Here is a 57,671-nt window from a genome sequence, read left to right on the forward strand (position 1 = left end):
CCCCTCCAAGTAATAGTGTAACATCCATGTGTATACATGGTCTTTTTCACACTGTCTACCTAAAGGGGATAATATCAATAGGCGGTCTTTTTACGTTTACACATAGAATTGGGGGATGGCAAAGAAGCCCAATTAGGAGTTCAACAACATAGTACAGGATAAAGCTTGCTGCAAAGGTGCAAAGACATATATTGAAGAAAAAGAAGGCAGCAACGAAAGAATAAGCGCAACAGTTTGTTAATGAATTAATCAAAAAAGATTAAATGCATCTTACTGCTAGATCTTGATTTCGCAAAAAATTCCGCTTCATTTCCTCCATCCACAAAGCCACCAATATTTCTAAAAACTCCACATTTACCGGGGCCTAAATATCGTACTCCTACATAATCATTATAGCTATCAGGATCGTACTCCCATAATTCAACCTTTAACTTACTAGTTGAACCTACTTCAGCAGCTCGACAAATCTTATAATCTCCACCAGTAGAAGCATATACATCACTTTCAGCACCATTAGAATATAGCGTTTGTTCTCCTAAGTAATCCCATCCAGAACTAAAAGGCTCTATTGTGTTTGCAAATGTAGAAGAAGGGACCAACAATACTAACAACGTCGTTACGAATGCCATCATACTTATTTTAAATTTTTTCATTCTTATTCCTCCCTTGTTTTTAATTAAAAATTTTTGTTCTTCACATAATACATAAAATATTTTGTTTTGTTCCAAATAAATGAATGCTTTAAAATAATGTTGTTTGAAAACACTTCTATCCATATGTCAGAGCAAATAAAAAAACATTTTTTTAATAGTCTCATTAAAAATCAATTGAATTTCATTAATTGAAAGAGAGGGAAACACTACGATTTTTTTCAAATCAATGCATAAGACATACAATTACCTAATAGAAAAAGCGTAGCAACATATTTATATTAATTTTCTATCTCTCCCGCTTTATATCAAAGTACGAATCTTTAATTTCCAATGATATCTATTGCAATGTAATAAGATAGGTTGTAACATTTACCAGTATTTAAATGACAAACGTTGTTTAAATCATTTCAACAAATAGTTAAGAGGAGAATACAATGATTAAAATAAAAAGGTTACTGAAACGTAAAATGACTTGGATAATTCTTATCCTATTCGTATTTGTTTATGTAAATAACAGTTCTTTTTTTGCTAAGAGGGATGAGGGGGCTCCTATTCTTCTTGCTCACCGAGGACTTTCACAAACATTTAGCATGGAAGGGATTGAGGGTGATACATGTACAGCAGAACGCATAAATAAACCTGAACATCCTTATTTAGAAAATACAATTCCATCTATGGAAGCGGCATTTAAAGCTGGAGCTGATCTAGTAGAGTTTGATGTTCAACCTACTAAAGATAATAATTTTGTTATTTTCCATGATTGGACTCTTGATTGCCGTACTAATGGTAAAGGTGTTACAAGAGATTTTACAACAAAAGAATTACAAGCACTTGATATTGGATACGGTTATACAGCTGATGGGGGGAAAACATTCCCGTTCCGTGGTAAAGGGATTAATCTTATGCCAACACTCGATGAAGTACTTAACCATTTTCCAAATCGTTCTTTTCTTATTCATATCAAAAGTGATGATGAAAATGAAGGAATCCAATTGGCTGATTATCTCAAGAAACTACCAGCAAAACGCCTTGAGCAACTAACTGTATATGGTGGCGATAAACCAATAGCTGCGATCGAAGAGCGTATCCCTAGTTCACGAACAATGTCAAAAGCAACTATGAAAAAGGATCTTCTTACTTATATTGCGTTAGGATGGACTGGTTACATGCCTTCAAGCCTGAAGCATGGTGAGTTGCATATACCAGATAAAGTAGCTCCTTGGCTTTGGGGATGGCCAAATCGTTTTCTTAATCGAATGGATAAAGCGGATACTCGAGTTATCATTGTAGGAGGAAATGGATTTGGATTTTCAAGTGGATTTGACTCACCTGAAGATATAAAACGTCTTCCTGAGGAATATACAGGTGGAATTTGGACAAATCGCATTGATAGAATAGCACCTTTATTTAAGAAATAAGGGGTGATTTGATAATCGAAGTGTTTATATGGTTGCAGTATTACTTTAAGTTCCCAGAATTGTTGTTGTAGAATTAATAGAATTAAATATTTAACAAAAAAGATGAACTTATGATATATTTTTAAAGTAGTGCACAAGTGCAAAATCACAAAAAAGATCACCTGTTAAATTTTATAGGTGGTCTTTTCATGTTTATTAAATAAACTTTTGATTGAAATAGTGCAGAGATTTTTTACTTATTGTCAATAGATAAAACTACATGAAAATAAAAAATAAGTAAAAAAGTGGAGAATTATTTGTCTAAATATATAGAATTTTTAACAAAAATTCTTAATTATGTTATATAATGATGTTAACAAACCATATTTTAGGAATTACCCCCGATTGTGCAGAATAAATATTTTTTTGATGAGCTAAAGTATTTGGCTAAAAGAACTTGTAGCGGGGCCTGCTACAAGTTCTTTTATGTTTTTAGTAAGGTAAAATAAGAAAAAAGGAGGGAATACAAGTATGACAAGAAATTTTAAGAAAGCAGCACTTAATTCGTTAGATGGGAAATGGGGAGTAGGTATAGGAGTATCAGCTTTATTCTATTTTGTACCAACCTTAAGTGCATCAGCAATCGCCACTTTTATGTATTTAATATTTGTACTGTTTATCGGGATAATTGGCCCTGATGCATTATTTATTTATTCAATTGGTGGGGAACCACAAGTAGATCCAACAGCACTTGCTGTACTTATTCTAAGTTATATTGGTTTAGGTGGGGTTTGTTTCCTAATTTATAGTCTCATACAAGGTATCTTCAATTATGGATATTCTGTTTTTACTTTACACTTAGGGAAAAAAGAAGATGCTAAAGTAGATGATGTATTTTTGGGGTTTAAGAAGAACAATTTGTTTAATTCAATAAAATTGGGTCTGTTGCAGGCTGTTTTTCTTTTTTTATGGAGTCTATTATTAATTGTTCCAGGTATTATTAAATATTTTTCTTATTCCATGTCGTATTACATATTAATAGAGAATCCTGATTATACAGCAAGTGAAGCATTGAGGGAGAGTAAAAGAATAATGAAAGGACAAAAGTTAAAGTTATTTGTTCTTTGGTTATCATTTATTGGTTGGTTTTTATTAGCCGCATTTATAGGAATGTTTACATTTAATCTATCATTTATTTTCATTTCTCCTTATTACAACACAACTGTCTCACATTTTTACTTAGATTTAATTAAAAAACAGGATGTTGGAGAAGCGAAGGTAAGTATATAAATAGGAAGAAAGTATGTATAAGGAAAGTGTATACTATCTTGATAGTGGATATGCAATTAAGCATATCCATTTTTAAGTATTATATTAAAAGAGTTAAGCTGCTAGATATATGATATTTATTATGATTTGAGCAAGGATACCGCAAACATATTGCGAATTGGAGGAAATAGCGATGTGGCGGTACCCAATACCCATCAACTTAAGAATGGAAACAAAGTGTACTTTCATTTTGTGGGGTAAAGCATTCCTAAAATAGAAGCATATTCTTAATAATACGCATACCAAATAAACCCTATCGTTTTATTAAGAGTCAAGGCAATAGTAATGAAATCCTATATTTATGCGATTGAATATAATGTCACACATTTTATAAGGTAAAAAAGGATAGATGAACAGGAGAGTATACCTGTTTACATCTATCCTTTTTTACAACAATATGACCACATTTACTACTACAATAAGGATTTTTATCACAACAAATTTTCATATAGTTATTGAACTATTTTTTGAATAACTAAATTAATCTCTTCGTTAACTTTAATTACGAATAAATGGTCCCCTTCACCTTCAATTGGATCAACTACATATTCATTAAAAGATTCAGCATGTTGTCTACCATATCTATTAAACTAGCGGTTTTTATTTTCCCTGATTCCTTTCCATACCTAAGGTACCCAAAAGTTCACTGGATTCCCGAGGCTACCATCCACATTTGTGTCTCTGAAAAGACATTTTGTGCCACTAGACGTAACTGTAGATTCCTGAACAAGCAAAATCATGAAAATACACACAAAGATAGATTATCATCCATTAAATTACTGTTTTGCTTCGTTCGAATAGAAAAACTCGGAAGAACGCCACTTGTTTGATATCTCCTCAATGTGATAAGGTGTCGTTCTGCAGCATCCACCTATTAAACGTGCACCTGCTTGGTACCATTCTTCAGATTGAATATCCAACGAGTTACATTGTTCATGACCATGCCATGTTTTTGTTTCTGGATTATAAGTTTCACCAGAGTTTGGATAAACAATAATCTGTTTTTTTGTGTTTGCCCTCAACTCTTGGATTGCACCAGTCACAACGGTTACTGGCGCACAATTGATGCCTATCGCTACAATTTGTTCACTTTTCTCAAAAGCTCGTGCACACTCCACGAGTTTCATACCTTCACTAATCTCTTTCTCATTTTTTAGCGAAAAGGAAAGCCACGCATATGTTTCTGGAAACTCACGCAATAATGTATCTAATACTCTTGCTTCTTGCAGGGAAGGGATTGTTTCAAATGCCAATAGATCTGCACCAGCTTCGATTAACGCTGACATTCTCGAACGGTGAAAGTCTGCTAATGTTTTATCTGTCACACCATAGTTGCCTACATACTCTGAACCATCTGCAAGGTAAGCCCCGTACGGCCCAACTGATGCAACAACCAATGGTTTAGGCCTATTCGTTTGCGTATTTTCCTTCCAAAAATCATCTCTTGCCCTTCTTGCAAGTAACACCGTTTTCTTAATTAATTCCAAAGCTTCCTGTTCTTGTATTCCACGCGCGGAAAAACTACTAATAGTAGCTTGATAGCTTGCTGTTATGGCACAGTCCGCTCCAGCACGAAAATAGTCCAAATGAACCTGATAAATTAGTTCCGGATTTTCTAGTAACACACGTGCCGACCAAAGGGGATCGTCCAAATTACATCCATGCGCCTCCAATTCTGTAGCTAATGCTCCGTCAAGAAGCATAATGGAATGTTGGGATAAAATAGCATCAATTGGGTTGATTTTGTTCGACATAATCTACGCCCCTCTTTTTTAGATTTTTTGTTAGATAATAACTTCCATAGCAAAACAAAATAAACGGTATGCCACAATATAAGGCAATTCTCTGTGTTGGATCGAATGCAATTCCAATACACGATGCCAGACAAAGGATAAAAGAAGCAATTGGTACTAATGGATATAGTGGTGTGCGATAAATTAAGTCCTTTTCAGAATTTCCTTCTTTCAAAAATTGTCTGCGAAATAGGAACTGGGAAGCACTAATACTCATCCAAACTACAACTACTGCTAGACCGGAAATGGAAACAAGTACGATATAGACAGTATCTGGTGCCACAATACTTGAGAGCAAAGCCAAAGCTCCACCCACCATGCTGAAAATGACGGCGTTGATTGGAACACCTTGCTTCGTCATTTTTCCAAAAATCGGGGATATCGTATTCTTATTAGCAAGCGACCAAAGCATTCTAGAAGAGGCATAAAGGCCTGAGTTTGCCGCAGATAAAATGGCTGTTAAGATAACGAAATTCATTATGTCAGCTGAATATGGCACCCCAATTCGTTCTAGAACTGCAACAAAAGGGCTCTCTAATATCCCTGCATCGGAAATAGGCAATAACGCAGATAAAACAACGATCGTTCCTACAAAAAAGATGATCAATCTCCACAGAGTAGTTCGAATAGCCTTCGGTATCATTTTTTCCGGGTTCGCTGTTTCTCCAGCTGCAATGCCTATTAATTCTGTTCCCGAAAAAGCAAAATTAACCGCAAGCATGGTCATTATAATGGCCGTAGCACCATGAGGAAATAAACCTCCACTTGTAAAATTAGAAAAGAATGGTGCTGCTTTTGAATGAGTCATCGGAAGAAACCCTAGCATTGCCGCTACTCCTAAAACAATAAAAATCACAATAGCTATAACCTTTATCAATGAAAACCAAAATTCGGATTCGGCGAAAAATTTAACAGTCAGGACATTTAATAAAAAGATCAAAATGGCAAAAAGAGCACTCCATACCCAAACATTAATCGATGGAAACCATCGCTTCATAAGTAATCCTGCAGCTGTAAATTCAGAACCTAAAGCAACAGTCCAAGTTAACCAATACAACCAGGCTACTGTATACCCTGTACCCGGTCCAATGTATTTAACTGCATAACTATGAAATGCGCCCGTTTCAGGCATATGTACGGAAAGCTCTCCTAAACATAGCATAACTAGATAAACCACTAGCGCACCAATCAGATAGGATAGAATTGTTCCAAACGGGCCAGCTTGTTGAATAGTGTAACCTGGGCTTAAGAATAAGCCAGTTCCAATCACGCCACCAAGTGATAGCATGACTAAATGACGTGCTTGCATTTTCCTTTGAAATTCTTGCCCATTTTTGTTCTCCATTTCTACTCTCCTTTAGTTACTATCCAGAAAAAACAAAAACGCACTCTAAAAAAGAGGGCGCTACTGACAAATAAAAACGGAAGCTCTCATCTATCAGGATTATCACCCGCTGGAATTAGCACAGTGTCTACTTAAGCAGACCTGTTGCTGAGGTTTCATAAGGCCAGTCCCTCCACCTCTCTGGATAAGAAATATTTTTTTATAACCTTATCAATCCATTCAATAACTGTCAAGATAATTCTGTTTTTTTAAAAAAATATCTATTATAGAAATACAAAAAATAGAGTATTACTATAACTGCAACCCACTCCTTCTTGGGTATTATTTAAAAATCGAACATACAAAACCTCATTTATTTATGATACGGTTCACAAGCACTTCCTCAAAATTTGATGCACTTCTAAATATCTTCTTACTTCTTTGGCTATGGGGTCACCATACATAACCATCAACTCAGGAGATTTTAATACCCTCAAATATCAAAAAGCGTTATCCTTTCTAAACAAGCTAAATTAGAAAGGATGATGTTTTCTTATGAATCTCTCGATTCAAGATGAATTACTACCATTTGCAGAAGAATTACAACGATATGTTACACCTGTATTCTTAGAAGAACTTGCAAGTGGAATAGGATTTATAAAGCGAAAACGTAAGTTTTCTGGATCAAACTTAGCTGCTATTTGCATTTGGATTAGTCAACGGGTGGCAAGTGATTCCTTGGTTCGATTATGTAGTAGGCTTCATGCAGCGACAGGCACTTTACTTAGTCCTGAGGGCTTAAATAAACGTTTAAATGCTAAAGCAGTTTTGTTTTTAAAACATATTTTTTCTTTACTGTTAGAACAAAAGATATGTGAACAAACACAAATTTCTAACCATTTCTTCTCTTATTTTCAACGAGTCCATATCCTAGATGCCACCGTATTTCAAGTGCCAAATGCTTTAGAGAATGTATATCCAGGCTCTGGAGGATGTGCCCAAACAGCTGGAATCAAAATTCAATTAGAATATGATCTGCACAGTGGAGAATTTCTTAACTTTCAAGTTGGACCAGGGAAAATATTTTTGAAGAAGAATAAGGGAGAGCTAAAAATGCAAAATGTGAAAAGTAGAATAATATGGTATGTGACACTCTTATTTATAGGAATTACTTTGTATATATCAGCTGAGTCTTTTGAAGTGATAGATAGCTTTTGGAGTGGGATGGGGATTGTTTTTGTCATTATTTCGATTATACGTTTAGTTCAGATTGGGCGTTTTAAGAACGATGCCGAGTATGCAAAAAAATTGATGGTAAAACATAATGATGAGCGTAATCACTATGTTGCGAATAGAGCTCGCTCTCATACCTTTTATTATTCTATTCTTGTGGAGGGATTCGCAATTATTTTATTCAATGTTATGGATATGCCTGAGATTGCACAAATAATAGGAATGGTTTTATGTGGTCAAATAATTATTAACTGGATCACATACTTCCTCCTCGAATCTAAATATTGATTTAAAAGAACATTTCGATTATAAACAACCATACTACATACGAATTTTAGCATAGTTCTTAGTTTTTCACCTCAAAATTAAACAACATTATTATCTTTGTACATCTGAAATGAAACAACTTTATTCACTCTGTATACTACAACTATTTTTCAATGTTTATTTATAGTTATTTATATTTAACGTTCCGGGGAAAGTTATGGTTTAAATTGTGGCAGATGTATGCTACAAATCACATTTATCATTTTAGCTAATTCATCTCCCACCTACTCACTTCACGTTCCTTGAGGAAGGAGTCTTCTTTGCTAAAATGATAAAATATAAAAACTACGCTATCTTTTCTGTGGAACCCTAGGAAAAGATGACGCTTTTATCTCCCAATAACTTAAAAACTTAAACTATAAGAGAAAAAAGAATGAAGTATTCTGATGGCAGTAAATGACTTAGCGGTGTCAATGTATATATGACAAATCCGCCTATAACTATTTACTTTCTTGAATTTTACATAATATTAATTTTTTGTGAATTATTACTCTATAATTAATTAGATTTAATGTATTATTCACACGAAATGACTACCTTTGTGTAATTTATTTGATTTGTAAGACAGTTAGGAATACTAGATTAAAACATAAATACACGTTTTTGATAGATATTTTATAAAGTTGTATTTATATGTGTCATAAAATAACATCTAAATATAATTATAAATAGAGTGAAGGGAGGGCTATGTAAAAAGTAATAAATACAAGTTCATGAACTGTTTTTGCATGTAAACACATGCTAAAGAAATGAAAACTTTTAAATTTATCAAGGAAATGAGAGGGAGATACTATGGGGAATAGATCAAAGCATAAAACCAAAAGAATACTTGTAGCTACTGCAACATTAACTATATTTGCTTCTGGAATGGCTTCTTCACCAGATGTCTTTGCAGAGGAAACGCAGCAGCAAAAAAATTTATCGACATCACTGCAAGGTGAAAATTCAGTTAAATCAGAAAATAGAACGTATACAGTCCCAGGGAAAGGGGATGTCGAGGGACTGAAACAACAGGAAAGAAAAAATATGGCATTTAGCCCATATGAACCCACTGGTTTATATGCAAAACCAAATGAACAAATAACGATTAATGTAGAAGGTGATCAAGATATTCAGGTATATATTGGAACGTATTCGTATGATGCTTCTTGGAGAGAAGATTCTAAAATAAAATCATTTACATTAAAACCTGGTATAAACACGATTCAATCTCCAAATGGGGGGATGATTTATTTTTATAATAAACAACAAGGTGGCACCATTCGAACAACAGTCACAACAGGTGGAACGACTACGCCTTTCTTTGAATTAGGAAAGCATACGAAACAAGGTCTAATAAACATGCTGGACCAATATCCTAATGCACACGCAGTGGAGTTAAAAGGAGAACGTGTATTAATTACAGCCAGCCCTGCACGTGTTAAGAAATATTTGTTGGGTTCTAATACAGATCCTGTACAACTCTTAAAAAAGATGGATGAAGCTACTCGAATTCAAGACAAAGTAGCTGGATTATCCGAAGAACAAGTAGATAAACATTATGTTCATTACGTAGAGGAAAATCATTCTCCTGATTATTATATGTATGCAACTTCTTATCGAACTGCATATGTAGGAGATGCAATTCAATACGTGTTAGATATTGATAAATTTGTAAAAGATGGCTGGGGTCCATGGCACGAGGCAGGACATTTGAGACAACAATCGCCCTGGAAGTTTTATAATATGACAGAAGTACAAAATAATATATACAGCCTTTCTGTAGAAAAAGCATTTAATCAACCATCCAATTTAGAGAAAAGTGGAATTTATCCAAAAGCGTTTCAATATCTAGAACAAACGAATAAAAATTATGATGAAATTAGTGATGTTTTTGTTAAGCTTGTTATGCTTTGGCAACTACAGTTAGCATATGGAGAGGATTTCTATCCTAAATTGCATCAATTGTATAGAGACATGCCTTCAAATGAAATTCCACAAACTGATGAAAATAAAAAACAATTATTTATGATTTCAGCATCAAAAGTAGCCAGACAAAATTTGATTCCTTTCTTTGAGAAGTGGGGATTACGTCCAAATAACGATACCATTCAAAAAGTGACTGCATTAGGATATCCAATTTTAACAGCAGAAATTTGGAAGGGTACGGATTCTAATCCAATTAAACCAGATATGCCTAATGGAAATAATATTTTAGAAGGAAGACAGTTTGCATGGTCATTAAAAGGAATTAGTGATTTTGAGTTTGCTAAAGTCAATTTCAATAAGTCGACAGAAGAAATGCAAATCGACTTAAAAGAAGGCATACCGCATCATTATTTTAATGAAACATATGCGAGTATTAAAGTACAAAATGCATCAGGAAAAGTAGTATATAAGAAAGACATTTATGGAAACAAACAACAAAATGCTGAACTGCAAAAAGTTCCAGTCAAAGTAGGAGATTATATTGAGTTAACACATCTAGAAGGTGTGCATAGAGCAACTTTCATGAATGTCGATAATAGTAAACAAGAGAGCTTTGGAAAAAAAGCCATATACGAAGTTACAAAGGATGGCCTGAAAACAGTAAATCAAATTGTTAATCCGAAACCAGATACAGAGGCTCCGACACAGCCACAAGAATTATATGCAAGCAACCTTACTTCTAACAGTGTAGAGCTAAAATGGAATCCTTCTACAGATAATGTAGGTGTAAAAGAATATCAGGTATTACGTGATGGACAATTGATTCAAACAGTACAAGGAACGACGTTTACTGATCAAAACTTAACAATTAATAAGGAATATAAATATGCAGTGAAGGCCGTAGATGCAGCTGGAAATACATCAATTCAAAGTAACATTCTTCCGGTAAAAACAAAAGATCAAAATGCATCTTATGAGAAATGGGATCCAAAGAAGGCGTATACAAAGGGAGACAAAGTAGAACATCAAGGGAAAGTGTATGAAGCTGTTCAAAATCATCAAGGAAATGGTGACCCGAATTGGATATTTGCAGTATCGTTATGGAATCCACTTACAATCAAGTAATATGTAAGAATCAGATGTGAAGATAGAAAAACATAAATTGGGGCAGTATTTTAAAGAATTACTGGATGTTGCTTGAATTTTGATAGATTTCTCTATTAAGTTATTATTCAAAAATTAAAATTAGAAAAGGAAGAAGATTAGTGATTATTCAGAAAGAAAAGAAAAGATTTAATAAAGTTATTATAATTACCGCAGCATGTAGCATGTTTTCTATGTTTGGAACGTCTATTTCGCACACTAAAGCTGCAACACATTCAGCTGCTCCAGCAGTTTATGTCAGTCCCCAAAATATACCTGCCTCAGATATTATTAGTATAGACTGGTCACCAGTTCAGACTCCGCCTTATACGTACTGGGCTGTACACAACTGGAATGCAGGTGGTGAAGCTGGAGGATATGCTGGTTTTCAACAACAAAGTGGGTTTGATGAAAATGGAAAACGTACTTTACATTTTGCTTTATGGGATCCAATTTCCTCTAAAGAAGCAATAAAGGCCGAATACTTATCTCCGAATTCTCAAGCTGGACCCTTTGGAGGAGAAGGAACAGGAATGAAGGTTCAAACAACTTATGGTTGGAAAGACTACAATTGGTACAGAATGACAATGCGTTCATGGCAAGAAAATGGTCATACTAAATTTGGACAATGGCTGAAAGATGTAACAAATAATAAATGGCATCAAATTGCAATTATGGATTTTCCTGTTGCTAATGTTGCATTTAATCATGGATTAGGAATGTTTCAAGAAGACTGGGCTGATAGTGGACAGAATGTTCGAGAAGCGCGCCTGAAAAATGGTTATAGCCGAAAGTTAGTAGATAAACAATGGAATTCCTGGAATAATCAAAATATTTCAGGGACGCATGATAATACTTATCAATATGATGGAGGAGCCACTTCAGAATATGTATGGGTCAAAGCAGGAGGTAATACGCAGTCTACCATTGGATCAGGAAAAATATTCACGCTAAATCAACCTACTCAACCTGAAATAGGAAAACTAGATTTTGATATCCAATCTATATATTATGAAAATGAAAAATTAAATGTATCTTGGAAACTAAAAGAAAATAGTACACCGCAATTTAAGGGGAAAATTGAAATTTATAACAATGAAAATATGACGGGCCAACCTATTAACGTAATTGATGATATTAAATCTTATCAAAATGGGATCAGTCAATCTATATCATTATCAACAAATGCTTATGCAAAAATTGTATTAACGGATTTATTTGATCAAACTGTTGAGAAAAAGGTACAAATCAAAAATGAATCTCCAAACATTTTTGAAGGTAACGAATTTGCATGGTCGCTGAAAGGGATTGGAGACTTTGAATTTGCGAAAGTAAATTTAAATAAATCAACAGAAGAAATGCAAATTGATCTAAAAGCAGGTGTACCACATGACTACTTTAATAGTACATATGCAAGTATTAAAGTGCAAAATACATCAGGTAAAGTGATCTATAACAAAGAGATTTATGGAAACAAACAGCAAAATGCTGAATCACAAAAGGTACCAGTCAAAGTAGGAGATTATATCGAGTTAACACATTTAGAAGGTGTGCATAGAGCTACTTTCACAAATGTCGATAATAGTAAGCAAGAGAGCTTTGGAAAAAAAGCCATATACGAAGTTACAAAAGAAGGTCTGAAGAAAGTAGAAAAAATGCCAGAAGCAACAGTTTTAGATGGAAATCAATTTGCATGGTCATTAAAAGGATATAGTGATAGAGAAATTGCAAAAGTAGATTACGATAAAACGGCAGAAGAGATGAAGATAAAACTAGAAGCAGGTGTACCACATTCCTACTTTGCTAGTACGTATGCGAGTATTAAGGTCCAGAATTCTTCTGGAAATGTTCTGTACAATAAAGAAATCGTGGGAAATAAACAACAAAATGCTGAAAGCCAAACTGTGCCCGTCAAGGTAGGGGATTACATTGAATTTACCCATATAGAAGGAGAAGCAACAAAGGAGAAAACGCGAGCAACTTTAACTAACCTTGAAAATAAAAAAAATGAAACCATTGGAAAGACAGCAAGGTATCAAGTTACAAAAGGAGGCCTGAAGAAAGTAGAGAAAATGCCAGAAACAACAGTTTTAGATGGAAATCAATTTGCATGGTCTTTAAAGGGATATAATGATCGAGAAATCGCAAAAGTAGATTATAACAAAGCAACAGAAAAAATGCAGATTAAATTAGAAGCGGGAGTACCCCATTCCTATTTTACTGATACGTATGCAAGCATTAAAGTTCAAAACTCATCGGGCAATATTTTGTACAATAAAGCAATTGAAGGAAATAGACAACAAGCTGCTGAAAGCCAAACCGTTCCAGTCAAAGTAGGGGATTATATTGAGTTTACTCATATAGAGGGAGAAGCACAAAAGGAAAAGACACGCGCCACACTTACTAATCTTGAGAATAGTAAACAGGAATATATAGGAAAGAAAAGAATATATCAGGTTACCTCTATGGGATTATTAATAAAGTCATAGATTTCACTACAAAACTTAAATTATTGATTTATATAATATATATAAATCTTAACTATTATACGCATTAAAAAATGCTCAAGAGAAAATAGATTGGCGGGTATAGTATGAACATATTTAAAGGGTTTCTAATTTCATCAATTGCAATGACAACATTTGTAGGAACAGATCTAATACTACAAAATGATAGAATTCATAATAAAGTTTACGCGGAATCTTATAATGTCACATACAAAGAAACAGATTCTAATAAAAGAGATTCACAGGAAGAACAATTAATTGTAAAGTTTAAAAATGAAATTGACTTACCTTATGAAGATGGTATTGAGAAACGAATAAAAAATGGGAATTATGATAACAATTTAAAGAAGTTATTTTCCGAAAATACGGAACTTACTTTAAATCGCCTGTTCTCATCTGTAAATCCGATAGAGATTGAAAAGTTATCATTACACTCTAAATCATTTGCTAATCAATCAGCTAACAATCTATTAAATTATTATATTGTACAAGCTCCTAATAACATAGAAATAGAATTATTACTGAAAAAATTTGAAACATCACCTCTTGTAGAGGAAGCTTATATACAAGAAAAACAAATTTTGACACCCCCTGAAATACAACAGTTACCAGATTTATCTGTTAATCCGTACGATGATCCTAGATTTAAAAATCAAGGATATCTTGAAGCGGCACCAAAGGGAATTAATGCCTCGCATGCTTGGAGCATTAAAGGTGGTGACGGAAAGGGTACTACTTTTGTGGATATGGAATATGGATGGTTATTGAACCATGAGGATTTAGTCAATAAAAATATAAAGCTTATGTCTGGACAAAATATAAGTCAGCATAGAGCTCATGGTACTTCTGTATTAGGAATTGTTTCATCCGAAGATAATCAAATTGGAAATATTGGAATTGCACCAAGAGCAAATGTAAAAGTAATATCCCAAATCAGGGATAATGGAATTTATAATACAGCGGATGCCATTTTAAGTGCTGTACATAATTTACAAGCAGGGGATATTCTTTTATTAGAGGCACAAGCTTCGTATGATGGGTATGGGGAGAAATATTTACCTGTAGAAGTACATCCAGATATTTTTGATGCGATTCGTGTTGGTACAGATAAAGGGATTATTATTATAGAAGCTGGCGCAAATGGTTCAAACGACTTAGATAATTTTAAAGATCGTAATGGAAAAAAAATCTTAAATCGAAATAGTCCAGACTTTAAGGATTCAGGTGCTATTATGGTTGGGACGGGATCATCAACTGTTCCACATAAACGTTTATGGTTTTCAAATTATGGAAGCCGATTAGATGTATATGGATGGGGAGAAAATGTTGATACAACATCTGCAAATCCAAGTCAAAATAATACAAATTTATATACATCAACATTTAGTGGAACATCAAGTGCTTCACCAATTATTGCTGGGGCAGCAACTTCGATTCAAGGTATTGCTAAAGAACACCGAGGTTCTCCTTATACACCAGCCGAATTAAGAAATATCTTAAGTAATCCAAATACAGGAACAAAATCTCAAGATCCATGGAATGATAGAATAGGTGTTTTACCTGATCTAAAATCTATATTAGATAACTTAGGTTTTAATCCAGATATACCGAACTCTTCTAATATTTTAGAAGGAAAGCAGTTTGCATGGTCACTAAAAGGAATTAGCGATTTCGAGTTTGCTAAAATCAATCTCAATAAGTCGACAGAAGAAGTGCAAATTGACTTAAAAGCAGGCGTACCTCATCATTATTTTAATGAAACATATGCGAGTATTAAAGTACAAAATGCATCAGGAAAAGTAGTATACAATAAAGATATTTATGGGAACAAACAACAAAATGCTGAATCGCAAAAAGTTCCAGTCAAAATAGGTGATTATATTGAGCTAACACATCTAGAAGGTGTGCATAGAGCTACTTTCACAAATGTAGACTACAGTAAACAAGAAAGCTTTGGAAAAAAAGCAATGTATGAAGTCACAAAAGAAGGCTTGAAGAATGTAGAAAAAATGCCAGAAACAACAATTTTAGACGGAAATCAATTTGCATGGTCCCTAAAAGGATATAGTGATCGAGAAATTGCAAAAGTAAATTATAATAAATCGGCAGAAGAGTTGAAAATCAAATTAGAAGCTGGTGTACCGCATTCTTACTTCAATAGCACATATGCAAGTATTAAGGTCCAAAACTCATCTGGTAGCGTATTATACAATAAGGAAATCGTGGGGAATAGACAACAAAATACCGAAAGCCAAACTGTGTCTATAAAAGTGGGGGATTACATTGAATTAACTCATATAGAAGGAAACGCAGTAAAGGAAAAGACACGCGCAACATTAACGAATCTTGAAAATAACAAAAATGAGACTATTGGAAAGACAGCAAGGTATCAGGTTACAAAAGAAGGATTAAAGAAAGTTGAAAAAATGCCAGAGACAACAATTCTAGATGGAAAACAATTTGCATGGTCATTAAAAGGATATAGTGATCGAGAGATTGCAAAAGTAGATTATAATAAAACAGCAGAAGAGCTGAAAATCAAATTAGAAGCTGGCGTACCGCATTCTTACTTTAATAGTACATATGCAAGTATTAAGGTCCAAAGCTCATCCGGTAGCGTTATGTACAATAAGGAAATCATAGGAAATAGACAACAAAATGCTGAAACCCAAACACTACCTATAAAAGTGGGAGATTATATAGAATTTATTCATATAGAAGGGGAAGCAGCAAAGGAAAAAACGCGAGCGACTTTAACTAACCTTGAGAATGGAAAACAGGAATATATAGGTAATAAAAGAACATATCAGGTCACATCCACAGGATTAATAAGACAATAGATGTATTAAAAAGTTGGGGGAATCCCCAACTTTTTCTATAGAAATGGAAGAATAACAGTGTCTGTAACATCAAATGACCAATACTTCTCAAAATACATAAAAAGCATCACAATACTGTGATGGAAAAATAGAAAATAATAACCGGAATTGTCAAAAAATCTGTGTAAGTTTTTGAAACGAACAAATAGAATAGCAAATATTAAGGTAAGATTAGTTTTATCTTTTTTATCTTCTTTTGACTTTCGGCGTTACTATTGAGGAATCGGAGTTAAGCTATATCCAAGTGTCCTTAGCTGTTGGTCTACTTCTAAACTCAGGTGCAGTTGATTTTGTCGTCACGTCATTATCCATCGTTTAACCGATGATCAAACACAAACACGTCTGAAAAACCAAGCGATACGTGAAAAGAAGAAAGGCATTGTCATGAAGGATAAAAGTAAACGTTTAATGGGCATGAATGTATATATCACGAATACGTCGTTAGAAGAAGTACCGACGAACTACGTGCATTCATTATATTCACTTCGTTGGCAGATTGAAATTTTGTTTAAAACGTGGAAGTCATTCTTTGAAATTGATGAATGTCAAAATATAAAAAGTGAACGCCTAGAGTGCCATTTATATGGACAACTCATCGGCATTCTCCTCTGTTCTTCTACGATGTTTCAAATGCGTCAGTTTCTGCTTGAAAAGAAAAAGCAGGAGCTGAGTGAATACAAAGCGATTTATATGATTAAAGATTACTTTCCGTTACTGTTTCAAGCGATAGCTGTTGGCACAGAAGAACTTTTAAAAATTCTGCATCGCCTTTATCAACTGCTCAAAAAGAACGGTCGTAAATGTCATAGACATAAGAAGATGACCGTCTTTGATATTCTAGGGATTGTGTATAAAACGACAGTGAAGCATAGACAAGCTGCCTAGCGAAAAAATCGCGTTTTAATAGGCTTCTTTAGCATGCCTACTTTTTTATCACTTGCCAGTTTTGAAACAAGGATCAATTCGTACCTAGTAATTTATTTAGTTAGCTTGATGGGCATGGGGCATCGCTATCAAGCTAACAAAACAAAATACCCCCTAAAATAAAAAATACGCTATTCTTTCTGTAGAATCATAGGAAAGGATAACGTATTTTTTGATTTCTTCTATTCAATGTGTACGTTAATATTTACGCATCATGTGATGACTTATATTAACCCTTTATTGCTACTAAGGTAGGAGATATACCAAAAATAGGATTATAAAGTACATTTTTCTTGAGTGACTCCAAAAGTAAAGAATCGTTGTCGTCCTCCTTAAACGGTTAACTAACCCCAATTTTTTTCTATTTTGACGACATGCTCAACGCTGTGGAAAAATAAGTTTATTTTCTGTTCCTAAAAGCAGCCTTTGTATATTTTCCATATGCCTGAAAATAACCATAAACGCCATTAGGAATGCAAATATATAAAAATATAAGGTATTACCAAAAACAGGAATAAATGAAATGACTGCAACAAGCAATGTAGCACATATTGTACCTAAAGAGACATAACGGGTTAAAGCTACTATTATCACAAAAAAGCCAAGGCATAAAAGGGCCATAACCCAGTCAACCATAAACAGTACAGCCACTGCTGTAAGTGCTCCCTTGCCTCCTTTAAACCCAAAATATATCGGCCAGTTATGCCCTATAACCGCCCCTGCGCCCGCCGCTAAAAGGCTTACGCAATCTTTAGCCTCTCCCGAATAAAAGTAAACGCTAAGGAACAAGCCTATATAACAGGCAATTACCCCTTTTAATATATCTCCCGCAAGAACAAACACCGCAGCAGATTTCCCAAGTATCCTCAGAGTATTGGTAAGCCCGGCGCTTTTGCTTCCATGGCTTCTTATGTCCTTGCCGTATATTTTCCCTACAATCACCGCTGTATTAAGGCTTCCTAAAAGGTATCCCAAAACTAAGGCCGCAAAAATCTTTAAAATATCAATCATCACTCTTCTCCCTTTACATTATTCTGAATTTCTTTTTTTCTACATCAATACAGGGTTTTAGCATTGTTCTTCTCCAGAAAATTTTTCAATAAACTTCTACTTATTTATTCATGTTAAAAGGGCATCTACAATAAGGACGTTGGACATGATTGAATAGTCAGAAAAATGACTGGTAAAAAATCCTTCATTAGTTACAACATTTTGGATCTAAACTGCACGCTTTCCTTCTTCTACTTCAATGATCCGATCAATTAATAAAAGGGGATAACGATGGGGAATAATTTCTTCAATTTGTTGAATATTGAGCATGAATGTCTCTCCTTTATACCATAGCTAGATATTTTAGTTAGTTTAATTTCCAGAAATAAAATGTTCGAATATTGACAATAATTAGTACCTGGTACTATTATTTGATTATATAACTAAGTGTGAAAATAGTAAAGGGGGATAAATGTATGCAATCAAAAGCAAGAATTACAGCTATTGGTACCTATGTACCTGAAAAAAAGCTGACCAATGATGATTTAGAAAAATTAGTAGATACAAATGATGCATGGATTGTACAAAGAACTGGGATGAAGGAAAGAAGAATTACTGGTGATAACGAATATGCCTCTACATTAGCTTTTAAAGCTATTGAAAACTTAGTGGAACGTTATCATAAAAGTCTTGTCGACGTGGATTGTATTCTCGTTTCAACAACTACGCCTGACTACACTTTTCCAAGTGTAGCCTGCCAAATACAAGAGTATTTTAATATTCAACATACAGGTTCTGTTGATTTCAATGCGACTTGTGCTGGTTTTACATACGGATTACATCTGGCGAATGGTTTAATTACATCTGGCCTTCATCGCAAGATTTTAATTGTAACGACCGAAACCTTATCTAAGATTACAGACTATACAGACCGAACTACATGTATCTTATTTGGAGATGGAGCCGCAGCTGTTTTAGTAGAGAAAGATGAAGAAGAGTCTAGCTTTATAGCTACGCATATTGGGACAAATGGGGAAGGAGGCATGCATGTATATAATAAAAATTTATCTACTACCATGTTTGGAAATCCTTTAAGAACACATGGGAAGATAGTTCAAAATGGAAGAGAAGTATATAAGTGGGCAGCACGGACACTACCAATAGGTATTAAAGAATTGTTATGTCAAGCAGAGTTACAACTGGAAGAGGTGAACTGGTTTGTTCCACATAGTGCTAATTTACGAATGATTGAATCTATATGTGAAAAATCAGGTTTCCCACTGGATAAAACGTTAACAAGTGTAACATACATGGGAAATACTTCTTCTGTCTCCATTCCATTAGCATTAGACATAGGTATGAAGGAAGGAAAGGTGAAAAAAGGGGACACGCTCTTACTCTATGGGTTTGGAGGAGGTCTTACACACGCTGGACATATCATTAAATGGCATTTAGCAAAGGAATAGGAGATGAAATATCCAATAGTAACATAAACGTATTTTATTACATTAAAAATCTTTATAGGGATTCTGTTTCATCGCTATAAAGCTAAGTTTTTGCACTACCTCTAAAGCCAAAAAGGCGTTATCCTTTCTGTAGAATCATAGGAAAGGATGGCGTTTTTTGTATGTCTATTTCTGTATCGGATGAATTACAACTATTTGCTCAAGAGATTCAAAACTTTTTATCTCCAAATTTCTTACGAGATCTTGCTAGAAATGTTGGTTTTGTACAAATAACCAGTAAGTATCAAGCAAAAGATTTAGTCGCTTTATGTGTATGGATCAGTCAAAATGTCGCTAAAACCTCTTTAACTCATTTATGTAGCTGTTTAGAAGCATCAACGATTTAATGCCACAGCCGTGCAATTTCTACAACAAGTGTTAGCCAAACTTCTCAATCAAAAGTTATCTTCAACTAAGATGCTCACTTCTCCATACGCTTCTATTTTCAAGCGTATTCGTATCCTAGATTCAACTGCCTTTCAACTTCCCGATGTATTTTCATCTGTTTATCCATGTGCAGGAGGATGCAGTCATACAGCTGGGATGAAGATTCAGCTTGAGTATGATTTATTGAGTGGGCAGTTCCTACATATTCATACAGGCCCAGGTAAACAACATGATCGAACCTATGGTTCTCTATGTGCCCCAACTGTGACAGCGAATGATTTATGTATCCGTGATTTAGGGTATTTTCACTTGAAAGATCTTCAACATATACAAGATAAAAAGGCATATTATATCTCACGTATCAAATCGAATACACATATTTATCAAAAAAATCCTAACCCTGATTATTTTCAAGATGGCAGAATCAAGAAAGGTACAGAGTATATACAGATAGATATGGAAACGTTAATAAACTCTTTTCAGCCAGGTCAAACATATGAAATATCCGACGCTTATGTAGGAATGACTGATAAAATCCCAACTCGTGTGATTGTTCATCGGCTAACAAAAGAACAGCAACAAAAACGATTACAAAATCAAACTGTAAGAGAAAAAAAGAAAGGAATGAAGTATTCTGCTCGTAGTAAACGACTTAGCGGTATCAATGTATACATGACAAATACCTCTACAGATATTGTCCCGATGGGACAAGTACATGATTGGTACTCTTTACGTTGGCAAATCGAGATTTTATTTAAAACATGGAAATCATTCTTTCATATTCATCATTGTAAAAAGATAAAAAGAGAACGATTGGAATGCCATTTGTATGGGCAGCTGATTGCGATTCTGCTCTGTTCGTCTACTATGTTTCAAATGCGACAATTACTTCTTATGAAAAAGAAACGAGAACTGAGTGAATATAAGGCCATATATATGATTAAAGATTACCTTCTTCTTATTTATCAAGCTACACAGAAAGACACCCAAGAACTATCAAAGATTCTCATTCGCCTGTTCAACCTCCTACAGCAAAATGGGCGAAAATCCCATAGGTATGAGAAAAAAAACGTCTTTGATATATTAGGTGTAGTTTACAATTGTACCATGTCTGATGATCAAGCGGCCTAATTCAAAAAATGAAACCCGATAGGGTTTATTTCGCATGCAAATATTTAAATTCTCTACACCTAGCTTTTAGAAAAAAGAAACAACCTCTACTAAACTTGACGTCTTATGGGCTTAGCTTGATAGCGATGTGGTGCTACCCCTTGTTACCCTTATATGATGGAGATTCACATTTTCGAATTTCCCCAAAAAAAATACGCCATTCTATGCAAATGACGTCCTACGCTAAAACACAGCATATCATTTTAAGAAAAGGTATTTAGAAAACGAAAAATCAACTCATCCGGCGGACGCGTTATTTCTCCTGTACAAGGATTCTCCCACCACAGAACGATAAAATTATCGAAGAGAATCATGATCCTTACTTGACGAAACAAATGATAGGAAATTCATGATGATATATATATATTCATTATTGAAATTAGTAATAATAAAATGTATTATTGAAAAGCACTATTTATAATTCAAGTAATCAAGGCTATGTATCCACAATAATTTGAACATTCGGAAATTATAATATTATCTAAAAATGAGGTGAGATTAATAGAAACAGTACATATTAAATGGTATGGATTGTATAGTTTAAATGATTTTTATAATAGAGAAGAAGCTTTTAAGAAGGGAATATTTGCAATCTCTAGAGTATATGCTAAGAATGAAACATTGATTTATATAGGAAAAACCAAAAGAAGCTTTATACAAAAGATAAGGGAACTTAATAAGGATTGGATTTTTGATGAAAGCGAATTAAAGATTACATTAGGAATAATAGAGTTTCCTAGTGGTGAAAGTTACTCTGAAAAAAAGGTAAAAGAGATAAAATGCCTTTTGATTTTACGACATACGCCAGTAGAAAACAACACATCTTTATTGTACCATAGAGGGCAGTTTAATTTGAAAATTATAAATAAGGGAAGAAGGGGCTTAATTGTTAAAAAGATTTCTACAGGAGATCTAATGTGGACGTAATTGGAATCACCTTTGAATAAAATTGAAGGTTTCTTACGAACAGAAGCTTATCAATTTTTAATGTATTAAAATATTTTTGAATAACATATGTCAGATGCTTGAAACAAAACAAATTTTATTATGATATGAAATCTTGTATCGGAATTGTGATTTATTTCCATCGTTTAATAAAAATATTAAGAATTATAAGAATAATGCATAGAGAATAGAAGAGAAAATAAACTCGGGGGTTTAAAAAATGGGACAAGTAAGCAGGTTTCAAGAAAAACAACAAAATCGTCGTAAAAAGGTGGTTTTTAATATTGCATTTACTTTGGTATTAGTGACAGTTGGTATAGTGACATACCAGTTGTTTGACCCTTCTGATACATCAAAGAAAGCAATTGCTCAAGAAAAGAAAGCAACAAAGATAGAAGAGAAGAAACGTAAAGAGAAAGAAGCAGCGCAGTTAGAAGAGAAGAAACGTAAAGAGAAAGAAGCAGCGCAGTTAGAAGAGAAGAAACGTAAAGAGAAAGAAGCAGTGCAGTTAGAAGAGAAGGAACGTGAAGAGAAAGAAGCGGCACAGTTAGAAGAGAAGAAACGTGAAGAGAAAGAAGCGGCACAGTTAGAAGAGAAGAAACGTGAAGAGAAAGAAGCAGCACAGTTAGAAGAGAAACAAAAAGCAGAAAAATCGGTATCTCAAGAAAAGGGTTCTCAAACTAATCCTTCTTGGAAGCCAATTGGTACAAAGCAAGGGGCTAAACCTGAAATGAAATTTAAAGAAGGGACAGTAGATTGGAATGAGATGAAAAAAGCAATTTCTTATGCTGTTGATGTTCCAGAGAGCCAATTGATTGTCGATTTTATTGGGAATAATGGTAATAATAAAGCCTACGGTAATGTGCGAGATAAGCAAAGTAACAAAAAATATAAGGTTGATATTGATTGGATAGAGAATCAGGGGTGGAAACCAGTATCTGTACAAGTGGTAAAATAATAGAAATGTAATTATGTGTTTAAAAGTTTACTTTTGTAAAAACTCATAAAAGAGTTCGTTTCAATCAGGACTCTTTTTGTTATGTTACCAGCATTAATTACTAGAACTCAATTGTTAGATCCTGCTGCAGACGTATATTAAAATCTACCTGATTTAGTGCTTCGAAAGATTCAAAATTGCATTTTTAAAATACTAAATAATTAATGGTACCTTTTGAAATATTTTGGTCTCATTTCATTAGGAACTATTCCGTCTATATAACTAAAAAATGTGTTATAATATCTATTGAACATATGAATAGGATAACAATTACCTGCTGTTGGCAAGTAGCGGTTTATCTAATAAAAAGATCACTTGTTTCCAAGACAAGTGATCTTTTTATATACATTCCCTGTACTATTTTTGAAATTGAATAGATATTTCAATCTGTGTAATTACAATAGACTTAATTAAAATTAAAACTGCAACAAGGATAATACCGTCTATATTTGTAGTAAGAAATATATGAAAAATATCTTAATGCAAGGTTGGCCTATATTCTATGAGGATATTAAAGAGTTATAGGAAACATTGATAAACGGGAATTATTTTGATTACAATATTTATGCATCTTTAGGTCTAAATAGTTGGGGATTAGTTAAGAAACTTGAGATATTAGACTCCTATTAAGTTGAAGATGGTCTTAAGTGTACTTCCAATAAAGAAAATTATGTAAATAAGCTGCCCATATGGGCAACTTATTGTATTTTTTAGCTTGTTTTTTTCCGAATTGCTGGCGGTTCCCTTACTAGTATTCTTGCATTTAAATTATTTTTAATATATTATATTTGTATGCTTTTATATATTAATACATACAAAAGGACTCAAATCTATTAATAAGATTTAAGTCCTTTTCAAAGATAAAAAGATTGTACCAAAACGTAATCCAACTTATGCTTGTCTTTTTAATATGTATCTAGTAAAAAGATATTTTGTATCAATACAATTGTGTTTCCAATATAAATGGAAGTTTTCAAATAGAAGTTTATGTACTTTCAATGATAGGAGATAATGGTTAGAACATAGAGGAACAAGGAACCATACAGAGTAATCTGAAGAACCTGAGAACTATTGTATGTAGTTTGTTCATCTCGAGTACAATAAAAGAGTCTTACCTCTGTAGGCAAGACTTCACTAGTGTAGTTGTATAATATTTACATATCAACTAAGAAACAGAAACCATATAACACCAAGTAGCAGAATCCTAATATTCCTCCTACAGCTAATACTTGATTAAACCAACTCTTAAACTTTAGATTACTGTAAATATCTTGCGATTTTTCCATATTTCCTCCTATTAAGGCGAACCCTTAAAGACTCTCACCTCGTTATGGTACCATTAAATAATGACTAATAGAGGTCCAATATTGTCTAAATGTATAAATATGCAATATTGCATACAGAAATGTATTGTTATATATGTAAACGCTTACTATAATAAGGACATAAAGATTAATCACATCCCATTACTAACAAAAGAGGAGGAAGTAATATGGAAATCGCAATGGCAGTTTTAAAATTTATTGGTGGAGCAATCCCATTAGTTCAAGAACTTCTAAAAGCATTTATGTAAATTCACTACTTAGCAATTATTTATAAAAATTATCATACAAATGATCTGTAAATCAATTCATCTTTGATATACAGATCATTTGTATGAGCAAAGCCCCTTTAACATTATTAGGGAGCTTTTTAAATTTCGAAATATTTAAGGTTATGTCATATCAACATCAAGTTAAAAGTAAATTTTAAGAATAGACCTTTAGAGGATATTTTATAGTAAATCAAAATCCTTTTACAAAGTTGTAGGCATTAAACTCCCACGGCTTTTATTAAACTTTATTTAAGTAAAAGTCTCTTCAGAAAATGAAGTGAACCCCGAAAGTTAGACAGGTTGTTTCAGTAGGCAGCCTCTAGGGTATGAGTCCGGTATTGTATCGGGCTCATACCCTTTAATTTTGCATTAATTCTTTTATGATTATAGTAGTCTATGTACTTTGCTAATTCTTGTTTGAAATGTGCTATACTTTCAAATTCTTTTCGATACAGAAATTCGAATTTCATGATACCTAAAAAATTTTCAATAACGGCATTGTCATAACAATTTCCTTTGCGAGACATACTTTGTGTTATACCACATTTCTTAAGAGAATGACGATATTTTTTCATTTGATAGTGCCACCCTTGATCAGAATGAATGAGGAGTTTGTCTTGATCTGTTACACGTTCAAAGGCTCGGTCTAACATCGTTGAAACAAGGGAATAGGTCGGTCTTGAACCAATTGTATACGTGATAATTTCACCATTAAATAAATCTAACATTGGTGATAGGTATAAATTCTCCCCAAATAACTTAAACTCCGTAATATCTGTAACTCACTTCTCATTTGGTTTTTTAGCTTGGAAGTTGCCATTTAAAATATTCGGCGCATTTTTCCCAACTGTCCCTTTGTAAGAGCGATATTTTTTTATACGAACCAGACATTTTAACCCTAATTCTTTCATAAGATGATAGACCTTTTTATGATTCATTTTGTGCTCAATGGTAAATCATTGCGGTTTGTTGATCACTATACAAATGTTTCTATGAATATGACAAGAATTAATCATAAAACAAAAATACAAAAAATGTACTTTTCAAGCGGCGGCACAATGTGGGGACTAGTAAAAGATTTTACTCACTTCATTTATGGTAATGACGATTCGAACGGATTAAACGGTTACAGTGGTTTGTACTGCCCGCATTGGGGATGGCCAGAGGAAGAAGTGAAAAAGATGCGTGAATATGCAAGGGAAATTGGGTACCTAAAATCTTAATAAAATAGTTATTGGAATGAAATGAAGAGTAACCAATGGTTTATTAATGAATATATAGTGAGTGGAGTCATGGTTGAGGGACGAGATTATGGTGATTTCTGATATGAAAAGAGAGCCAGAAGGCCCTCTTTAATAGTTATTGGATTCAGCCAGTAAACGAAAAGCTTCAAACACATCAATATATTAAAAATTTTGTGAACATGAAGTGTAAGGTCCACATGCCCATCAACTTAAAAATGAAAACAAAGTGTACTTTCATTTTTAAGTTGATGGACATTTGGTGCCACCCCTTATAGTATAAGACTGTCCTTATTTTGAGCAAAAGCAATAATGGTTTAAAATTAAGGTATGAGACAAAGTTAATAAATAAATCGGAGGATGAAATGTATAAATTATTGATTGTTGAAGATGAAATGAATATAGCATATACGCTAAAAAACCATCTTAAAAAATATGGATATCATTGCCTCGTTGTAGAAGATTTTCAAAAGGTATTAGAAATTTTTCAAGACTTTCAACCCCACCTTGTCATAATGGATGTTACCCTTCCTGCTTTTGATGGTTATTATTGGTCCCGTAAAATAAGACAAATATCAAATTGTCCTATTGTGATTCTCTCTGCTCGTATGAGTGAGGCAGATCAAGTGTATGGCATTGAAAATGGGGCTGATGATTTCATTACTAAGCCTTTTTTATTAGGAGTGATACTTGCAAAAATTAATGGACAAATTCGTCGTATATATGGCGAATATGCAAGAAATGTACAGGGGAAAATTATAAAAATAGGAAATACAGCTTTAAACCTGGACACTGTACGATTATGCGCACCTAATCAGGAGGAGCTATTAACAATAAAAGAACTCCAGCTATGTACAATGTTCTTTGAAGCGTATCCTAATGTTGTAACAAGACAGCAATTACTTACAGCCATTTGGGATGAAGAAGAATTTGTTGAGGAAAATACCTTAACAGTAAATATTGCAAGAGTACGAAAGAAATTAGAAGCCATTCATTCTACTTTAGAAATTAAAACTATACGAGGAATTGGCTATCAATTAACGGAGAAACTTACATGAAGTTATTTTTAAAAGACCATATGAGCTTTATTATTTTGTATATCATTACATTTATTAGCTTACCAATTGTGATTCATCGATTAGATGGTTTTGAAAATCATTATACCTATTTTATATTTCTAGCCTTCTCTCTATTAATCATACTACTTTTTTGTCGTTATTTACGCCGTAAAAAAATGTATGCACATATTGAGAATAAGAACATTCATACGGACAGTCTTATGATTTATCAGCCAATAGCTTCATACGAAAAAGCATACGCATCTCAGTTGCAATATATTCAATCCTTATTTCTATCAAAAGAAGAGGAATATAAGAGTTCATTACATAATCAGCAATTAATGATTTCTCATGCTGTCCATCAAATGAAAACGCCACTTTCTGTCATTCAACTGCTTATACAATCTAATCAGTTTAAGGAACCAAATTCCCTTGCAGAATGGCAAAAAGTAAAAGTTGAGTGCGATAAACTAAACTTCTCTTTAAATCAGTTACTAACGTATAGTCGCTCTACTAAATTATTAGCAGATTTAAAAATAGAACCAATTCCGTTAAAACATATTGTGCAGGAAGTTATTAATGATTTAAAGGATTATTTTATTGAGGAAGAAATCTTTCCTAAGAGCACTATACCGGAGCATATATTTCTCTATTCAGATCGTAAATGGCTAAAGGTTGTGGTTTACCAGTTATTAAGTAACGCTGTTAAATATGGAGAAAAATACTCATCCATTATAATCCACTATGAAAATGGGCAGTTACTTATTAAAAATAAAGGAGAAACGATACCTGAAAGTGAAATAAAACGTGTTTTTGAATTATTTTACACGGGAACGAAAGGACGTACAAAAGGAGAAGCAACTGGTATCGGTCTCTATTTAGTAAAAAGTATTCTTACTACATTAAATCATCCATACCATCTATATTCTAAAGATAATGAAACAATATTTACAATAGACCTCTCAAGAAGTATAGAAACGGCTACCAAATAAGGTAGCCGTTTTGAATGTGACAATTTTGTCATATTGCTGTCATGTTGAAAGATGTTAAGAAGTAAAAGGCCCATCTATAATCAAATACTGAAAGATACAAAGGAGTGAGGTACTGATGTCAAACACCATTTTAAATGTAAAAGAGCTTCAAAAAGTATATACAGGAGAAATTTCCTATCAGGCATTGAAAGGTATTGATTTTAATTTAAACATGAATGAGTTTGTTGCGGTAATGGGGCCTTCTGGTAGTGGAAAAACAACTTTTCTTAACTGCATTTCAACAATCGATAGCCCAACTAATGGCTCAGTAACAATTAATTCAAAAAATCCTTATGAATTAAATGATAATGAACTAGCGAAGTTTCGTCGCAAAGAATTAGGGTTTGTCTTTCAAGACTTTAACCTTGTTCATACCTTAACAGTAGAGGAAAATATTTTATTACCTTTGGTACTTGATTCTGTAGAAGCTAAGGAAATGAGCAAACGTTTAGAGAAAGTTGCAATTTTTTTAGGTATTAAAGAAATTTTAAAGAAACGTACATTTGAAATTTCAGGTGGACAGAAACAGCGTGTGGCAATTGCTCGAGCTGTTATTCATGAACCAGGATTATTATTAGCTGATGAACCAACTGGAAACCTAGATTCTAAAGCGGTAAATGATGTTATGACATTGTTTGAGTCAATTAACAAGACCTTTAACACAGCTATTTTAATGGTGACACATGATGCCTATGTTGCTAGTTTTGCACATCGCGTAATCTTTATAAAAGACGGTATTCTTTATAATGAGGTGCATCGAGGCAATAATAAACAGAAGTTTTATCAAGAAATTATGGACACACTTACATTTTTAGGTGGTGGACAGCATGAGTTTTAATCATATTGTCCTTCAAAACATTTTGCGCGATAAATGGACATATATTTCTTATTTTTTAAGCAGTGTATTTTCCATTTTGATATTTTTCTTATTTTCGATTGTAGCATTTCATCCTATGTTAGCAAGCATTCAAACAGGAAGCACACTTAGCCTTGTAATGATACTCACGAGCTTTATTGTGTATATTTTTTCATTCGTTTTCATCATTTATTCGATGTTTTCATTTTTGAAAAAGAAAACCAAAAGTCTTGGCATTTTTATGATTACTGGAGCATCTATGAAGCAAGTGCGTAGGATGGTGTTCAGAGAAAATATGCTTATTGCTAGTGTAGCAATTATAAAAGCGATTGTGCTTGGGCTTGTAATCGCCCCGTTGTTTTTAATGGTCACCAAAAGGGTGTTACAAGTGAATAGCTTTGGTATGTATATACCAATACAGGCTATCGCATTAACTATTATTTTATTTGCAATTTTATTCTGTATCGTTTCTAAATTTATAACACGTTTTATTAACAAAGAAGAAGCTGTACATCTGTTAAAAGCAGATGTAACACAGGAAAAATTAATTGTGCCTGCACCATGGAAGTTGTTACTATCAGTAATTACCAGCGTATTCTTAGCACTATCGCTCATATTAGAAATGAATTGGGTTGAATCATCTGGAACCATCCATTACATTTTACTATTTGTTAGTTCGCTATTAGCCATATATTTTATTATCACGCAGGGAATGTTTGTATCAATTCATGTATTACAAAAACGACCGTCGTATTACAAAAAAACAAATATGCTTTACGTTTCGAACATAAAGGCCAAAGGTCGCTCACATTCCCAACTTATCTATTTATTAACAGTCTTGTTGCTAGGTGTATTTTTATGTACAAATGTACTGTACAGTTCCTATTACAATATAAATACGAGAGCAGAATCAATAGATCCGTACAGCTTTGAATATATCTCACTCTCAGGTAATACACCTGAAGTTGAAAAGAAAGATATTTCATTTATTGAAAATGCATTAGCAAAACAAGGTGAATACGATGCATATTATTCTGCATTTAAAACAGATAAAAATCATAATATTGGCTTTATGTCAGTTTCAAATTATAATGCCCTTGGTTTTCATAAGACAATTTCACTAAAGGATGATGAATACTATGTTGCAGCAGGAAATAACTATGCTCTTCCAAATATAGAATTTATTCGTGACTACCCGTTTGGAAAACTTAAATATGCGGGCCTTGAGAAACGAAATATTTTAACTTCAGGTTTCCAAAAAATGTACTATATCGTCCCAGATGTTGTTTATGAAACTATTGACTATCCTGTATTTAAAGTATTTACTTATGAAATTGATAATTGGACAGAAAAACTCGACTTATCCGAAACGATTCTTTCCAAAATTTCAACAATACCAAATGAGCGCCTAATTTCTTCTAAAATTAATTTTTACGAGATTGAAAAAACTACAGTGAGTCTTCTATTCTTTATCGGTTTCATGTTGAGCCTTATCTTCTTGAGCGCGGCAATGAGTATTCTTTATTTCTATCTGCAAACGTCATTTGAAGAAGAAAAAGAAAAATATACAGGAATCCGAAAACTTGGCTTTTCTGTGAAAGAATTAGTTGCTGTTGTGACTAAGGAGTTGGCAACTTTAATTTTTGTCCCGTTTACACTTGCATCTATTCTTCTATGTGGAATAATGCTTGCAATGCGTAACCATTTTTCATCAGCACTTTATGGGGTCACAGCAATAGGCGTAGGAATATTTTTATTGCTATTTGTCATAAGCTTTTTCATCATTCGACGAAGTTATTTGAAAAAACTTATGAATTAACAATGCATAATTCTAATAATATAGGTGCTTGATCTAAAAATAACATAGAAAGTATACCTGAAATTATACTTTTCAAGGGGTTCTTTTCATGAAAAAGAACCCCTTGGATAAATAAGAGATGCTCTTACTATAGAAACTTTATATAAGTATATCTTTGATGTAAGAAACAATATAGTTTTCCTAGAGGACTAATAGTATTTGAGTAATATATAAAGTGGAGGTTTTATATTTTTATGAGGTTAAATGCTTTTCAATTAAAGATTTTTGCAATGTCCTTATGGTCATTGACCATGTGTATACTTACATTCCAGGTATGCCAATGTGGATGCATCATCCAGGACGTATTGTCGCACCAATTTTCTTCTATTTTGTAAAAGAAAAACCGTGAAGCAACCATCTATCTATGATGGTAGGTTACTTACACGGTTTATATGACACGCTCCAATAATCTATTATTTTTTATTCGTAGCTTTTAAAGTATCTAACACGACTTTGGTTGTGTCTGCAATGAGTTTATCATCGTATTCTGCATCTTCTTTATCATGATTAGAAAGGATGGCGAGTACAATTGGTTTTTTATTTGGTGGCCAAATAATTGCAATATCGTTCCTTGTCCCATAAGATCCTGCACCTGTTTTATCAGCTACTTCCCATCCTTTTGGTACGCCCGCACGAATTAATTTATCTCCAGTTGTATTTCTCTTCATCCAATCTACTAATAGTTCACGTTTCTCAGTTGGAAGTGCAGTTCCTAATGTAAATGACTGAAGTGTCTTAGCTATCGCTTCTGGTGTACTAGTATCATGTGTTTCTCCTGGATTTACTTCATTTAATTCAGGTTCAAATCTCTCAGAATTAGTAACAGTATCACCAATTTCCCTCAATATTTTTTCAAATGCGGATGGACCACCTAACTTTTTAAGAATTAAATTATGTGCAGTACTGTCACTATATCGAACAGAAGCATCTGCAAGTTCTTTTAACGTCATTCCTGTATCCACATGCTTTTCAGTAATTGGATTATAATTAGAAAGGTCTTCTCGCGTATACGTAATCCTTTCATCAAGAGCTTCTATTGAGTTCTGACGTAAAAGAGCTCCCGCTGCTAATGATTTAGATGTAGAGGCAAATGCAAAACGATCATTTGCATGGTAAGCAACAGTTTGATTCGTACCTGTGTCCAGTGCATAAATACCAAGCTTGGCATCATATTCTTTTTCAAGTTTAGCAAAAGAATCATTACCAGTATTTTCTTGTTTGATTTGATTTGTTTGTTTCGTTTGTTTAGGTGATTCAGATGAAGTATTACTATTGGAACAGCCTATTAGTGTTACGCATGAAAGTAATACGACAGGTACAATTTTTTTGTAATGTGAAATGGTAAAGAACTTGTTTAAAACGAACATAAATTTCCAACCTCTTTCAAGAATATATGGATTTTGTTTTGGTATTTTAAATACCGATGTTAATTAAAGTGTGTATAGGATAACAATACTTTTGAAGTTGAATTTTAACAGGTTAAGCAGAATTAAAACGTTTAGATGAATGAACAGACGCTGTTTGGATCGTTTCTTTTTTTTATTACACTTGTAATAGTCCACCTGTGAAAGTATTAAACTCGCAACATTTAAATGCTGTATTTCAATACACACTTTTTTACATCACTTTACTTTTGGTAATAATAAGTCCTTTCATATTTTTAGGAATACACGTAATAGACACTCTAAGTAATAAATTTGTTCCATTTTAAAAATAGGAAGAACTTGGTGAACGGTAAAGAAAATACGAAGAATTGCAAATAAAATCTATATGGAAATCTAGTACCGTATAGTACAGTGCATATGAAAAATTCCTTAATGCTATCTCTCAAAAAAATTATGTTTTTTGGCTTATAGACTGTGTTTTCAGAAACATTTCAAGCGTGTAAGAAAAATGAAAGATAATTCAATATGAGAAAAACAACCATACTACTACAATGAAAAACAGAAACATGCTTAAAAATCCTGAGGTACGATAGCAAGTTATTTTACTGCTTAATACATTCGAACAAGTATGACAGCTTAAATAAGAAAAGCTGAAACAAATGATTAATGAGTAGTACATTAATCATATTTTGAATAAGTCAAAATGTAGGCATGCATTAGTTATCAAATCTCATTCTTAGTAGATAAAATTGGAGGGAATTTCTCATATGAAAATAGTAGAAGTAAAAGAACTTAGTAAAGAATACACAGGAAATGTTTCACATACAGCACTTTCAAATATTAATTTGACAATTACAGAAGGGGAATTTGTTGGGGTTATGGGACCGTCGGGTAGTGGAAAAACAACTTTATTGAATATGATATCTACTATTGACTCACCAACATCAGGTAGTGTATTCATTAATAGTAAAAATCCGTATCAGCTTTCGGTCAATGATTTGGCCTTATTTCGCAGACAGGAATTAGGATTCGTCTTTCAATCCTTTAATCTGTTGCGTACATTAACAGTAAAAGAGAATATGGTTCTTCCGCTCGTATTAGATGGCATGAATGTGAAGAAAATAAATAAACGAGTGAAATCTATTTCGGAAAAATTAGGAATCAACGAAATCTTAAATAAACGAACATATGAAATATCAGGAGGACAAGCGCAGCGAACAGCGATTGCTCGTGCACTCATTCACTCTCCTAAACTGGTTCTTGCCGATGAACCGACAGGAAATTTAGATTCTAAAGCTTCTCAAGACGTAATGGAGATATTAACACTATTAAATAAAGAAGAGAAGGCAACAATGATGTTAGTAACGCATGATCCAGTTGCTGCTAGTTATTGTGATCGCATTATATTTATTAAAGATGGACAGCTATACAATGAAGTTTGCTGCAACGGTGATCGCCCACTATTTTATAAAAATATTGTGGACAGTCTTTCTAGGTTAGGAGGTAATAAAAATGACATTTCGACAGCTCGCATTTAATAATGTTATACGGAATAAACGAATATATCTTGGGCATTTTTTTAGTAGCACATTTGCGGTAATGATTTTCTTCACTTATGGTTTACTCGTCTTTCATCCAAACCTACAAGGCGAGCTGACTCATGTAAGCACCATATTGAGTACGTTTGGGAAGATAGGATTTCAACTATCGTATTACTTAATCTTTGTCTTTTCATTCTTATTTATTTTCTATTCAGTTAGTGCCTTTTTAAAAAATAGAAAAAAAGAGTTTGGATTATTAATGTTACATGGAATGTCTCATCGGCAGCTTCATCAATTAATTTTCTTCGAAAACATGTTGATTGGAATTCCTTCTATACTAGTAGGAATTGGGCTTGGGATAGTTTTTTCTAAATTGTTCTTACTAGTTACTGGGTCCTTATTGGGAGTAGGGCATAGGTTAGCATTTTACTTTCCATTAAAGGCTATGGGAATAACAGCTATCTCTTTTTTTGTTCTATTTCTACTTATTTCATTATTTACATCGAAAATGTTGAAAATAAATGAGCTTGTAGAACTCATAAAATCAGAGGAAAAACCAAAAGCTGAGCCGAAAGTTTCCGTCTGGATATCCATGTTGGTACTAATTTTATTTGGGGCAGGTTACTCCTGTGTTCACCACAGTATCGTTGCAGTGAATTACATGAATTTAGATCAATTATTACTACTTGTAGGGGTAGGTGTCTTATTAATTGTTTTTGGAACCTATTTTTTCTTTAATCAATTGTGTGTATATGTGTTATATACTTTAAAAAATAGAGAAACTATATTCTTTAAAAGAACCAATCTTCTTGTTATTTCAGAATTGATGTATCGAATGAAAGATAATGCGAGAACATTCTTTATCGTTACAATTATATCTGCTGTTTCTTTTACCGCAATTGGAGTTTGTACAGCAATTGGAAATCCAGAACTAGCAAAACATGAGACCCCATATGCATTTACGTATCGATCGGATAAGGGGAATATACAAGAAAAAGCCCATATTGAAGAGATAAAGAAGCAATTAAAAGAATATGGATTTTCTTATAAACTTGTTGCAACAGAATTTAAAAGGACACTAAACGGGTTGGCATTAATTAATCTATCTACGTATAATGAATATGCAAAACAATTAGGGTATGAAATAGAGAAATTAACAAATGAAAATGATAGCATTGCTGTACGACTAAATAAGAACGAGAAAAATGCGGAGGATATAAAAACTTTTGAAATAATACATGGTCAAATAGAGGTTCCACTTTCTGTGCAAAAAACAATTTATATCCCAGAATTATCGTTAATAGAAAAGCCTGTTATTGTCTCTGATGCTGTTTATAATAAGGTCCAAAATGCTCAACAAGAAAACGTACTCCGAGATTACACCATATATGGTTTTATCGTTGAAAATTGGTCTGAAACGAATGCAGTTTCTACTACACTTATGAAGATTATTGGTAAGAATCAAGATGATTATTATATGTTTTCATCTTTGTATTTAAGATGGCTTGAATTGAAACAACAAAACGGATTACTTTCTATCTCAAGTGTAATGGTGGGTATTGTATTTTTCGTATTTACGCTAAGCTTTTTATATTTCCGTCTATTTACTGATTTAGAACGTGATCAAGAGCAATATCAAATGATTTCAAAATTAGGATTGAGTCAAAGTGAGTTAAAGCAAATCGTGACAAGACAAATGATACTACTATTTTTCTTACCGATTATAGTGGCTATGGTTCATAGCAGTTTTGCATTTCTAACGTTTCATCAATTAGGACAAACAGTAAGTAAAGAAATGTCCGTTATTCAAAGTTCAATTGTTGTATTAATAAGCTTTATTTGTATGCAAATTATTTACTTCCTTATTATTAGAAATCACTATTTAAAACGCATATATACAAAAATGTATTCATAGAAAAAGAATGTATAAAAATATAAGCAAAAGCATCCTTATATTGTAAGGATGCTTTTGTATTTACTTCAGTACAGAAGGCGTCGTCTTTTCTAACCAGAGAATGCCATCATATTGTTCTGTCGGAATCATGATTTCTTCTTTATCTTTTATTCCCCAATAACTTGCTGCAGTAGGAGTAAACATCCATGAAGTTTCTGGTAGGTAACTTTCTCCCTTTAGGTTAATAAAAACATGGGGACTTCCCACCGTGCTGATAATTTTTTCAACGCTTTGTTCTTCATGTTCATTATGTACAGGAATAATATCTTCATTACCATCATCCCAACTGCTTCCACCATACGCAAATACACCAATCGTGTACATTTGGTCTTTGATACGTTGCGGAAGATAATCCATCATATTTGGGCCAACATAATTGTATTGCTGCACCTTCGTAAAGTCTAATATCATTTTTGAATTTTGTTTTCGAATATGATAATTATGCCCCCACACAATAATTTTTTTGTTTTTATACTGCATTTCGGTGAGCCATGCGAAATTTTGTGCCATTTTTTGATCTCGGATATAGGTAGCGTAGTCTGCAATTTTAGGTGAGTAGATACCACCTTTAACTTTCATTACAGCATCTAAATGCGTTTTAATCGCATCAATCCGTATATTAATAGATTTCTCCAGAAAGTTCACATCATAGGAAGCGAGAGGTGCGACTTGGGTCAATTCAGATTTATGATTCTGAATAAATGTTCTAACCTTTTCCAACTTGTTAATTACAGGCTGTATTTCCATTTTAAATTGATCATAGGGATATGTTTTCTTTGGATCGTAATACTTATTCAGTTCAATTAACTCTGACACTGCTGCATTAAATTCACTTGCCACTTCAGGACTTAATTTTTGCAACCATTCATTTGCATAGGAGTGGAATGAAGATTTATAAAATAAATTCATATCAAAACCAGCTAATGTGAGTGGCTTTCCTTTTTCTTTTTGTTCTTTCATATAGGTAAATAATTGTTCTACTTCCTCTGTTTGCCATACAACATATAAAGATTGTTTCATCGCTTCCGTAGCGGTTAAATTATCAAAATTTTGCTGAACAGCTGCTGCTTCCCCAAGCCCTGTTTCAAAAGCAAGCACATCATATCCCATTTCCTCATGTAAGTACTTAATCATACGAATTTTGGATTGATTCATTTCCTTTGCACCATGCGTACTTTCGCCAAGTACAACAATGCGCTTGTCCTGTACGACCTCTTTAAGAAATGATAAATCCTCTGTTGTTTGGGAAGCTGGTTCATTTAATATTTTTGCATGTCCGTTTATCCATTTCTCCCATTTGGGTTGATCGACTGTTTTATCGGCTGCAAATGCAACAGATGTAAAAGTAGAACAAGCAAGAAGAGTACTCATTAGTCCAAGTTTCCATTTTTTACACACAACAACGCCTCCGAGTATCATAGTTTACAAGCTGAAAAATTAAAATGATAAAATTTACTAATATACCATTTTTTATAATAATACATACAAGGGATTTTTACAATTTAATATTTAGAAAATTAAAAAAGAATCTTCAATGTATTGAAGATCCCTTTCTTTCTAAATCACATCTTGTATTTCAATACAGATATTGCATGTACGTTTACTACATTACTCTTGTGTAAACAATTCTCTTCACATTGTTTTACTTTCCTAAAGCAGTCCCATTACCTCAGAATCTTATGTGGGATCTAGCATGAGAAAATGAATAGCAAAGTTCATTTTTATGCTTTTAGTTCAATTTACTTATATTTTCATTGTTACTGAACGTTACTTCATTAGCGGTTTGTTTAGATCCAAGGTTGCCTCGTGTGAAAATAAGAATTAGCAAAGCAGCTATACTCAATCCTATCACTACAAATAAATCCGTATTCTTTAAAATAGGGTTGGTGGAATGAGTTTGTACTAAGCTAAATGTATTTACACTCGCATGAACTAGCATGACAATAAATAAATTACCGTGATGGAAGTTATAGACCCATGTGAGAATGATTGAGATCGGTAAACATAGTAAAATAAAAATTGGCAAATGAATATATAGGAGAGAAAGGTCAGAACCCGGGCCATCCCTTTGTGCAGCCGTTAAGAAATGTGGAAGATGCCAAAAAGTCCACAAAACACTAAATAGTAATGTAGCTTTTAACGGTCCAAATTTCGATTGTAATCGAGGCAGAGCGAAACCACGCCATCCGATTTTCTCCGGTAAAGGTCCACCGAGAAAGAAAATTGCTACAAAAGAGAAGAGATAGGTTATAAAAAATTCAAAATTAAGGTCACCGAAAGTAGGTATCTCTCCATTTACTATCACTATACCCAGAAAAATTGCAGCGGGGATAACGATGAGGGTAAACAAGTACCACTTCAAACCGACCTTAGTTGTTAAAATGTTGTTTCTAATTTTCCCATGACTCTTTGTCTTTAAGAGTTCGGAACATGATACACGCTGCTAGCATAGGACCTACACATGCATTGGCATAAAAGAAAAGATTAAACACTTTTGTTTTCGGGAAGATACCCCATTGTGACAAGATAAATGGAATTAATACAACACACGAGAATACATATGCCATTAAAAAAATGAAGTTAACGGATAGGATTTCAAATACCTTCTCAAACCTGTTGATGAATATTTTGATTTTGTTAAATCCGTCAGTATAATTACCTCTTCAATTTTAAAATCTTGCGATATGTACTAATTCTACATGATCTCAAAATGAACCTTTTTGATGTAAGAAAGGGGCGATATGCTACAAAGAAAAGTAGGGATTTCTATAACCGTTTCATTCATTTCTTTGTCTACATTTAGATATATCTAGTTAATAAACAGCTTTATTAACGTTATACAGGTGCAACTAACAATGCAACCAGGAGCAGTGGTAAATCATAAAAAACATGAGCAATTACGCTTGCCCATATAGAATTGGCTTTAAATGCAATCCAGTTGAATGGCAATCTTCCTAGACCAGTTACAAAAAGAATTTGAATTAAATTCCCCTCATAGGTAGAGTAATGCGCCATTCCAAACAAAAATACACCAACAAGTGTTATAAGAATCATCGACCATTTTTCGCTTACCCCTTGTTTTTTCAAAAAGTATATCCCCAGGATAGATGGAATTAAAATTAAACATTCTTCTCCTAACAAACTGCATATAATTTGCAACAGGTGATACATAAATTGGAGTGGGCTATTATCTACAAAAATAGTAGTTTTTCCATTTGCAGCAACTGAAAAATGAAAAACAAATTGTACTAAATATGCAACTAACCCTGTCTGTATGATATTCCATATGAGTCCAATTACAATGATTTTCGTAGCCCCTTTTTGTAGAGGACTAAAAGCCGACCGAATGCCGTAAAAGCCATAGTTCAAGTATAAAGCCATTGCACCAGCTATCGCTAAAAAAGCAAACCGAAATGGAAGAGTGGTATAAACTAAACCTATGTAAGCGAGGCAAAAGACAAACATGCTAATGATTGCACGAAACATACTTGTAGGTTGTTTAGGATATAGGCCGTTCATGATGTTTTCCTCCTAATTTGTTAGATGAAATTTCCAAATTAATTTTATATCAATAAATTGAAATATAAAAGAAGGATTTTCAGAAACGTATATTTAATTCTGCATATTTTTAAAAAAGGAAACTTCTACAGTTATTCTGCTGAAATCGTAATGAAGAAGTATAATGGTTGATAAAAGAACACACATTGAACTACTCCCACTTTCACTTCTAAATGAAGTGAAAGTGGGAGTAGTTCAATGGATACTTATTGCATTTGAGGGGATAGGTGAGATATCATCTTTTTTACATAAATAAAATTTTAAATAACAAATGAACTTTAGAAATTGAACTTAAATTAAAGGAGAGTACGTTATGAATACAATCATGATTGTAGAAGACGATATGAAAATCGCTGAATTACTGGGAACTCATATTAAAAAATATGGATACCAAAGTGTTATTATAGAGGACTTCGAAAATGTCTTAGATATATTTCAAGAGATAAAACCAGATGTAGTGCTATTAGATGTAAATTTACCTAATTTTGACGGTTATTATTGGTGTCGTCAAATACGAGCTATTTCTACTTGTCCAATTGTATTTCTATCTGCAAGGAGTGGAGAGATGGATCAAGTGATGGCATTAGAAAATGGTGGTGATGACTACATTACGAAACCTTTTTATTATGAAGTTGTAATGTCTAAAATCCGTAGTCAACTTAGAAGAGCATATGGTGAATATGCTCCTAAAGTAAAAGAACGAATAGTTGAGCAATCAGGGTTATTCCTGTTCCCAGAAAGAATGGAACTTCAACTAGATGATAAGACAATTTTACTTACTAGAAAAGAAACAAATTTATTGGAAATATTGATAACAAAGTCTCCGCTCCTTGTAAAACGTGAAGTGATTTTAGAACAACTATGGGATAGTTCATACATTGATGAGAATACATTGAGTGTAAATATAGGTAGAATTAGAAGGAAATTGCAGGATTTAGGTATTGAAAACGCATTGGAGACAGTTCGTGGTGCTGGATATCGATTGCATGCTACTTGGAAAAAGGAAGGAAAGGAATAATGAAATTATTTTTACAAGAACATATTCCACTTATTTGTTATACATTTGCCCAATTGCTTATCATTCTTTTTATATATTGGTTTGATGGTTATCCACATATTTTGACAGCATTATATTCTGTATTTTTGGGTGTTTTTTTATTAATGGGTTATCTAATATATCGTTATTATAGTCATCGTTCATTCTACAAGCGTCTATCCACACCAATGGAAGCTTTAAATGAGTCAATAAAAGATAGTGATTTGACTCCATTATCAATGGCCTTAGAAACATTACTACAATCTCAATATCAATATTATCAAAACCAATTAAAAAAATGGGAACGAAAACAACAAGAACAAATGACTTTTATGAATCAATGGGTCCATCAAATGAAAACACCTATTTCTGTTATTGAGTTAATTACACAAGATGCAGAAGACTCACGATTTGACAGTATTAATGAAGAAACAGAAAGAATCAAAAAAGGACTAGAAATGGTCTTATATGTTGCTCGCTTAGAAACATTTGAACAAGATTTTCAAGTGAACAGATTGCAGTTATTGGGAATGATTGATTCTGCTATTCATGAAAATAAACGTCTATTTATACGTAGTTATGTGTATCCAGAGGTAAAAGTAGATCCGAATCTTATTGTAGAAACAGATAAGAAATGGTTTCGATTTATACTCAATCAAGTACTGTCAAATGCAATTAAATATTCATCAAGTAAGAAAGAGAAAGTAATAGTATCGGCGTATTCAAAAGGAAGAGCAATTGTTTTGGAAGTAAAAGATTATGGGGTTGGTATTCCTACTGCTGATTTACCACGTGTTTTCAATCCATTTTATACTGGAGAAAATGGTAGGAAATTTAAAGAGTCTACGGGAATGGGATTATATCTTGTTAAAGAAGTATGTGAAAAATTAAATCATAAGATTGAGCTAGAATCTGAGGTAGGTAAGGGAACAAAAATTAGAATCATATTCCCGTATGCATCTCGTTAACCGATGAAAGGTATACCTTTCATCGTTTTTTCTTTTGAATCTTACAAACTTGTTAGATAAATGTTAGGGAAATCGATATGAGACCTAATATATATAAGTTACACTTCATGTATCGAAAAGAGAAATGGAAGGTGAAATACTTGTGGAGATACTACATGTTTCAGATTTAGGGAAAGTTTATTCTGGGAAAATTTCTTATACAGCATTATCCCATATTGATTTAAAAATAAACAAAGGTGAATTTGTAGGAATTATGGGACCATCTGGGAGTGGTAAAACAACGCTATTAAATATGGTTTCTACTATAGATGCTCCAACATCAGGAGAAGTATTAATTCATGGAGAAAATCCATATCTTTTATCTCCGGATCAGTTGTCTTTATTTCGAAGACGTGAATTAGGGTTTGTTTTTCAATCATTTAATCTCCTTAATACATTGACAGTGAAAGAAAATATTGTTCTTCCACTTACACTTGATGGTGTAAGCCCTAGAGAAATGGAGGGGAAAGTGGAAGCTATTGCTAAAAAACTAGGGATAACAGAAATACTAGATAAACGTACGTATGAAATTTCTGGTGGGCAGGCACAAAGAACAGCAATCGCACGAGCTACTATTCATAATCCGAAATTATTACTTGCAGATGAGCCTACAGGAAATCTGGACTCAAAATCTGCTTGTGATGTGATGGAATTATTGACAAGGCTTAATAAAGATAATAGCACAACGATGATGTTAGTGACACATGATGCAATGGCTGCAAGTTATTGTGATCGAATTGTGTTTATCAAAGATGGACAGTTATACAATGAGATTTATTGTGGAGATAATCGCAAAGTATTTTATCAAAAAATTCTAGAGGTTTTAGCGTTATTAGGAGGAAATGCAAATGACTTTTCGACAATTCGCATTTAATAACGTCATTCGAAGTAAACGAACATATTTGGCTCATTTTTTAAGTAGTACGTTTGCTATTATGATTTTCTTTACCTATGCATTACTTGCATTTCATCCTAATTTACAAGGCGATCTTGCTACCAGTGTAACAATCAATACATTTGCAAAGTCAGGATTACAGATATCGCAGGGGTTAATATTTTTCTTCTCATTCTTCTTTATCCTATATTCTGTAAGTGCATTTTTAAAAACAAGAAAAAAAGACTTTGGAATTCTAATGCTACATGGGATGTCGCGTTCACAGTTGAATAAATTAGTATTTATCGAAAATACAATAATTGGTATCGCTTCCATTTTAACAGGAATTACAATTGGAATGGCGTTCTCTAAGTTTATCTTAATTATGAGCAATAATCTGTTAATGATTGATAAAGTACTCCCATTTTACATGCCATTTAAAGCAATTGGGATAACATTTGGAGCGTTCTTCTTACTGTTTTTATTTATTTCACTTTTCACTTCTCGACTAGTAAATGTAGAGCAATTAGTAGAATTAATAAAAGCAGAAGAAAAGCCAAAGCCTGAACCCAAAGCATCCTTTTGGCTATCTTTATTTGCGCTTATTTGTATTGGATTAGGATATACAGCCGTTTTTCATAGTGTTAACGCAATTCAATACAAGGATATGAAATATGTATTATTCATGATGGTGACAGGGGTGAGCTTTGTTGTACTTGGGACGTACTTCTTATTTACACAGCTCAGTGTGTATGTGTTACGTGTATTAAAGAAAAGGGAAAATATTTTCTTTAAGAAAACAAACATACTAACCATCTCAGATTTAGTGTATCAATTAAAAGATAATGCAAAAATGTTTTTTATGGTCACTATTATATCTGCCGTTTCTTTCACGGCAGTAGGGACTTGTATGGGGTTGGGCAATTCTTCCATGGCTGAATCGGATAGCCCTTTTGCATTTTCTTATCAGTCTCATAAGAATAACCAGTTAGAAAAAGAACATCTAAAAATAATTGAAAGCGAACTGAATAATGGTGGGTTTAAATTCAAACAAGTAGCTTATTCAAAAAAACAAATTCCAGATACTCTTTATAACAGTAATGTATTATTAAGCGTTATAAAAATAAGTGATTATAATAAGTTAGCTATTGTATTTGGTTTTGAAAAAGAAAGCTTAAAAGATGAAAATGATAGTATTGTCATACCTGCAAGAAAATTCGCAAATACAAAATCGAATCAAAATAACTTTCAATTGTTGTATAGAAATATAAATCAAGATATGCATATAAATAAAATACTCACTCCGAAAGAATTACAAGATAAAATCATAACGTTAATTATCGTACCAGATGCTAAATATAATCAAATGATAGTGGATCCAGAGAATGACCGTGGTGAATCCACTATTAATGGTTTTATTGTAAAAGATTGGAAGAAAACAAAAAAAGTTGCTGAAAAAATTGTGACTACTCTTCAGAAAGATAATGAAGGTATACATGAGCCTGTATTATATAACGAACAATATAATTTTTCTTCTTTAATCTCTACATGGTTAATGATGAAACAAGGTTTTGGACTTGCATCCATTATGAGTGTATTAATAGGCATTGTTTTCTTTACGTTTGCCGCAAGCTTTTTATATTTCCGATTATACACAGACTTAGAACGAAATCAGCAACAATATAAAATGATAGCAAAAGTTGGTTTAAGTAAACCTGAATTAAAGAAAATTGTGTCACGTCAACTTGCATTACTATTCTTTTTACCCATTGTAATAGCAATTACACATAGTGCAGTAGCTTTTATGGCCTTACAAGAGTTAGCCGATTTTTCAGTCTTGGGTAGTTCAGTTATGGTATTAATTTGTTTCTTAGTTTTGCAAATTATATACTTTTACTTTGTTCGATCTCAATACTTGAAAAAAATGTATAAAACGATTTTTTAATTTAAATATAATTAAAAGAAGGAGAATATAGATTGAAAAAAAGAATTGGATTATTAATAGTAGCTAGTATTTCGATTACCATGTTAGGAGCATGTTCATTATTTGGTACAAAAGACTCTCCAGCAAATGGGCTTTCAATAGAGGTAGAGCAGTTAAATGAACAAACAAGAAATTCTATAATTGACTCATACAAAGATATAACAACCTCACAAGACCTATATCAATTAAAAGAAGGGACTATAGATAATAATAAGCTTGACATAAAGCTACCGACTAAATTTGGGGATTCTATGGATACTGCTACTAGTAATTTACTATTTATTAGTAGAACAACTGCTGAAAAAATGAATAAAAAGGGACTTATTCGTGAAAGGGATAATAACGAGGGGCTCCTATCTTCAGTCCCTCTTGATTCGTTACCAAAAATAGAAAAAGATGAAACTATCATATTTGCAAATAAAGAATATAAAGACTTGAAAGAACTAACATTTGATGAGAAAAAAATGAATGTACAATATAAAGGGGATGTATGGCTATCTCCATATCGTGGTGGATCCAAAGAAATCCTATTAATTGTAGATGATACATTATTTAAAGAAATAAAGGGGAAAGAAAAAACTAGACAGATTCTATCTTTTAATAAATCTTTTGGGAATCGTAATTTACTCAATCAAGGGAAAGCACCAGAATTAAGTAAGGAAATAGATAAAGTGAATACGGCTTTAGGTACTGAGGACGAGAGAGCTGTTAATTTTGTAAATATTACAGAAAAGTAAAAAATTACGTCTATATGGGTAGAAACCCGTCGCCATCAAGTTAAGAAAAATAAATACACCAAAACGAAAAATCTCACTTCTTATCTGAAAAAAGATGAAAGGTGAGGTTTTTTGCTTAGCGTGGTAATGTTCCAAAACGCTGATGGTACTAAATGCCGATCAAGCTAAGATTAGATTTTCTATGAAATTCCATTTTCGTTTCTGTACCCCTATTAACGTTTCTGCTCCGTTACTATACAAACTCAAATTTCTTCCTCATCTTAAAGTGGAACAAACTTATTACTTAAATTGTCTATTAAAAGTAATCCTAAAAACTTAGTGCCCAAACTTGATACATTGAGTCTGGTTTGACATCTATTTTAAGAACTGCAAAACACGAAAGGACTGATTATCTTGAAAAGTACAATGATGTTAAAACTAGGGATGTGTGTTGGAGTATTAAGTTTAAGTTTTGCAAGTGTAAAACTTTTTACAGGTGAACCATTTTAGATAGAAGCAAAAGAAAAAGTAGAGAAAACTAAATATGCAAATCATGCGCCTCATTGAGCATTCACGCAACTTGAGAAAAGTTTGACGCTTGACTGGGTTACTATCCAATCGACGCTGATACAAAATGGGCAGTTACCTATCGATTACCTTACGAACGGTTTGTTTACACATCTACCTTTAAGGTTCTGATTGCAGGGGCATTTTTACTACAATATCCAATTGACAAATTAGGTGATATTTTCACTTATACAAAATATGATTTAGTCAAGTATTCACCAATTACAGAGAATCAAATGGATACCGGTATGACTCTTGGGGGAAATTGCGGAGACTGTGATTTGAACCATAATTTTGCCGCTTGGGCAGGCTTATGGTTCTTTTGGTTTGTAGCGATCCTCCTATAGTCCAAGACTGTTTCACCTATTGCTTGTTAAGAGCAGGAGGTAATTTCTACGAATGACAAAATATATGTAAACCACATCAACAGTATAGAGTGTACCCTATGGGGGACTGTCCCCTTAGAGCCCCTCAATCCTTGAAGGGCTCTCATGCTAGTTAATTAAATCAAAAAATCTCTTTGCTTCGCTAAATCCGTTTTGATTGACCAACATCCTTTTTTCCTACAGCAGGGTTTTTGCTACTACACCAAGTACACCTGTTAACAATCCGCTTATGATTAATCGTAAAATCCATGTAGTATTTGCACTAATTTTATCTAATTGTTTATTAATAGTTAAAACATCCTTTTCAGTTACTAGTATTCTTGTTTCTAAATTTTTCATATCATGTTGTATAGCTTTTAAATCTAGTTTCATTTGATTAAAATCTTTTTCTAGTTCCTCCAATTTTGTCATATAACATATTTCTCCTTTAAAATTTAATTATAATACTTTATATATATATGATAATTAAAGGATAGTGATACAAAGAGAGGTCCCAAATCTATTAGGGTTGCACCACCTGTCCATCAATCTACATTAATAAAAAACACGGCAACTTTATGAGTTAAAAAAAGATTTATGGCAATGTTATGCTTCAAATATTACAAGAATGTTCTCTAAAAATAATGCTTTCTGGCAATATTATGGTTCAAATTGTGGTGGACTTATGATTCAAATCACAGAGACGGATATTCATTATAGTGATAACACAGCGGGGAACATTTTATTCGAAAAATTAGAAGTCGATTCTTTTTTACATCAAAAGAATCGTTTTTTACATTCTTTTCATTATGATTATGCTAACAAGAACCATTATATTAGGGGTAGCACCCCATCGCCATCAAGCTAACAAGAACGAGTTACCCCAAAACGAAAAAAATGAGCTGAATTCCCATGGACAACTATGAAGGGATAAAATATTTATTTTGGGGGTATTTCAAAATATTAGCTTGATGGGCATGTGGTGCTACCCCACATCCATCAACTTAAGGATTTAGACTATTTTTGAAGCTAAAAGCACGTTACTATTCTCTTATGTTAATGAGAAAGGATGACGTGCTTTTTATGAATATGCATCAAAAACAAGAGTTATCTTTATTTGCCGAAGAGTTATATCGATATATGTCTCCCGCTACACTTAATCAATTAGCTATAGAAGCAGGCGGAATGAAACGAAAACGTAAGTGCCACGGGCACCACCTCTTATCTTTGTGTGTATGGTTAAATCAACAAATCGCTACTACTTCTCTTACTCAACTTTGTAGTCAATTAGAAACTTCAACAGGAGTTTTATTAAGTCCGGAGGGACTTAATCGACGATTTAACCCGGCTTCTGTAGCCTTTTTTCGAACTGTATTTACTACACTTTTACAAGCTAAAATTGGAGGAACATCTAAGATTTCTCATTCTCTTTCTTCTTATTTTGAGCGGATTCTCGTCCTTGATTCCACAACCTTCCAAGTTCCAAATCGATTCGCAACTACTTATCCTGGTGCCGGAGGATGTAGTCATACAGCTGGTGTGAAAATTCAACTAGAGTATGACTTGTTGAGTGGGAAATTTTCTGATGTGGAAATTGAACCAGGAAAACGAAGTGATCAGGCATATAGTGCGACTCGAACAGGCATGGCACAAAAGAATGAACTATACATTCGTGACTTAGGATATTTTCGTCTACAAGACTTTAAGTCTATTCAAGATAAGCAGGGATATTATTTATCACGTCTTAAGTTACCAACTAAAATATATAGAAAAGAATTTGAAACAGTGGTATTTAAAACAAAACCTGCTCAATTGAAACCGGTATATATACAAATTCATTTGGAAGACATCATGAAACAATTACAACCTGGCCAAGTATATGAATTACATGATGTATATGTAGGGAGTAAAGACAAACTGCCTACTCGCATTGTGGTTTATAGATGTACCGAGGAACAAAAACAGAAACGCCTACGCGATCGAGCGATTCGCGAAAAGAAAAAAGGGATTACATATACAGAGCGTACGAAACTTTTACAAGGAATTACGGTATATATGACAAATATTCCTACGGAACGGGTACCAAAAGAGAAAATCTATGATTTATATTCACTACGCTGGCAAATTGAGCTGTTATTTAAAGTATGGAAATCTTGGTTTCAAATTCATCGTTGTAAATCTATTAAACAAGAGCGGTTAGAATGTCATCTTTATGGTCAACTCATTAGTATTCTATTATGTTCTTCTACTATGTTTAAAATGAGGGAACTTCTGTTACGTAAGAAACAGAAAGAACTAAGTGAATATAAAGCGATGTACATGATTAAAGATTATTTCTTACTTTTTCATCAAGCATTACACAAAAACACCCAAGAATTATCAAAGGTTCTCCTTCGTCTGTTTAACCTCCTACAGCACAACGGACGAAAATCTCATCGATATGAGAAAAAGACAGTTTTTGATATTTTGGGTGTTGTGTATGAGTATACCACTTCTACTCATCAGGTAGCATAGTGAAAAAATTGAAGCCCGTCAGGGTTTATTTGATATGCCCACTTTTATAAGATCTATAAAAGATAATAAAAAACTATATGGAAGGATTGCATTTTGTATAAAAATATACCTTAAGTTGATGGATGTGTGGTGCTACCCCATTGCTATCAAGCTAAGAAAGTAAATATCCCAAAGAGAGAAAATTGGCATCAACAGTTGAAAATGTACCTTCTTTTTTTAGGCTGTTATGAAGTTCTTAAGTTAATGAGCATGTTATTGTTTCATTAATTCAGAAAAGAAATAAAAAACACTATATGTTTTTATTCTTACAGTGGTAATCACTTTTTAAAAAATTTTTAGAAATCTAAAGATGAAGTATTGTATACATGTAAGTATGATTAGAAATGAAAAGTTATAAACACTGAATTTGATTAAATACTTCTTGCTTTCTTTACTGTTGGCTTGAATGAATAGTTTGTACGAGATTACACTGGCTAAAGATGCGATAATTGTTCCAAGCCCTCCAATATTTACTCCTAGTAATAATGGTTTCCAATCAGAAGTAAAGTTTGATAGAAGAATTGAAGTAGGAAAATTGCTAATTAATTGACTCAAAAATATAGAACTAAAGAAGACTGAGGTGTTTCCTCTTAAATTAGCACGAGCAAATGTCTCAAATGCATTAGAATGGGAAATATTCCCGATGAAAATAAAAAAACAGACAAAGGTTATCAGAAGAAAATAATCAATCTTAAATAGTAATTTTCTATCCAAAATAAATATTGCCATCAATGTGACTATTAGGGCAATGTAATAATTAATGAATCCAAAAATAGATGCAATGATAGTGACAAGTATCAAAATCCAGACTGTAGCTTTTTTTCGGTTCTTTACAGTAATAACAGGTAGTTCTAATTTTAAATCTGTTTTTTGAAGTTTTTGAGTAAATATAAACAACAAACTGATCCCAAGAACAGCTAAAAGCAGGATTGAACTTAAAAATGGGATAAGCTTAATTCCATAGTAAGAATAGAGGTGCAAATTTTGTGGATTTCCCATAGGCATCAAGCTACTTCCGATGTTTGCCGCGATTGTCTGCAGGATGATTGTATCCATCATATTCATTTGTGTCTTTTTACTAATGACAAGTGTTATTGGTACAAAAGTGAGGAGAGCGACATCATTTGTTACAAACATGGAGCAAACAAAGCATAACAAAATCAGAATAATAGATATTGACCTACTGTTATGGCATTTATTCAAAATAGCAACGGCAAGTTTGTCTAATATCTTTAATTCTTCAAAAGCCTTAATGGCCACCATTAGATTAAATAAGCTAATCAGCACTTCAAAGTTAATATATTCAATCTTTGGCGAATATATAAAACAGCTTACAACTGCTAGTATCAGTGAAATGGTAAACACTATATCCTTTTTAAAAAATACGAATTTCATAAGGAGTCTTTTTTTATTTGGAACGAATACTACTTCTTTCACAATACACCACCTGTAATCTATTTTAGTAGTAGGGAACGGAAGGGAAATATGCATTCACTAATATATATTCAACAAATTCCCTATATCGCAATTAACTTAATAGCTTTCCTTATCAATTGGTTGTTCGATAATCTGGATATTAAATAGGCATTTTGTAATATGTCATCCCTTCAAAATCCTTTATTTTTTCTTAGAGCCTTTAATGTTTTAAATCTGCGTAATATAGGCGAAACCTCCTAGAGGATTAATCGAGAAAACAAATGATTTTTTAGTATGATATCATACATAAACTAAATGTTTTTGTTTTTTTAATATTACGAAAGTTTATTATCAATTATTGATTTCAATTATTTTACATGGAGTTTTAAAAAAGCAAAAGTATATATGATTTTATGAGGTAAGTAGAGACTTGTCAAAGGTTAGGTAGAACAAAACCCGCAATGTTCGGATATTGCATAAAGTCCTGCATTTGAAATATATACGAATGAATTAGTATACATACGGATCTCCTAGGGGAACCTCACTTCCAATGTTTCAGGTACCATTTTGCTTTATATTCCACCATAGTTCGAAATTTTGATCAAGATACTTCGCTAATCGCTTTTGACAGCTATTTTTTTTAGAGCATGTTTCTAACTTATAGGTCTTCTATAACGATAATAGTGTATTTTTTGATGATTTCAGTAGAAAGTTTATGTAGGATAATCAGATTTTACATTTGCAGTATGTTCATGGATTTGTGCAACTTTCACTTATTGTTTATTTAAGTTCGAAGAACCCTGTGTTCTTTCTAGAAGAATGAAAGAATTATTAATTGTGTTGTCCACTTTGATTATTTTACTTTTTCTGATTCAAAAGATAATGCGCCCTTATAATTCTCCTCTATATCACTTCCAAATCAGGAGGTGAATTATGTGAAATTAGAGTAATTTTCCTGCCAATAGCTTTATGCCCTCAACAATTAATCAGATTTTCTTATTCATATGGAACATCCATTTAAAATTCGATATTTTCTTCAAAGGTTTATAATTCCTTTATTTGTAAATTTAACTAATGTGCAAAATCTCAGTATTTTTTGTGATGAAAAAACTCTTAAAATATTTTAAAAATTTTTTATAAATATCTGTACTTTTTGGTAACATTCTGTACTTTTGATTATAAATTAAGGGCACGCTTCCCTTAGCTTAAGATTGAAAGCGCTTCATAGGTTTTTCGTAAATTTTTTACCTAGCCTATATTTTTTTACTAACAGGCTATTTTTAGAGATTTGTAGTGAGGAAGGAGATATATCCGTGTTCTTAAGAAAATTATCAAAAAAACAATTAATCACTATTGATTATTATGAAACCGGACATTTACAAACGTGTAAGGGGCGAGTTTGCAACCTTGATTTACACCAACAAATACTTTTTTTAATAAATGAAAAACAAAAAATCGTTAGTATATGTTTATCAAAAATAAGAAAAATCTATTAATGATTTTCGTTATTTATAGAAAGAAATAGAATTAAAAGCTTCTGAGATGTAGGGAATTTTAAAAAAATATCTTATGTTAAAAAGTACTTTAAAGAAGGTTTTACAGCAAAAGTTTTTAGACAAATGAAGAGAGATATTGATAAATATTAAGTATTTAGAAGGGAGTACAAGAGCAGTTCAGTGTTTTTCTAAGTGGCATTAATTAAAAATCAAAGAAACTATATTCTAGAATAAATATGAGACCATATATAATCATTTTATTTTTTGATAATTCAATTTATATTTCTGTGCAAACAATAGAAAGAGATAAAGAAGATTAATACGATTTAAATTTAAATCACCGGTAAACGAAACAAACATGATGGTGCAACTATATTACTAAATAAGAATACTAGTTTTTGTAGTAGGACTTAGAGCATCCATATGTACAAGCATTAGGCCCTTCAAAGTGTAAGTTTTACCGTTACATGTTGTGGATGTTCGTTTAAACAAGGTAATCCCATTATTATAGAAAATGTCTCTTTTTATTATGTGTATATGAAATGAGGTATTTATGTCAGGAAATATAGGTGATTTTATATAGATTATGGTATATGAATTTTTGATATGGGGTGATAATATGGAAAGGTTTTTGGTGGATATAGTCGGATCAACGAATGATTTTTTATGGTCTAAATTGTTAATTATTATGCTAGTTGTTTGCGGAATTTATTTTACATTTAAATTGAAATTTGTGCAGTTTCGAATGCTAAAAGAAATGGTCCGTGTGTTAATGGAGGGAAAGAATGGTTCTAAAGATCAAATCTCTCCTTTTCAAGCATTTTGTATTGGTATGGCAGCTCGTGTTGGAACAGGGAATATCACAGGAATTGCAATTGCGATTGCATTAGGTGGTCCTGGAGCTGTATTTTGGATGTGGATTATTTCCATTATTAGCTCGGCATCCAGTTTTGTTGAAAGCACATTAGCACAAATATATAAAGTAAAAGATAAAACTGGTTTCCGAGGCGGTCCATCCTATTATATGGAAAAAGGATTAAACAAACGCTGGATGGGAGTATTATTCTCTATTTTAATCACCATTACTTTTGGCCTTGTATTCAATTCTGTACAATCAAATACAGTTACAATTGCTTTTCAAAACTCATTTGGTACAGAGCGTCTAACTGTTGGGATAATAATGGCCATTGCTTTCGCTGCTATTATCTTTGGTGGTGTACAACGTATTGCAAAAATGGCTGAATACAAGGTAATGTTTCTAGCGGTATTATACATTGGAGTTGCATTATTTGTTGTAGTGACCAATATATCAAAAATGCCGGAAGTTCTTTCTCTTATTGTCCAAAACGCATTTGGTTTTAAACAAATAGCAGGCGGTTCAATTGGTGCAGCGCTTATGAATGGAGTTAAACGTGGTTTATTCTCAAATGAGGCTGGTATGGGAAGTGCACCAAACGTTGCTGCAACGGCAACAACAAGCCATCCGGTGAAGCAAGGACTGATTCAAGCATTTGGTGTGTTAACGGATACACTGATAATTTGTACTAGCACCGCATTTATTATTTTGCTTTCTGATGCATACAAACAACCGGGGTTAAATGGTATTGCACTTACACAAGCAGCATTAAGTGAACACATCGGTTCTTGGGCATCGGGTTGTCTTGCTATCTTTGTTTTTCTATTTGGATTTGGTGCGTTAATTGGTAACTATTATTATGGTGAAACAAATATTCGATTCTTACATACAAGTAAAGTCTGGTTAATGATATACCGAATAAGTGTGTTGGCTATGATTATATTCGGTTCGGTTGCAAAAATCCAAATTGTATGGGATTTAGCGGATTTATTTATGGGCTTTATGGTTATTATTAATTTAATTGCTATTACCTTACTTTCAAAAATTGCCTTTGCTGCGTTACAAGATTATGTAAAACAAAAAAAAGCTGGTAAAGATCCTATTTTTTATAAAGAAAACATTAAAGGGCTTGAAAACGTTGAATGTTGGGACAATTATCAGGAAACTTCAAAAAAGAAAAGTATGTAACAAGAAAGATATTCAGACTGTAATACGTCTGAATATCTTTCTTAATTCTAGTGCAACTATTATTGATTATATTAAAGAAAAAATTATTCTATATAAAGTTAATAGTACGGAGGAATATGGTTAAATGATAAAAGATTCTAGCGTTCAAATTGAGGGTCAAGAAAAAGTTTGCTTAGATAAATGGATAGCCTATTATCGAACTTATGCAGCTAAGGGACAAAGCGCCAGTTATATTCCAGCTTTGGGAAATGTAAATTTATCACAATTAGGAATTTGTATAGCAGAGCCAGATGGAACTATGATAAAGTCAGGAGATTGGGAGGTACCTTTCACCCTACAAAGTATATCAAAAGTAATCAGCTTTATAGCCGCTTGTTTAAGCCGCGGTATTTCTTATGTATTAGAGCGAGTTGACGTAGAGCCAACTGGAGATGCCTTCAATTCGATTATTCGTTTAGAGATGCATAAACCAGGAAAACCTTTTAATCCTATGATTAATGCTGGAGCAATTACGATAGCTTCGCTTTTGCCGGGAACATCGGTGCAAGAAAAATTAGAATCTTTATTTGCATTAATTGAAAAAATGATAGAGAAGCGTCCTGCTATTAATGAAAAGGTATTTCAATCAGAATGGCAAACAGCTCATCGTAATAGGGCTTTAGCATACTATTTAAAGGAGAATGGTTTTTTAGAATCGGATGTAGAGGAGACACTAGAGGTTTACTTAAAACAATGTTCGATTGAAATAAATACAGAAGATATTGCTTTAATAGGGCTTATACTAGCACATGATGGGTATCATCCTATTCGTAAAGAACGAGTGCTCCCTAAAGAAGTAGCCAAGTTAACAAAAGCTTTAATGCTCACATGTGGAATGTATAATGCTTCTGGCAAATTTGCTGCTTTCATTGGGTTACCAGCTAAAAGTGGGGTATCCGGAGGAATTATGACACTTGCTCCCTCAAAATCTAGGAAGGATCTACCGTTCCAGGATGGATGTGGTATTGGTATTTATGGACCAGCCATTGATGAATATGGGAATAGTTTAACAGGGGCTATGTTATTAGAACATATTGCAAAAGAATGGGATTTAAGTATATTTTAAAAGGATCATAGTTATTTTGGTGCTAGAGCAAATCCAAAAGTGTTCAGACCGTATAATGTGTCTGAACATTTTTGAGTTATAAAGTATCTTTCCAAAGCAGAAGAATGTAATGAATACTCACAATATGTAATGCTTTCGTTAATATCTTATTTATCATTTTTTGGAAAAATAGAGTAAGTGTTGTATTAATGTAAATAGGTTTGTATACTGACTGTTAGGCGAAAGTGAGAAGTGATTATTTTGAATCTTAGTAATTTAGTAAAAAAAGACATCTATATTCTGGTTTTGATGATATTTACAGTACCCTTAGTAGGTGAAATAAAGTCATTTCCTTTAAATGAAACATTTAGAATGAGCTTTGGAGCACCAACATTTTTCTTTTTTTTGTTATTGTTTCGGAGAGTCCCAGCATTTTTACCGGGTTTTTTAACAGCAATAGTCGTTGTAGTATTTCGTATCTCAATGGATGTCATCATAAAGGAAAATATGGATTGGATAGCTGCTTTCCATACCCACTATCCTAGTTTTTCCTTTTATTTTACTTATTCTTATCTCTTTCATTTAGCAAAAGTCAAACGTTTTCACCATCAACCATTGATGATTGGGTTTATTGGTTGCATCATCGAAATATTGTCAGACAGTGTGGAATTAATGATTCAATATTTCGTATTAAAAACATCTATCACACCAGAGGCAATAAATGAGATAATCGTTACCGCATGTTCCCATAGTTTTATAGTTCTAAGCTTTTTCAATATGATGAAATTGTATGAAGCTCAGTCAAGGGAGAGGCATATAAAGAAACAAAATGAACACATGCTTATGCTAATCTCTAATTTATATGAAGACGCTGTTCATTTAAAAAAAACGTTACAGGATGCTGAGAATATAACGAAAAAATCCTATGATTTATATAAAACCTTAGACTCTTTTGAGCATAAACAGATGGACTTCCAGTTTGAGGATTTAAGGCAACAGGCGTTACAAATTGCTGGTGAGGTCCATGACGTTAAAAAGGATAACCAACGTATTTTTGCTGGACTTTCAAAGCTAATTTCTGATGAAAGTTTTACAGATTATATGTCTGTACATGAACTGGTAAATATCATTATACGAGCAAATGCAAAATACGCCCGGTTACTAGAGAAAGACATCCAATTTGTGTATAAAATTGATGGCGTGCATCCTCATTATCATATTTACACAATCTTATCTATTATAAATAATATCGTTACAAACGCTGTAGAAGCTATCCAAGATATGGGAACCATCACAATTGACATTAATAAAGACTATCATTTCGTTGAATTTCGAATAGGAGATAACGGTCCCGGTATTTCTTCAAAATATAAAGACTCAATTTTTGAACCAGGGTTTACTTCTAAATATGATGATTTAGGTAATCCATCGACAGGCATCGGACTATCGTATGTTAAAGAAATGGTCGAACAACTTGAAGGTGATGTTACGCTTGAGGACAGAACCGAAGGAAAAGGATCAATCTTTATAATTAGATTAGGGATTGATCATATAATTTCGAAAGGGTGATTCTATGTATTTTTATATAGTAGATGATGAAAAAGCGGTTCGCTCAATGTTGGCTCAAATTATCGAGGATGAAGATCTTGGAGAGGTTGTAGGAGATGCTGAGGATGGCTTGTTGTTAGATCAACAAATGCTAATTCTCAAAAAAATAGACATTTTATTTATCGATTTGTTAATGCCGATTCAAGATGGAATAAAAACTATTCGTCAAATAAAACCCACGTTTAAAGGGAAAATCATCATGGTCTCTCAAGTAGAATCAAAAGAATTAATTGCTGAAGCGTATTCGCTTGGCGTTGAATACTACATTATTAAGCCAATTAACCGGATTGAAGTATTAACGGTCGTTCAGAAGGTCATTGAACGAATTCGTTTGGAAAAATCGATAAAAAATATTCAAGAATCGCTCAATATGGTACTAAAATTAGATAGTGATCCAAATATGCAGGAAAAATACCGTAATGAAAAACATCTAAATACTTTCAATCATTTTCAAAATGCCATTCATTTTCTTCTATCTGAATTAGGAATAGCCAGTGAAAGTGGAAGTAAAGATTTAATGGATATGCTAGATTATTTATATATATATGAACAAGATAAAACGTTGGAACAAGGTTTTCCCTCATTAAAAGAGATTTTTGTAAATTTGGCTCAAAAAAAACTTGGAGAAACAGCTGAAGATGCCGAATTAAAAAGGTTCATAGAAGCCTCCAAGCAACGGATTCGGAGAGCAATTTATCAATCATTAAACCATTTAGCATCCCTTGGACTTACAGATTTTTTAAACCCGAAGTTCGAAAATTATGCTTCTAGATTTTTTGATTTTACTACCGTAAGGAGAAAGATGACAGAGTTGAATAATGAGCCAACATTACCGGCTCGTATTGATACGAAAAAATTTATTCAGGTCCTTTATTTTGAAGCAAAGCGCATTCACTTGGAATTACGATGATAAACTCTTACTAATTCAAAATCTCAATTGGTATATTTATCATTTTAGCCAAGAAGACTCCTTCCTCAAGGAACGCGAAGTGAGTAGGTGGGAGATGAATTGGCTTCGAACAAGGGATGGCAGGAAGCCATCTTAATTGTTCGACATACATAAACTGTTACTTTACTACCTATCGAATGTACGTTTGTTGTATGATAGACACATATCGAAATGGGGGTAGTTCAAAATTTGGATGGTTATTGGACTTATTATATATACATTATATGAAAAAAACAAAAGTAATTTAGCTAAAAATATAAATAAATAATAAGTTGAATTAAAGAAAAAAAGATGCTATCTAGCATCTTTTTTTCTTTAAGAGGCAACATTGATACTTATAATATTTGCAATTTGAATGTGGGCATATAAATAAGAGAAAAGGAAATAATATCTAACAAATTATAAATGGAAATCGTATTTTAGGTCAGAAATGTTTTATGTTAACTAGTTTGCTGGTATTAAATAGCATATGGTCTCGCTTTTCT

At 32.9% G+C, this 57,671-nt stretch carries 34 protein-coding genes, 9 pseudogenes and 1 riboswitch; of the genes and pseudogenes, 31 read left to right on the plus strand and 12 right to left on the minus strand.

The genetic code is table 11. From position 1 onward, the window contains the following. Nucleotides 1-245: 245 nt before the first annotated feature. The gene (locus JDS82_RS18440) at nt 246-653 is read right to left on the minus strand and encodes a hypothetical protein (RefSeq protein ID WP_088081599.1); all 408 of its coding nucleotides are present in this window, start codon (nt 651-653) and stop codon (nt 246-248) included. A gap of 434 nt (nt 654-1,087) precedes the next feature. Between JDS82_RS18440 and JDS82_RS18445 the strand changes: the two genes are divergently transcribed. Together JDS82_RS18445 and JDS82_RS18450 are read left to right on the plus strand one after the other, a co-directional pair. Continuing rightward, nucleotides 1,088-2,071, plus strand: coding sequence for a glycerophosphodiester phosphodiesterase family protein (locus tag JDS82_RS18445; protein WP_199713687.1), 984 nt, complete (start codon nt 1,088-1,090; stop codon nt 2,069-2,071). A 510-nt stretch (nt 2,072-2,581) separates the two neighbouring features. Next, nucleotides 2,582-3,340 (plus strand): DUF975 family protein, encoded by a 759-nt coding sequence (locus JDS82_RS18450; RefSeq protein WP_098909627.1) that lies wholly within the window; start codon nt 2,582-2,584, stop codon nt 3,338-3,340. Nucleotides 3,341-4,155: 815 nt separating this feature from the next. Here JDS82_RS18450 and mmuM read toward each other — a convergent pair. Both mmuM and mmuP read right to left on the minus strand, forming a co-directional pair. Next, nucleotides 4,156-5,133, minus strand: coding sequence for a homocysteine S-methyltransferase (mmuM, locus tag JDS82_RS18455; RefSeq protein WP_088081602.1), 978 nt, complete (start codon nt 5,131-5,133; stop codon nt 4,156-4,158). Then, nucleotides 5,108-6,517 (minus strand): S-methylmethionine permease, encoded by a 1,410-nt coding sequence (mmuP, locus tag JDS82_RS18460; protein ID WP_199713688.1) that lies wholly within the window; start codon nt 6,515-6,517, stop codon nt 5,108-5,110. Before mmuP ends, mmuM begins: the two co-directional genes overlap by 26 nt. 83 nt (nt 6,518-6,600) lie before the next feature. Further along, nucleotides 6,601-6,708, minus strand: a riboswitch (SAM riboswitch). A 343-nt stretch (nt 6,709-7,051) separates the two neighbouring features. On the opposite strand from mmuP, the pseudogene JDS82_RS18465 reads away from it, so the two are divergent. From JDS82_RS18465 to JDS82_RS18485, 5 genes and pseudogenes are all read left to right on the plus strand, one after another. Beyond that, nucleotides 7,052-7,576: pseudogene (locus JDS82_RS18465) on the plus strand (IS4 family transposase); the annotation flags it as partial. A gap of 1,272 nt (nt 7,577-8,848) precedes the next feature. Continuing rightward, complete coding sequence (locus JDS82_RS18470; RefSeq protein ID WP_199713689.1) at nt 8,849-11,089, plus strand: M60 family metallopeptidase; 2,241 nt, start codon at nt 8,849-8,851, stop codon at nt 11,087-11,089. A gap of 140 nt (nt 11,090-11,229) precedes the next feature. Beyond that, nucleotides 11,230-13,596, plus strand: coding sequence for a putative mucin/carbohydrate-binding domain-containing protein (locus JDS82_RS18475; protein ID WP_199713690.1), 2,367 nt, complete (start codon nt 11,230-11,232; stop codon nt 13,594-13,596). A gap of 104 nt (nt 13,597-13,700) precedes the next feature. Then, the gene (locus tag JDS82_RS18480; RefSeq protein ID WP_199713691.1) at nt 13,701-16,454 is read left to right on the plus strand and encodes a putative mucin/carbohydrate-binding domain-containing protein; all 2,754 of its coding nucleotides are present in this window, start codon (nt 13,701-13,703) and stop codon (nt 16,452-16,454) included. Between the two features lie 339 nt (nt 16,455-16,793). Continuing rightward, nucleotides 16,794-17,378: pseudogene (locus JDS82_RS18485) on the plus strand (transposase); the annotation flags it as partial. A gap of 417 nt (nt 17,379-17,795) precedes the next feature. On the opposite strand, the gene plsY reads toward JDS82_RS18485, so the two are convergent. Then, entirely contained in the window at nt 17,796-18,428 is a 633-nt protein-coding gene (gene plsY / locus JDS82_RS18490) for a glycerol-3-phosphate 1-O-acyltransferase PlsY (RefSeq protein ID WP_199713692.1), read from the minus strand. 117 nt (nt 18,429-18,545) lie between these two features. Next, a pseudogene (locus tag JDS82_RS18495) lies at nt 18,546-18,737 on the minus strand (hotdog family protein); the annotation flags it as partial. 146 nt (nt 18,738-18,883) lie between these two features. On the opposite strand from JDS82_RS18495, the gene JDS82_RS18500 reads away from it, so the two are divergent. From JDS82_RS18500 to JDS82_RS30195, 5 genes and pseudogenes are all read left to right on the plus strand, one after another. After that, complete coding sequence (locus JDS82_RS18500; protein ID WP_199713693.1) at nt 18,884-19,873, plus strand: ketoacyl-ACP synthase III; 990 nt, start codon at nt 18,884-18,886, stop codon at nt 19,871-19,873. Nucleotides 19,874-20,034: 161 nt separating this feature from the next. Continuing rightward, nucleotides 20,035-21,430, plus strand: a pseudogene (locus JDS82_RS18505) (IS4 family transposase). Nucleotides 21,431-21,961: 531 nt separating this feature from the next. Next, nucleotides 21,962-22,396: a sodium:proton symporter gene (locus JDS82_RS18510; protein ID WP_088081628.1), complete on the plus strand. Its 435-nt coding sequence runs from the start codon at nt 21,962-21,964 to the stop codon at nt 22,394-22,396. Nucleotides 22,397-22,634: 238 nt separating this feature from the next. Continuing rightward, nucleotides 22,635-23,372 (plus strand): YrrS family protein, encoded by a 738-nt coding sequence (locus tag JDS82_RS18515; protein WP_199713694.1) that lies wholly within the window; start codon nt 22,635-22,637, stop codon nt 23,370-23,372. 1,424 nt (nt 23,373-24,796) lie between these two features. Continuing rightward, nucleotides 24,797-24,984: pseudogene (locus JDS82_RS30195) on the plus strand (hypothetical protein). A 326-nt stretch (nt 24,985-25,310) separates the two neighbouring features. On the opposite strand, the pseudogene JDS82_RS18520 reads toward JDS82_RS30195, so the two are convergent. Next, nucleotides 25,311-25,949, minus strand: a pseudogene (locus JDS82_RS18520) (IS3 family transposase); the annotation flags it as partial. On the opposite strand from JDS82_RS18520, the pseudogene JDS82_RS29780 reads away from it, so the two are divergent. The 6 genes and pseudogenes from JDS82_RS29780 to JDS82_RS18550 form a co-directional block, all read left to right on the plus strand. After that, nucleotides 25,941-26,228 (plus strand): annotated as a pseudogene (locus JDS82_RS29780) (hypothetical protein); the annotation flags it as partial. The pseudogenes JDS82_RS18520 and JDS82_RS29780 overlap by 9 nt on opposite strands. 383 nt (nt 26,229-26,611) lie before the next feature. Further along, nucleotides 26,612-27,304 (plus strand): response regulator transcription factor, encoded by a 693-nt coding sequence (locus JDS82_RS18530; protein ID WP_199713695.1) that lies wholly within the window; start codon nt 26,612-26,614, stop codon nt 27,302-27,304. Further along, the gene (locus JDS82_RS18535) at nt 27,301-28,296 is read left to right on the plus strand and encodes a sensor histidine kinase (RefSeq protein WP_199713696.1); all 996 of its coding nucleotides are present in this window, start codon (nt 27,301-27,303) and stop codon (nt 28,294-28,296) included. The genes JDS82_RS18530 and JDS82_RS18535 overlap by 4 nt, the downstream gene beginning before the upstream one ends. 115 nt (nt 28,297-28,411) lie before the next feature. Further along, nucleotides 28,412-29,173 carry an ABC transporter ATP-binding protein gene (locus JDS82_RS18540; RefSeq protein WP_000072383.1) on the plus strand — a complete coding sequence of 254 codons (762 nt, stop codon included), beginning with the start codon at nt 28,412-28,414 and terminating at the stop codon, nt 29,171-29,173. Next, on the plus strand, nt 29,163-31,010 hold the full coding sequence (locus JDS82_RS18545; RefSeq protein WP_000009437.1) for an FtsX-like permease family protein: 1,848 nt from the start codon (nt 29,163-29,165) through the stop codon (nt 31,008-31,010). The genes JDS82_RS18540 and JDS82_RS18545 overlap by 11 nt, the downstream gene beginning before the upstream one ends. Nucleotides 31,011-31,243: 233 nt before the next feature. Continuing rightward, nucleotides 31,244-31,389 (plus strand): annotated as a pseudogene (locus tag JDS82_RS18550) (TraX family protein); the annotation flags it as partial. Between the two features lie 73 nt (nt 31,390-31,462). On the opposite strand, the gene blaIII reads toward JDS82_RS18550, so the two are convergent. Then, the gene (gene blaIII, locus JDS82_RS18555) at nt 31,463-32,416 is read right to left on the minus strand and encodes a class A beta-lactamase BlaIII (RefSeq protein ID WP_199713697.1); all 954 of its coding nucleotides are present in this window, start codon (nt 32,414-32,416) and stop codon (nt 31,463-31,465) included. Nucleotides 32,417-33,201: 785 nt separating this feature from the next. On the opposite strand from blaIII, the gene JDS82_RS18560 reads away from it, so the two are divergent. Beyond that, a complete protein-coding gene (locus JDS82_RS18560) occupies nt 33,202-33,972 on the plus strand; it encodes an ABC transporter ATP-binding protein (RefSeq protein WP_199713698.1) in 771 nt (256 codons plus the stop codon). Beyond that, on the plus strand, nt 33,947-35,890 hold the full coding sequence (locus JDS82_RS18565; protein ID WP_199713699.1) for an ABC transporter permease: 1,944 nt from the start codon (nt 33,947-33,949) through the stop codon (nt 35,888-35,890). Before JDS82_RS18560 ends, JDS82_RS18565 begins: the two co-directional genes overlap by 26 nt. 60 nt (nt 35,891-35,950) lie before the next feature. Here the strand turns inward: JDS82_RS18565 and JDS82_RS18570 are convergent, their stop codons facing one another. The 3 genes and pseudogenes from JDS82_RS18570 to JDS82_RS18580 form a co-directional block, all read right to left on the minus strand. Continuing rightward, a complete protein-coding gene (locus tag JDS82_RS18570; protein WP_199713700.1) occupies nt 35,951-37,327 on the minus strand; it encodes an erythromycin esterase family protein in 1,377 nt (458 codons plus the stop codon). A gap of 331 nt (nt 37,328-37,658) precedes the next feature. Beyond that, nucleotides 37,659-38,582: pseudogene (locus JDS82_RS18575) on the minus strand (CPBP family intramembrane glutamic endopeptidase). A gap of 182 nt (nt 38,583-38,764) precedes the next feature. Further along, on the minus strand, nt 38,765-39,448 hold the full coding sequence (locus JDS82_RS18580; RefSeq protein WP_098646553.1) for a CPBP family glutamic-type intramembrane protease: 684 nt from the start codon (nt 39,446-39,448) through the stop codon (nt 38,765-38,767). Nucleotides 39,449-39,800: 352 nt separating this feature from the next. Between JDS82_RS18580 and JDS82_RS18585 the strand changes: the two genes are divergently transcribed. The 5 genes from JDS82_RS18585 to JDS82_RS18605 all read left to right on the plus strand — a co-directional run bounded on the left by JDS82_RS18585 (nt 39,801) and on the right by JDS82_RS18605 (nt 45,125). Further along, nucleotides 39,801-40,505, plus strand: a complete 705-nt coding sequence (locus JDS82_RS18585) for a response regulator transcription factor (protein WP_199713702.1) — start codon at nt 39,801-39,803, stop codon at nt 40,503-40,505. Then, complete coding sequence (locus tag JDS82_RS18590) at nt 40,505-41,491, plus strand: sensor histidine kinase (RefSeq protein WP_199713703.1); 987 nt, start codon at nt 40,505-40,507, stop codon at nt 41,489-41,491. The genes JDS82_RS18585 and JDS82_RS18590 overlap by 1 nt, the downstream gene beginning before the upstream one ends. Before the next feature lie 142 nt (nt 41,492-41,633). Next, nucleotides 41,634-42,404, plus strand: coding sequence for an ABC transporter ATP-binding protein (locus tag JDS82_RS18595; RefSeq protein ID WP_346011114.1), 771 nt, complete (start codon nt 41,634-41,636; stop codon nt 42,402-42,404). Continuing rightward, complete coding sequence (locus JDS82_RS18600; RefSeq protein ID WP_199713705.1) at nt 42,379-44,349, plus strand: FtsX-like permease family protein; 1,971 nt, start codon at nt 42,379-42,381, stop codon at nt 44,347-44,349. The genes JDS82_RS18595 and JDS82_RS18600 overlap by 26 nt, the downstream gene beginning before the upstream one ends. 32 nt (nt 44,350-44,381) lie before the next feature. Beyond that, on the plus strand, nt 44,382-45,125 hold the full coding sequence (locus tag JDS82_RS18605; RefSeq protein WP_199713706.1) for a lipoprotein BA_5634 family protein: 744 nt from the start codon (nt 44,382-44,384) through the stop codon (nt 45,123-45,125). A 1,109-nt stretch (nt 45,126-46,234) separates the two neighbouring features. On the opposite strand, the gene JDS82_RS18610 is transcribed toward JDS82_RS18605, so the two are convergent. Continuing rightward, on the minus strand, nt 46,235-46,468 hold the full coding sequence (locus tag JDS82_RS18610) for a hemolysin XhlA family protein (protein ID WP_199713707.1): 234 nt from the start codon (nt 46,466-46,468) through the stop codon (nt 46,235-46,237). A gap of 651 nt (nt 46,469-47,119) precedes the next feature. On the opposite strand from JDS82_RS18610, the gene JDS82_RS18615 reads away from it, so the two are divergent. Then, nucleotides 47,120-48,550, plus strand: a complete 1,431-nt coding sequence (locus JDS82_RS18615) for an IS4 family transposase (RefSeq protein ID WP_199713708.1) — start codon at nt 47,120-47,122, stop codon at nt 48,548-48,550. 324 nt (nt 48,551-48,874) lie between these two features. Here JDS82_RS18615 and JDS82_RS18620 read toward each other — a convergent pair whose 3' ends face one another. After that, complete coding sequence (locus JDS82_RS18620; protein ID WP_199713709.1) at nt 48,875-50,026, minus strand: SLC13 family permease; 1,152 nt, start codon at nt 50,024-50,026, stop codon at nt 48,875-48,877. A gap of 1,292 nt (nt 50,027-51,318) precedes the next feature. On the opposite strand from JDS82_RS18620, the gene JDS82_RS18625 reads away from it, so the two are divergent. The 5 genes from JDS82_RS18625 (at nt 51,319) to JDS82_RS18645 (ending at nt 57,147) form a co-directional block, all read left to right on the plus strand. Continuing rightward, nucleotides 51,319-51,501, plus strand: a complete 183-nt coding sequence (locus tag JDS82_RS18625; protein WP_199713710.1) for a YolD-like family protein — start codon at nt 51,319-51,321, stop codon at nt 51,499-51,501. Nucleotides 51,502-52,120: 619 nt separating this feature from the next. Next, nucleotides 52,121-53,545, plus strand: a complete 1,425-nt coding sequence (locus tag JDS82_RS18630; protein ID WP_199713711.1) for an alanine/glycine:cation symporter family protein — start codon at nt 52,121-52,123, stop codon at nt 53,543-53,545. A 124-nt stretch (nt 53,546-53,669) separates the two neighbouring features. After that, nucleotides 53,670-54,650: a glutaminase gene (locus tag JDS82_RS18635; protein ID WP_199713712.1), complete on the plus strand. Its 981-nt coding sequence runs from the start codon at nt 53,670-53,672 to the stop codon at nt 54,648-54,650. 231 nt (nt 54,651-54,881) lie between these two features. After that, on the plus strand, nt 54,882-56,198 hold the full coding sequence (locus tag JDS82_RS18640; protein ID WP_199713713.1) for an ATP-binding protein: 1,317 nt from the start codon (nt 54,882-54,884) through the stop codon (nt 56,196-56,198). A 4-nt stretch (nt 56,199-56,202) separates the two neighbouring features. After that, nucleotides 56,203-57,147 carry a response regulator gene (locus tag JDS82_RS18645; RefSeq protein WP_199713714.1) on the plus strand — a complete coding sequence of 315 codons (945 nt, stop codon included), beginning with the start codon at nt 56,203-56,205 and terminating at the stop codon, nt 57,145-57,147. Nucleotides 57,148-57,671 lie beyond the last annotated feature (524 nt).

The sequence above is a fragment of the Bacillus cereus group sp. N14 genome (assembly GCF_016483555.1).
GTDB lineage: Bacteria > Bacillota > Bacilli > Bacillales > Bacillaceae_G > Bacillus_A > Bacillus_A wiedmannii.

Coding starts and splice junctions, on each gene's coding strand:
- JDS82_RS18610 (WP_199713707.1), bottom strand. CDS start 46,468: ATGACAAAATTGGAGGAACTAGAAAAAGATTTTAATCAAATGAAACTA.
- JDS82_RS18530 (WP_199713695.1), top strand. CDS start 26,612: ATGTATAAATTATTGATTGTTGAAGATGAAATGAATATAGCATATACG.
- JDS82_RS18450 (WP_098909627.1), top strand. CDS start 2,582: ATGACAAGAAATTTTAAGAAAGCAGCACTTAATTCGTTAGATGGGAAA.
- JDS82_RS18590 (WP_199713703.1), top strand. CDS start 40,505: ATGAAATTATTTTTACAAGAACATATTCCACTTATTTGTTATACATTT.
- JDS82_RS18500 (WP_199713693.1), top strand. CDS start 18,884: ATGCAATCAAAAGCAAGAATTACAGCTATTGGTACCTATGTACCTGAA.
- JDS82_RS18630 (WP_199713711.1), top strand. CDS start 52,121: ATGGAAAGGTTTTTGGTGGATATAGTCGGATCAACGAATGATTTTTTA.
- blaIII (WP_199713697.1), bottom strand. CDS start 32,416: ATGTTCGTTTTAAACAAGTTCTTTACCATTTCACATTACAAAAAAATT.
- JDS82_RS18445 (WP_199713687.1), top strand. CDS start 1,088: ATGATTAAAATAAAAAGGTTACTGAAACGTAAAATGACTTGGATAATT.
- mmuM (WP_088081602.1), bottom strand. CDS start 5,133: ATGTCGAACAAAATCAACCCAATTGATGCTATTTTATCCCAACATTCC.
- JDS82_RS18580 (WP_098646553.1), bottom strand. CDS start 39,448: ATGAACGGCCTATATCCTAAACAACCTACAAGTATGTTTCGTGCAATC.
- JDS82_RS18645 (WP_199713714.1), top strand. CDS start 56,203: ATGTATTTTTATATAGTAGATGATGAAAAAGCGGTTCGCTCAATGTTG.
- JDS82_RS18600 (WP_199713705.1), top strand. CDS start 42,379: ATGACTTTTCGACAATTCGCATTTAATAACGTCATTCGAAGTAAACGA.
- JDS82_RS18515 (WP_199713694.1), top strand. CDS start 22,635: ATGGGACAAGTAAGCAGGTTTCAAGAAAAACAACAAAATCGTCGTAAA.
- JDS82_RS18635 (WP_199713712.1), top strand. CDS start 53,670: ATGATAAAAGATTCTAGCGTTCAAATTGAGGGTCAAGAAAAAGTTTGC.
- plsY (WP_199713692.1), bottom strand. CDS start 18,428: ATGATTGATATTTTAAAGATTTTTGCGGCCTTAGTTTTGGGATACCTT.
- JDS82_RS18615 (WP_199713708.1), top strand. CDS start 47,120: ATGAATATGCATCAAAAACAAGAGTTATCTTTATTTGCCGAAGAGTTA.
- JDS82_RS18535 (WP_199713696.1), top strand. CDS start 27,301: ATGAAGTTATTTTTAAAAGACCATATGAGCTTTATTATTTTGTATATC.
- JDS82_RS18560 (WP_199713698.1), top strand. CDS start 33,202: ATGAAAATAGTAGAAGTAAAAGAACTTAGTAAAGAATACACAGGAAAT.
- JDS82_RS18540 (WP_000072383.1), top strand. CDS start 28,412: ATGTCAAACACCATTTTAAATGTAAAAGAGCTTCAAAAAGTATATACA.
- mmuP (WP_199713688.1), bottom strand. CDS start 6,517: ATGGAGAACAAAAATGGGCAAGAATTTCAAAGGAAAATGCAAGCACGT.
- JDS82_RS18480 (WP_199713691.1), top strand. CDS start 13,701: ATGAACATATTTAAAGGGTTTCTAATTTCATCAATTGCAATGACAACA.
- JDS82_RS18565 (WP_199713699.1), top strand. CDS start 33,947: ATGACATTTCGACAGCTCGCATTTAATAATGTTATACGGAATAAACGA.
- JDS82_RS18470 (WP_199713689.1), top strand. CDS start 8,849: ATGGGGAATAGATCAAAGCATAAAACCAAAAGAATACTTGTAGCTACT.
- JDS82_RS18545 (WP_000009437.1), top strand. CDS start 29,163: ATGAGTTTTAATCATATTGTCCTTCAAAACATTTTGCGCGATAAATGG.
- JDS82_RS18440 (WP_088081599.1), bottom strand. CDS start 653: ATGAAAAAATTTAAAATAAGTATGATGGCATTCGTAACGACGTTGTTA.
- JDS82_RS18585 (WP_199713702.1), top strand. CDS start 39,801: ATGAATACAATCATGATTGTAGAAGACGATATGAAAATCGCTGAATTA.